A 57,671-nucleotide genomic window follows, 5' to 3' on the forward strand; every position below is an offset into this window, starting at 1 on the left:
CGCCCAACAGCGTGCTGAAACCCACCTTGAGTGTCTTCGATGTAGTGGCCATCACCGTGTCGGCGGTGACGCCGGCCAGTTCCGTCTTCGTGATCGCGCCCTTTGCCATCCAGCAGGCCGGCAGCGGCGTGTTCCTGGCGTTTGTGATGGCCGGGTTGCTCGCACTGATGTTTGCCTTTTGTTACGCCGAACTCGGCCGCGCCCACAACAGCGCAGGGGGTGAGTATGTGTACGCCAAGCGCGTGTTCGGTGGCATGGCGGGCTATGCGACGTTTCTGACGGTGCTGGTGATGTTGCTGTTTATCCCACCGGTACTGGCCACCGGCGCGGCGACCTACCTGAATAACGCCCTCGGCACCCAGTTCGACTCGCAGACCGTCGCCTTGGCGATCGTCGTGTGCAGTTACGCCCTGGGCATCCTCAATATCAAACTTAACGCCTGGATCACCGGTACCTGCTTGTTGCTGGAAATCGCCGCGTTGCTGGTGATCGTGGTGATCGGCTTCGGCAACCCGGTGCAACCGGCCAGCGTGCTGTTCCAACCGCAGATCGTCGAAAACGGCGTGCTGCACCTGGCGCCATGGGCCCTGGTGATCGGCGCGGTGGGTATCGGCCTGTTTTCCTATAACGGCTATGGCCCGGCGGTGTTGCTGGCCGAAGACATGAAATGCGGCGGCAAAGGCGTGCACAAGGCGGTGCTGTGGTCACTGGGGTTGGTGGTGATCATCGAGCTGGTGCCCATCACCGCACTGTTGATCGGCGCACCGTCCCTGAGCGCGATGATCAGCAGCCCGGACCCCATCGGCTATCTGTTGAGCAGCCATGGCAATGAAACCTTATCACGGCTGGTCAGCGCCGGGATCTTCCTGTCGGTGTTCAACGCGATTGTGGCGATCGTGATCCAGATCGGCCGCGTGGTGTTCAGCAGCGGGCGCGATGCGCTGTGGACGCCGAGCATCAACACGCTGTTCACACGCATTCACCCACGCTGGGATTCACCCTGGTTGGCTACGCTGTTCCTGGCGATTCCGTCGGCGCTGCTGAGTTTCAGCTCCAACCTGGCCGACCTGACCTCGTTCAGCGTGCTGCTGATCATGTTGGTGTACCTGATGGTGGCATTGAGCGCCTTGATGAGCCGGGTATTGCTGCGTGATCGCGAGCATCCCTATCGCATGCCGCTGTGGCCGTTGCCGGCGGTGCTCGCGGTACTCGGCGCCGGTTACCTGTTGGTCACCCTGGTGGCAGCCGCCTCGGTGCGGGACATCATGATCATCATCGGCCTGCTGGCGCTGTCGGTGATCCTGTATTGCATCAGTGGCCGGTCGAGTCCGGTCTTCCAGAAATTGTAAGGAGTGGTTATGCGCGCACGTCAATTGGGGGTTACGTTAGGGCTGGGCACGCCTGGAGAATGGAACGCCATCACCGATGTGCCCGGTGTGCGGGTTGGCCACAGCACGCTGAACACACGTATCGATGGCAAGCACGTGCGTACCGGTGTCAGCGTGATCCAACCGCGTGCAGGGGAGGCACGCCAGCAACCGTGCTTTGCCGGGTACCACGTGCTCAATGGCAACGGTGATGCCACCGGCCTTGAATGGGTCAGCGAAGCGGGGTTGCTGACCACGCCGCTGGCCATCACCAATACCCACAGCATCGGCATGGTGCGCGACAGCCTGATCGCCCTGGAGCGCGAGCGCCTGGCGGACCCGGCGGTGTACTGGTGCATGCCGGTGGTGATGGAGACCTATGACGGCCTGCTCAACGATATCTGGGGCCAGCACGTGGGCCCCGAGCATGTGCGCGAAGCCGTGGACAACGCCGCCACCGGTCCGGTGCAGGAAGGCGCGGTCGGTGGCGGCACCGGCATGATCTGCCATGAGTTCAAGGGCGGCATCGGCACCGCATCGCGGCGCTTATCGGCGGAGCAGGGCGGTTGGACCGTCGGCGTGCTGGTGCAAGCCAACCATGGCAAGCGCCAGGAACTGCGGGTGGATGGCTACCCGGTGGGGCGCCGGTTGATGGACATTCCGTCGCCCTTCGCCGAGCGAGGCACGCCGGGCATGGGCTCGATCGTGGTGATCCTCGCCACCGACGCGCCGCTGTTGCCGCACCAATGCCAGCGCCTGGCGCAACGCGCGTCGATCGGTATCGCGCGTACCGGCGGCGGTACCGAGGATTCCAGCGGTGACCTGTTCCTGGCCTTTGCCACCGGCAACCAGGATTTGCCGCCGGCGGATTACGGACGCAAGGGCCTGCCTTTCAGCAGCGCGTTGCAGATGGTCAACAATGACCATATTTCGCCGCTGTTCAGCGCCGCGGCCGAGGCTGTGGAAGAGGCAATCATCAATGCGATCCTGGCCGGAGAGGACATGCTCACCGATCAAGGTGTGCTGGTACCCGGCCTGAGCGGTGACACGCTGTTGTCGGTATTACACAAAACAGGCTGGAGGCTGTCCCGGTAATAGGGGGCACGCGAAGTTATTAAAACAAGTAATGGCCGTTTAATGTTGCTAATGACACCCTGGCAATATAATGGATCCAATTATTAACAGCGCCGGACAACTTAGGTTGCGTCAGCGCTATTTAATATTTAAATAACCCAAGGTTGTTTTTTGTCGGACAAAGTCAATTCCGCCCAACAAACACGGCGCGCAAATTACTTAAGTTGTTTGCGCGCCTGATTCTAATGCTGGAAAAGATGTAGACGAAAGATTTCAAGTTGTGTCAGTTTTCTTACGCCTTCAAAAGAGGCGAGTGATAGGACGATCTCGCCCGCGGGGTGCCTATCGATCAAAGACTGAAGCACTTGCAAACAAGGAAGTACGTTTATGTCAAAAGTAAAAGACAAGGCTATCGTGTCGGCGGCGCAAGCCAGCACCGCTTACTCGCAAATCGATAGCTTCAGCCATCTGTATGACCGTGGCGGCAACCTCACGATCAATGGCAAACCCTCCTACACCGTTGACCAGGCAGCCACCCAGTTGCTGCGCGACGGCGCCGCGTACCGGGACTTTGACGGCAACGGCAAGATCGACCTGACCTACACGTTCCTGACCTCGGCCTCTTCGAGCACCATGAACAAACATGGCATCTCGGGTTTCAGCCAGTTCAACGCACAGCAGAAAGCACAGGCCGTACTGGCCATGCAGTCCTGGGCGGACGTGGCCAACATCACCTTCACCGAGAAAGCCAGTGGCGGTGACGCCCACATGACGTTCGGCAACTACAGCGGCGGCCAGGACGGCGCGGCGGCCTTCGCCTACCTGCCCGGCACCGGTGCAGGCTACGACGGCACGTCGTGGTACCTGACCAACAACAGCTACACGCCGAACAAAACCCCGGACCTGAACAACTACGGCCGGCAGACCCTGACCCACGAAATCGGTCATACCTTGGGCCTGGCCCACCCGGGCGACTACAACGCCGGAGAAGGCGCCCCAACCTACAACGACGCGACCTATGGACAGGACACGCGCGGCTACAGCCTCATGAGTTACTGGAGCGAAAGCAACACCAACCAGAACTTCAGCAAAGGCGGGGTCGAGGCCTACGCGTCCGGCCCGCTGATCGACGACATCGCGGCGATCCAGAAGCTCTACGGCGCCAACTACAACACCCGCGCCGGTGACACCACCTACGGCTTCAACTCCAACACCGGGCGTGATTTCCTCAGCGCCACGTCGAATGCCGACAAGCTGGTGTTCTCGGTGTGGGACGGTGGTGGCAACGACACCCTGGACTTCTCCGGCTTCACCCAAAACCAGAAGATCAACCTCAATGAAGCCTCGTTCTCCGACGTTGGCGGCCTGGTGGGCAACGTGTCCATCGCCAAGGGCGTGACCATCGAGAACGCCTTCGGTGGTGCGGGCAATGACCTGATCATCGGGAACAACGCGGCCAACATCATCAAAGGTGGCGCCGGCAACGACCTCATCTACGGCGGTGGCGGTGCGGACCAACTGTGGGGCGGCGCGGGCAACGACACCTTTGTGTTCGGTGCCAGTTCCGACTCCAAGCCTGGGGCTTCTGACAAGATCTTTGACTTTACCTCGGGTTCGGACAAGATCGACCTGTCCGGCATCACCAAGGGTGCAGGCCTGACCTTCGTCAATGCCTTCACCGGGCATGCCGGCGACGCGGTACTGACTTACGCCGCAGGCACCAACCTGGGCACCTTGGCAGTGGACTTCTCCGGTCACGGCGTGGCGGACTTCCTCGTCACCACCGTCGGCCAGGCTGCGGTCAGCGACATCGTGGCGTGATGCACGGGCGCGGCGCTTCGGCGCCGCGCTTTACGGATGGAGCATGAAGATGCAGCGTTTTTTCAATAGGATCGCCTGCGTATTGCAGGTGATGTTCGTGTCGGCAGGAGCCCACGCAATGGCGAGCAGTCTTGTATTACCCACCACCGCCCAGTTGGCAGGGCATTGGCAGTTGCACCAGCAGGACCAGGTGTGCGCGCTGGACCTGCTGGAGCAGGCCAACGCGTTGGGCGGCGACGTGGCGTGTGTCGAACAATGGCTGGGCGCCAAGCCCCTGACCTGGACGCCAACGCCGGACGGCATCTGGCTGATGAACGCCGAAGGCAGTGGCATTACCCACCTTAACCGGCAAAAAGAAGGCGAATATAAAGGACGCACGCCCACCGGCCTTGAAGTGGTATTGCAACGTGCACCTTAGTTGCCGTTTTAAACCGATCACTTGATTTTATTAGTTGACCGCTCCGTCATTCGGGGTCGGGGCAACTATTGCGCGCAATTTGCTTCAAGGAAGATTAGAAACCATGGCGAAGTCCCATGCCGTCGCGCCGTTATTCAAGGCGCTGGGTGAATACAAGAGCATTTTGATCAGCGTCGGTTGTTTTACCGCCTTGATTAACCTGCTGATGCTGGTGCCGTCCATTTACATGCTGCAAGTGTATGACCGCGTGCTGTCCTCCCAGAATGAAACCACCCTGGTGATGTTGACGCTGATGGTCGTGGGCTTCTTTGCCTTTATTGGCCTGCTGGAGGTGATCCGCAGTTTTATCGTGATCCGTATTGGCAGCCAGTTGGAGCGGCGCTTCAACTTGCGCGTGTACAAGGCCGCGTTTGAACGCAACCTGCAACGCGGCCAGGGGCATGCCGGGCAATCCCTGGGCGATTTGACGCATATCCGCCAATTCATCACGGGGCCTGCGCTGTTCGCGTTTTTTGATGCGCCGTGGTTCCCCCTCTACCTGTTTGTGATTTTCCTGTTCAACGTGTGGCTGGGCGTGTTGGCCACGGCCGGTGCCGTGCTGCTGATCGGCCTGGCGTGCCTGAATGAATACCTGACCAAAAAGCCGTTGGGCGAGGCCAGCGGTTACTCCCAGCAATCCACGCAACTGGCCACCAGCCACTTGCACAACGCCGAGACTATCCAGGCCATGGGCATGCTGGGCGCGTTGCGCACGCGCTGGTTTGCCGTGCATTCGCAGTTCCTCGGCTTGCAGAACACCGCCAGCGATACCGGCTCGGTGATCACCTCCCTGAGCAAATCCCTGCGCCTGTGCCTGCAATCGTTGGTGCTGGGGCTGGGGGCGCTGTTGGTGATCAAGGGCGATATGACCGCCGGGATGATGATCGCTGGCTCCATCCTGATGGGCCGAGTGCTGAGCCCCATCGACCAGTTGATTGCGGTATGGAAGCAATGGAGTTCGGCCAAGTTGGCCTACCAGCGGCTGGATGACTTACTGCGCGAGTTTCCACCGGAAGTGGAGCAGATGAAATTACCGGCGCCCAAGGGCCAGGTCAGCTTTGAACAGGTCAGCGCGGGCCCGCCCGGCAAACGCATGCCCACCCTGCACCAGGTCAGCTTCAATCTCAGCGCCGGCGAAGTGCTGGGCGTGCTGGGTGCGTCGGGCTCCGGCAAATCCACCCTGGCGCGTGTGCTGGTGGGGGTGTGGCCGACGCTGGCGGGCACCGTACGTCTGGATGGCGCGGACATTCACCGCTGGGACCGCGACGACCTCGGCCCGCACATCGGTTACCTACCCCAGGACATCGAACTGTTCAGCGGCAGCATCGCCGATAACATCGCGCGCTTTCGCGAAGCCGACCCCGATCAGGTGGTGCGTGCCGCGCAGCAGGCCGGCGTGCATGAACTGATCCTGCGCTTGCCGCAGGGCTACGACACGGTATTGGGCGACAACGGCGGCGGCCTGTCCGGCGGCCAGAAACAACGGGTAGCTCTGGCACGCGCGCTGTATGGCGGGCCACGCCTGATCGTGCTGGATGAGCCCAATTCCAACCTCGATACGGTCGGCGAAGCCGCCTTGGCCAGCGCCATCGTGCAGATGAAAGCCCAGGGCAGCAGCGTGGTGCTGGTGACCCACCGTTCTTCGGCGTTGGCCCAGGCCGACAAGCTGTTGGTACTCAACGACGGGCATCTGCAAGCCTTCGGGCCCAGCCAGGAAGTGCTGCGCGCGTTGTCCGGCCAGCAGGAAGTGCCGAAGGAGAAACCCGGCGTGAGTTTCAGTCGTCAGTACCAAGCCGGAAGGAATCCAGGCGCATGAGCAGCATCACTGTTGAACCACGCTTCAAAGAGCGCGACGCCACGTTTTTTACGCGCATGGGCTGGCTGCTGACGCTGGTCGGTGCCGGCGGGTTTTTCCTGTGGGCCAGCCTGGCGCCGCTGGACCAGGGCATTCCGGTACAAGGCACGGTCGTGGTGTCGGGCAAGCGCAAGGCGGTGCAAACCTTAAGCCCCGGCGTGGTCAGCCGGATTCTGGTGAAGGAGGGCGAGCATGTGAAACAGGGCCAGCCGCTGTTTCGTCTCGACCAGACCCAGCACCAGGCCGACGTGCAGTCCCTGCAGGCCCAGTACCGCATGGCCTGGGCCAGCGTGGCGCGCTGGCAGAGCGAACGGGATAACCACGCCAGCATCACCTTTCCCGCCGAACTGAGCGCCAACCCCGATCCAGCCCTGGCGTTGGTGCTGGAAGGCCAGCGCCAACTGTTCAGCAGCCGTCGCGAAGCCTTTGCCCGTGAGCAAGCCGGCATCCGTGCCAACATCGACGGTGCCTCCGCGCAATTGGGCGGCATGCGCCGTGCGCGCAGCGACCTGACTGCCCAGGCCCAATCCCTGCGCAACCAACTGAGCAACCTGCAACCCTTGGCCGACAACGGCTACATCCCGCGCAACCGGTTGATGGAGTACCAGCGCCAGTTGTCCCAGGTGCAACAGGACCTGGCGCAGAACAGCGGTGAAAGTGGCCGCGTCGAGCAGGGCATCCTCGAATCGCGGCTGAAATTGCAGCAGCACAGCGAGGAGTACCAGAAGGAAGTGCGCAGCCAGTTGGCCGACGCGCAACTGCGCAGCCTGACCCTGGAGCAGCAACTCACCTCAGCCGGGTTTGACCTGCAACACAGCGAAATCAACGCCCCGGCCGATGGGATTGCAGTGAACCTCAGCGTGCACACCGAGGGCGCGGTGGTGCGCGCCGGTGAAACCCTGCTGGAAATCGTGCCCCAGGGCACGCGCCTGGAAGTCGAAGGGCACTTGCCGGTGCACTTGGTGGACAAGGTTGGCACGCACCTGCCAGTGGATATCCTCTTCACCGCCTTCAACCAGAGCCGCACACCCCGCGTGCCGGGGGAGGTCAGCCTGATTTCCGCCGACCAGATGCTCGATGAAAAAACCGGCGCGCCCTATTACGTGCTGCGCACGGCAGTCAGCGACGCCGCGCTGGAAAAACTCCACGGCCTGGTGATCAAGCCGGGCATGCCCGCCGAGATGTTCGTGCGCACCGGCGAGCGCTCCTTGCTCAATTACCTGTTCAAGCCGCTGCTCGACCGCGCCGGCTCGGCGTTGACCGAGGAATGAACATGAAGCACGTGTTTATCGCCTTGCTGTTGACCTGCGCCAATGCCCAGGCCGCCATGGGCCCGTTCGATGTGTACGAACAGGCCTTGCGTAACGACCCGGTATTCCTCGGCGCCATCAAGGAGCGCGACGCCGGCCTGGAAAACCGCGCCATCGGCCGCGCCGGCCTGCTGCCCAAGCTGTCCTACAACTACAACAAGGGCCGCAACAACTCCCAGGCCACCTTGCCCGACGGGCGCGGCGGCAATTATCACGACGACCGCAACTACAACAGCTACGGCTCGACCTTCAGCCTGCAACAGCCGTTGTTTGACTACGAGGCCTACGCCAACTACCGCAAAGGCGTGGCCCAGGCGCTGTTCGCCGATGAAAGCTTTCGCGACAAGAGCCAGGCGCTGCTGGTGCGCGTGCTGACCTATTACACCCAAGCGTTGTTTGCCCAGGACCAGATCGACATTGCCCGTGCGAAGAAGAAGGCGTTCGAGCAACAGTTCCAGCAGAACCGGCATTTGTTCCAGCAAGGCGAGGGCACCCGCACGGACATTCTGGAAGCCGAATCGCGCTACGAACTGGCCACGGCCGAAGAAATCCAGGCGCTGGATGAGCAAGACGCGTCCTTGCGGGAGCTGGGCGCCTTGATTGGCGTACAGAGCGTCAACATCGACGACCTGGCGCCGCTGAACCAGGGTTTTGCCGCGTTCACCTTGACCCCGGCCAACTACGACACCTGGCATGAACTGGCGATCAGCAACAACCCCACGCTGGCCTCCCAGCGCCAGGCCCTGGAAGTCGCGCGCTATGAAGTGGAGCGCAACCGCGCCGGGCATTTACCCAAGGTCACCGCCTATGCCAGCTCGCGCCAGCAAGAGTCCGACAGCGGCAACACTTACAACCAGCGCTACGACACCAACACCATCGGCGTCGAAGTGAGCGTGCCGCTGTATGCCGGTGGCGGCATCTCGGCGTCCACCCGCCAGGCCAGCCGCGCCATGGAGCAGGCCGAGTACGAGCTGGAGGGCAAGACCCGCGAAACCCTGATAGAGCTGCGCCGGCAGTTCAGCGCCTGCCTGTCGGGGGTGAGCAAATTGCGCGCTTATCAAAAGGCCCTGGCGTCGGCCGAAGCGCTGGTGGTGTCGACCCAGCAGAGCATCCTAGGCGGTGAGCGGGTCAACCTTGATGCACTGAACGCCGAGCAGCAGCTCTACAGCACCCGGCGCGACCTGGCCCAGGCCCGCTACGACTACCTGATGGCCTGGACCAAATTGCATTACTACGCCGGAAACCTGCGCGACACCGACCTGGCCAAGGTGGATGAGGCGTTTGGACGTTGATTTTTGGGTGTTAAACAACAATAAGAGAGGACTGGCATGGGTATATTCGACTATAAAAACCTCGGCACCGAGGGCTCCAAGGCGTTGTTCGCGGATGCGATGGCGATCACGTTGTACACCTATCACAATCTGGATAACGGCTTTGCCGTGGGTTACCAGCACAATGGCCTGGGGTTGGGCCTACCGGCCACGCTGGTCGGTGCATTGCTCGGCAGCACTGATTCCCAGGGCGTTATCCCCGGCTTACCGTGGAACCCGGATTCAGAGAAAGCCGCCCTGGACGCGGTGCAAAAGGCCGGCTGGACGCCGATCAGCGCCAGCACCCTGGGCTACGGCGGTAAGGTCGATGCACGAGGCACGTTCTTCGGCGAGAAGGCAGGCTACACCACGGCCCAGGTCGAGGTACTGGGCAAGTACGATGACGCCGGCAAGCTGCTGGAAATCGGCATCGGCTTTCGCGGCACCTCGGGGCCCCGGGAAACCCTGATCAGCGACTCCATCGGCGACCTGGTCAGCGATCTGCTGGCGGCGCTGGGGCCCAAGGATTACGCGAAGAATTACGCCGGCGAAGCCTTTGGCGGCTTGCTCAAGAACGTCGCCGACTACGCCAGCGCCCATGGCCTGAGTGGCAAGGACGTGCTGGTCAGCGGGCATAGCCTGGGGGGCCTCGCGGTCAACAGCCTGGCGGACTTGAGCGGTAACAAGTGGGGCGGCTTCTACAAGGACGCCCACTACGTGGCCTACGCGTCGCCGACCCAGAGTGCCGGCGACAAGGTGCTCAATATCGGCTACGAGAACGACCCGGTATTCCGTGCGCTGGATGGGTCATCCTTCAACCTGTCGTCCCTGGGCGTGCACGACAAACCCCATGAGTCGACCACCGATAACATCGTCAGCTTCAACGACCACTACGCCTCGACGCTGTGGAACGTGCTGCCGTTTTCCATCGCCAACCTGCCGACCTGGCTCTCGCACCTGCCCACCGGGTATGGCGATGGCATGACACGGATTCTCGAGTCAGGGTTCTACGAGCAGATGAGCCGCGACGCCACCGTGATTGTCGCCAACCTGTCCGACCCGGCGCGGGCCAACACCTGGGTGCAGGACCTCAACCGCAATGCCGAGCCGCACAAAGGCAATACCTTCATCATCGGCAGTGACGGCGATGACCTGATCCAAGGAGGGAAGGGCGTGGATTTTATCGAGGGCGGGAAGGGCAACGACACCCTCCGTGATAACAGCGGGCATAACACTTTTCTGTTCAGCGGACATTTCGGGCAAGACCGGGTGATTGGCTATCAATCGACGGACAAGCTGGTGTTCAAGGATCTGCAGGGGAGTGTGGATTACCGGGAGCACGGAGGCGATACGGTGATCAGTGTGGGGGGCGATTCGGTGACGTTGGTCGGGGTGAGTGGAGGGTTGGGCGAGGTGGTGATCGGCTAGGAGTGGAATGCAGTTGAAAAAGGTGGGAGGGGGCTTGCTCCCGATTGCGGTGGAGCAGCCAACGCATTTATCGACCGGTACACCGCCATCGGGGGCAAGCCCCCTCCCACATTTGATAGGTTTCGGCTTTGGGAATCAGTCTTCCTTGCGCACGGTGGCCACGTCGTCGGCCTTGACCCGTACACGTTTGCCGGCGATATCGGTGAATTCGTAAAAACCGTCGGCGGTCTTGGTTTTTGGGGTGTCCTTGGTCAAATACTGCGTGCCATTTTGCATCGTCACTACGGTTTGCGTCGCGCAACCGGCCAATACCAGAAAAGTGAGTGCAACCAGCGGCAGACCCAAATTCTTCATGTTCATAACCCTTACCTTAACCGTGAAAGTCCCACGCCAGAGGCCGTGGGCGACAAATGTTACGCCATCGACTTCAGCATCTGATCACTTTTATGTAAAAAGTTGCAGGCGCCATTTATCTATTACCGATTGCAACCAGGCCTTTGCGACGGCACTCTGTATGCATAACCAGTATTTGATCGCTGCGCGCCATGGCCAATCCCCTCGAAGAACCGCTCTATTACCTGCATAACTTCCGCCAAGTCCTGCATTGGCTGGGGCAACGCTATGCGGATCTGCTCGACCCGGACGAAGAGCATTTCATTCAGCAATTTGACAGGTTGCCGCAAGCGTCCCAGGCCTTGTTGGTGCGCATGGTGATGCGCAAGGGCGTGCATTTTCGTGCGGGCAAGCTCAACTATGTGGAGATCGGTTGCACCCAGGCTGCTGCCGGGCCATTGCTGGAGCTGGGGTGGGTTAACGACAAATGCCTGCTGGCCTTTGACGCGTTGTTCGCCTTGCTGCAAAAAGGCGAGATTCTCGCTGCATTCAAGCCTTGGATCGAACAACCCAAATCCAAGAAAACCGATTGGCTGGAAGGGTTGTCGGCGCATTTCACCGACAATCGCTGCTTTGCCCACTGGTGCCCCGACCTTGCCGACACGTTGTACAGCCTCACCGTGATGGACCTGTGCGATCGTCTGCGCCTGATGTTCTTCGGCAACTTGCATCAGGACTGGTCCGAGTTCGTGCTGGCTGACCTGGGCATCTACACCTACGAAAAAGTCGAGTTCTGCGCCGAATCCCGTGGCTTACGCAGCCGTGATGACGTGCAGGGTTTTCTGTTCCTGCACCAGTGCCAGCAGGCGTTTGAAACCGGTGCGGCGCTGGAGGAGGTATTGGCCCAGGTCGCCACATTGAACACCGACAATCCCTGGCTGGAAAAACGGCGGGCCAAGCTGTTGTTCCAAGTGGGTCAATATTGCGAGCGCACTGCCGAATTGGCGCTGGCGGAACAGATTTATCGCGCCTGCGCCTACCCCGGCGCCCGCTCACGCTTGATCCGTGTGCTGGAGCGCCAGGAGCACTACGTGCAAGCCATGGCCCTGGCGAACGCCGCACAACAGGCCCCGGAAAGCGCCGCCGAGCAGCAGCACTTGCTGCGTGTGGTGCCACGCCTGCGGCGCAAACTGGGCGAGCCGGCCTTGCCCAAGGTCAAGCCACGGCCGGTCACGCGCCTGGACTTGGCGCTCGCGCTACCGGACCCGCTGATGTCGGTGGAGTATTGCGTGCAGGCTCACCTCAGCGAGCCCGATGGGCCGGTGCACTATGTGGAAAACGGCCTGATCAACTCGCTGTTCGGCCTGTTGTGCTGGGACGTGATATTTGCGCCGCTGCCGGGTTCGTTTTTCCACCCGTTCCAGCGCGGGCCGGCGGATCTGCACAGTGAAGACTTCCACCTGCGCCGCGCGCCGCTGTTCGCCGCGTGTTTCGAACAATTGCAGGACGAGCGCTACAAAACCACCATCCGCCAACGCTACAGCGAAAAATGGGGGATCCAGTCGCCCTTCGTATTCTGGAACCTGCTCAGCGCAGAACTGCTGGAGCAGGCCCTGGCCTGCCTGCCCGCCGAACACCTGCGCTACTGGTTTGAACGGCTGCTGCTGGACATCCGCGCCAACCGTGCCGGCATGCCGGACCTGATCCAGTTCTGGCCCGCGCAGAAGACCTACCGCATGATCGAGGTCAAGGGCCCCGGCGATCGCCTGCAAGACAACCAGCTGCGCTGGCTGGAGTTCTGCGGTGAATACCAGATGCCGGTGACGGTCTGCTATGTGCGCTGGGCAGCGTCCGCTTGAGTTACAACGTTGCCGTGCGTGCACTGTGTGAGTTCACCGCCAAGGTCGGTGACCTGGACCTGCGCTTCACGCCGTCGCCCAGCGCCCAGGAAGGTATTGTCGGCCACCGCACCGTCGCCTCGCGGCGCAGCCCGCACTACCAGAATGAAGTGGCGCTCGAAGGTGAGTACCAGCAACTCAAGGTGCGGGGCAGGGCGGACGGCTACGACCCGGACGCCAACCGCCTGGAAGAAGTGAAAACCTATCGTGGCGACCTCGACGCCCAACCCACCAACCACCGGCAACTGCATTGGGCCCAGGTCAAAGTGTACGGTTGGTTGATGTGCCAGAAACTCGGCCTCTCGCAGATCGACCTGGCGCTGGTGTACTTCGACATCGTCGGCGAGGGCGAGACGGTGCTCAACCAACACTTTCACGCCAGCGAACTGGAGCCGTTCTTCAACCAGCAATGCGCGCTATTCCTCGGTTGGGCCCAGCAGGAAATGGCACACCGCGAAGCGCGCAACAAGGCCGCGCAGGCCCTGGCGTTTCCCCATGCCGGTTTTCGTCCTGGCCAGCGCTCGCTTGCTGAATCAGTGTACAAGGCCGTCAGTACCGGCCGCTGCCTGATGGCCCAGGCGCCTACCGGCATCGGCAAGACCATCGGCACGATTTTCCCGTTGCTCAAGGCCCTGGCGCCCCAGCAACTGGACACGCTGTTCTTCCTCACCGCCAAGACCCCCGGCCGCAAGCTCGCCCTGGACGCCGCCCACGTGCTGCACACCAGCAGCCCCGAGCTGCAATTGCGCGTCCTGGAACTGGTGGCGCGGGACAAAGCCTGCGAGCACCTGGACAATGCCTGTCACGGCGACTCCTGCCCCTTGGCCAAGGGTTTCTACGATCGCTTGCCCGCCGCGCGCATCGCCGCGTCCAAGGTGCGCCTGCTGGACCAGCGCAACCTGCGCGACGTGGCCCTGGCCCATGACGTCTGTCCCTATTACCTGAGCCAGGAAATGGCGCGCTGGGCCGACCTGGTGGTCGCTGACTACAACTACTATTTCGATTTTGGCGCCATGCTGTTCGGCCTGGCCCAGCTCAACCAGTGGCGCGCGGCAGTGCTGGTGGACGAGGCGCACAACCTGGTCGAACGGGCCCGCTCGATGTACAGCGCGAGCCTCGACCAATACCACCTCAAGACCCTGCGCGACGTCGCGCCCGAGCCCTTGAAAAAACCCTTGCAGCGCCTCAACCGTGAGTGGAACGCACTGCACAAGGACCAGATCGCGCCGTACCAGGCTTATGCCGCCCGCCCGGAAAAACTGTTGCAGGCCCTGAGCCTGTGCGCCAGCAGCATGGGCGAGTATTTCAATGAGCATCCCGAATCGCTCAGCGGCGACCTGCAAGCCTTCTATTTCGAGGTGCTGCGATTTGCCAAAGTCGCCGAGCTGTTCAACGAACACTTCATTTTCGACATCAGTAAACGCCAGCTCAGCGGCAAACGCAGCAGCTCAACCCTGTGCCTGCGCAACGTGGTGCCCGCCGAGTTCATCCGCCCACGCTTGACCGCGGCCCGCAGCAGCGTGCTGTTTTCCGCGACCCTGAGCCCCCGTCATTACTACGCGGATTTACTCGGTTTGCCGGCGGACACGGCCTGGGTCGATGTAGAGTCGCCGTTCAAGGCCGAGCAATTGCAGGTGCGCATCGTCGATGCGGTCTCCACGCGTTTCGTGCATCGCCACGCCTCGCTGGAGCCTATCGTTGAGCTGATCGCCCGCCAATGCACCGGGCAGCCTGGCAACTACCTGGCGTTCTTCTCAAGCTTCGATTACCTGCAGCAGGTGGCGCAGTTGCTGGCCGAGCGACACCCGCAGATCACACTCTGGCAACAGTCACGCGGCATGGCCGAGGCCGAGCGCCAGGCATTCCTCGACCAATTCACCGAACACAGCCAGGGTGTCGGCTTTGCCGTGCTCGGCGGCGCCTTTGGTGAAGGCATCGACCTGCCCGGCGCCCGTTTGATCGGCGCCTTCATCGCCACCCTCGGGTTGCCCCAACTCAACCCGGTCAATGAACAGATGAAACTGCGCATGGGCGCGATCTTCGGTTCAGGCTACGACTACACCTACCTGTACCCCGGCCTTCAGAAAGTGGTGCAGGCAGCGGGCAGGGTCATCCGCAGCCAGCAGGACCGTGGCGTCGTGATGTTGATCGATGACCGCTTCGGCGAAGGGCGGGTACGTCAGTTGTTGCCGCGTTGGTGGGCGGTTGCATGAGGCATTCCCGCGATCAATGATGCTGGTGGCGTTGAAAACAATGCCGCACGCTGGGAAAAATCTCGAAAAGGCCATGCCAATGAGCGAGCAACTCATCTGCGTCAACGGTATTGAGTTAAGCGTCCACATCGCCGGTCCCGAAGACGGCAGGCCGATCTGGCTGCTTCACGGCTTCCCGGAGTGCTGGCACTCCTGGCGCGAGCAGATTCCCGCGCTGGCGGCCGCGGGCTATCGGGTGTTTGCCCCTGAAATGCGCGGCTACGGCCAGTCAGGTTCGCCGGCCGAGGTCGCCGATTATGATCTGCTGACGCTGTGTGGCGATATCCAGCAGGCCATGGACCATTTTGGCCATGCGCAGGTGGTCATGGTCGGCCATGACTGGGGCGCGGTCGTGGCCTGGCACCTGGCGTTGCTCGAACCTGAGCGGATCACGCGTTTGATCACCCTGTCGGTGCCGTTTGCCGGGCGCGCACGGCGGCCGGTGATTCAAATCATGCGCGAGCTGTACGCCGACCGCTTCAACTACATCCTGTATTTCCAGGAACCGGGCGTCGCCGAGCAGGAGTTGAACGCCGATATCGAGCGTACCTTGCGCCTGTTCATGCAGGATCAGGATGTGTTTCTGCAAAGCAAACCTGCGAATGCCAGGTTGCTTGAGGGTGTTCCGGCACCCGGCGCCTTGCCGCACTGGTGTTCCCAGGCGGATCTGGACGTCTACGTGCACACCTTCGCCGAGCATGGGTTTCGCGGCCCGTTGAACTGGTACCGTAACTTCGAACGCAACTGGCAATGCACCGAAAGCCTGGCCGGCAGGCAGGTGCTGCAACCCACGCTGTTCCTGATCGGCGACCGCGACCCGGTCGGGGTCTTCGAGGCCCACACGCTCAAGCGCATGCCTGAGTTGGTGCCTCACCTTGAGCAGCACGTGCTGCTCAACTGTGGCCATTGGATCCAGAACGAGCAAGGGCAGCAGGTCAACACGCTGATGCTCGGGTTTCTAGGCAAAGCGGGGGCTGCTTAGACCACTTCCAGGTATGAGCTGTGTATCGCCCGTGCCAGCTCGCGCACCGTGTCGATGAATTCCGTGAGACGGCTATGCAAACCATCCTCCAGAATCTCATCAATCCCGGTATACCTGAGCCGCGCCTCGAACTCCGCCGCCAACCGCTGCGCCGTGCGCCCATAACTGCCGGGCAGATCCGCCAGGATATGGCTCAATTCCTCGATACACGCATGCAACGAACGCGGCACATCGCTGCGCAGCAACAGCAGCTCCGACACCGACCGCGCATTCAATGCATTCGGGTACAGCTCGGTATACGCCTCAAACGACGACAACGCGCGGAGCAGGGCGCTCCACTGGTAATAACCGCGTGCCGACAAGTCGCTGACTTCTTCCGACTCTTCGCCAAACATCTCGTAACGCGCATCCAGCAGACGCAGGGTGTTGTCCGCGCGCTCGACAAAAGTGCCCAAGCGGATAAACCGATAGGCGTCGTTGCGCATGATTGTCCCGGAGGTCGCCCCACGGAACAGGTGTGAACGCTGCTTGACCCAGTCACAAAAGTGGCTGATGCCATGCCGCGCCAGGCCGCCGGCGGCGATGCTGCGCATTTCCAGCCAGGTGGCGTTGAGGTTTTCCCACATGTCGGCGGTGATGCGCCCGCGTACCGCGTGGGCATTGCCACGTGCAGCGCGCAGGCAGTTGTAGATGCTGGCGGGGTTTTCTTCGTCGAGGGCGAAAAAATGCAGCATGCGTTCGGCGTCCAGCTGTTTATGACGCTCAAGGTAGCTGTCCAGGGTGCCGCTGCTGAGCAACGACATGGCCAGTTCATCCAGGCCATCGCTGTGCCCGGCCTGGGGCATCAACGACAGCGAGTAACTGACTTCCAGCATGCGCGCCAGGTTCTCGGCACGCTCCAGGTAACGGGACATCCAGTACAGATCTGCGGCGGTTCTACTCAACATACTCAGCCCTCCACCACCCAGGTGTCCTTGGTTCCGCCGCCTTGCGACGAGTTGACGATCAACGAGCCTTCCTTTAGCGCCACGCGGGTGAGACCGCCGGGCACCAGGCGGGTTTCCTTGCCCGAGAGTACAAACGGCCGCAGGTCGATATGCCGTGGGGCGATGCCGTTTTCGACAAAGGTCGGGCAGGTGGACAGGCTCAAGGTTGGTTGGGCGATGTAGGCGTGAGGACGGGCCTTGATGCGCTGGCGGAAGTCCTCGATCTCGGCGGCGGTGGAGGCCGGGCCGACCAGCATGCCGTAACCGCCGGAGCCCTGGGTTTCCTTGACCACCAGTTCCGGCAGGTGGGCCAGGACGTGAGACAGCTCATCGGGTTTGCGGCACTGGAAGGTGGGTACGTTCTGTAGCACCGGTTCTTCATCCAGGTAGAAACGGATCATTTCCGGCACATAGGGGTAGATCGACTTGTCGTCGGCGACGCCGGTGCCGATGGCATTGGCCAGCACCACATTGCCGGCGCAATAGGCGGCGACCAGGCCGGGCACGCCGAGCATCGATTCGGGGTTGAAGGCCTTGGGGTCGAGGAAGGCGTCGTCGATACGCCGGTAAATCACGTCCACCGGCTTGGGGCCATCGGTGGTGCGCATGAACACCTTGAGGTCGTGCACGAACAGGTCGGCGCCTTCCACCAGCTCCACGCCCATTTCCCGTGCCAGGAACGCATGCTCGAAGAACGCGCTGTTGAAGCGCCCCGGCGTCAGCACCACCACATTGGGGTTGTCCAGGCGGCTTGAGCTTTTAAGGGTCTTGAGCAGCAGGTTGGGGTAGTGGTCCACCGGCGCAATGCGCTGTTTGGCAAACACCTCGGGGAACAGGCGCATCATCATCTTGCGGTCTTCGAGCATGTAGCTCACGCCGCTGGGGGTGCGCAGGTTGTCTTCCAGCACGTAGTAGGTGCCGTCGCCGTCGCGCACCAGGTCCACCCCGGAGATATGCGAGTAGATGTCGCGGTGCAGGTCCAGGCCGACCATCGCCTTCTGGTAGCCCTCGTTGCCCAGCACCTGCTCCGCCGGAATGATCCCGGCCTTGATGATGCGCTGGTCGTGGTAGATGTCGGCGAGGAACATGTTCAGCGCGTTGACGCGCTGGATGCAGCCGCGTTCGATCACGCTCCATTCACTGGCGGGGATGCTGCGCGGGATGATGTCGAAGGGGATCAGGCGCTCGGTGTCTTGTTCGTCGCCATACAGGGTGAAGGTGATCCCGGCGCGGTGAAACAGCAAATCGGCTTCACGGCGACGCTGGGCCAGCAGTTCCGGCGGCGTATTCGCCAGCCAGCGGGAGAAATCCTGATAGTGCGCGCGGCACGCGCCGTTCGCGTCATTCATTTCATCGAAGAAAGATAGAGCCATTCCAGTACCTTGTCAGTGCCGAGGAGAGCTTGGGTGGCACTGCCGCTTAAAAAACCGCATATTTTTATGAGCCCGTGGCCGATGGTGCCAATGGGCCTGGTCCTTACTTTCTTGTGGGGTCGGCTCTGGGTCGGGGGGTAACGAATGCTCCTTTATTCGGGCAGATGAATGGTTTAAGCAATGCCTGTGCCGAAACGCCCAAATTCTGTGTAGTGAGCGGGCTTGCCCCGCGCTGGAGTGCGCAGCGCTCCTGCTTGTTGGGGGCCGCTACGCTGCCCAGCGCGGGGCAAGCCCGCTCACTACAAGAGCCCTGTCTTCCATGGGGCACGCAGTGCGCCGGAATGGTGCACGAACAAACTTGAACTTCACCCACCTCCGATTCTTCTAATAGGACCCGAACCTGTGTGGAGCACTGTCGTGCCCAGAATCATTCCTTCTCCCAATACGCCGGAAGCGGCGCTGGCCGACCACAGCGAACACAACGCGAAAATCTTCGGCTCACCCAAGGACCGCCTCGATTTCTACCGGCGCGAAATCCAGTACGAAACCACCATTTTGGCCAACCGCACCGACGCCTACCTCACCGCGCAGTCGTTCCTGGTCATCGCCTTTGTGTCCGGCATGGGCAACCTCAACCCGGAGTGGGGCAAGCTGTTCACCCTGGTGGTACCGGTGTTCCTGGTCGCGCTGGGCATTCTCAGCTCCCTTAACGCCTGGCCAGGCATTCGGGCCGCGTACGAGATCATCGACCACTGGCACTACAAGCAAAGCGAACTGCTGCGCAGCGAGCCGGTGATGGGCTTGGCCTACGATGAGTCGCCGCTGTTTTCCGAAATGGAGTCGTCCCACAAGGGCTATCGCAAGTCGTTGCTGTTCTCCATGCGTGCGCCCTGGCTGTTCATGGTGTTCTGGCTGGTGCTGGGGATTTATGCGTTCTATATCCAGGTCGACAATCCGATCCGGTGAGCAATCGGACGGAACTTCGCCGGTCGGCGTAGCGCCTTACCTTCAGGCCCTGCTGATTTCCCTCCGGCCTACCAAGAGGTGACCCATGAGCACGAATAAAGACCCCCAAACCGATAACCGTAACGACCCGGCCATCGACGGCGGCGAACCGGCGCCGGGTACCGCTGCCGACGCGCCCAAGGACCCGGTTCCGGCCAAAGACCCCAAAGCCAAGGAAAACGACTACAGTCCAGACTTCAAGCCCGAGCGCGAGCCTAAGCCTGAAACCGATGCTGATATCGACACCCAAGGCGGTTAGAGGAGACGGTCATGTCAAAAGAACTCGACGAAGAACTCAACGATCCGGGCAATGAAGACCCGGGTTCGTTGATGGACGATGCAGAAGTGCCGCTCAACGATCTGGATGAAGCGGCAGATGTGGGCAATAGCGAGGATCAAGACTGAGCTTTCACCTGGGCACGTCGTTCATACCACGCCAGCATCGGCTGGGTACTCAGGCCATGAACGACGATGCTCAAGGCGATGACGGACAGGGTCAGGTTCACGGCCACCGCGCTGCTGGTGCCGATCAACCCATGATTGAGCGCGTAGAACAGGTAGTAAATGCTGCCGATCCCACGAATCCCGAACCAGCCCATCAGGCCGCGCTGCCTGAGGTCGACCAGACGCCCCCAGGGCATCGCCAGCACGCCCATCGGGCGAATCACACAGAATAACAATGCCGCCACCGGCAACGCGCGCCAATCCCAATGGCTCACCAGCACGATCCCCAGCACCGTCACAAGGAACACCTCCATCGAACGCTCCACCAGGCTGCCGAATGAGAGCATGTCGCCCATCATCACGCCGGCGGCGATCTGGGTATCTTTCAATTCGCTGACGTCGCCCTGCAGCGCGTGCTCGGGCTCGACTTCCAGGTGACCCACCACCGGCAGCGCAAGGTGCTCCGAGGGTGTCTGCGAACTGCCGGTTGAGCGAAATTCCGCCTGGCGCAGACCAAGCCCTGCCGCGAACACCGACAGGAAGCCATAACCGCCCACCGCTTCGGCCACTACGTAGGCCAGCGCGATCAAGGCGAGCGTCAGGTAGTCATTGGGCGAGAGCGTGCTGTCACTGTGGGTGATGCGCAACCACAGCGTCACCCAGCCAATGCCGCGGCCCATCCAATAGCCGATCAACAACCCTGCCGGTACCGCCCAAACCAGGTTCTTCAGCACCCAACCGCCCAGCCAGTCACCGTCAAACCCGCCGTGCTGCATGAACAGCAGGGCGAAGATCACAAACGGGAAGGCGGTGCCGTCGTTCAAGCCTGCTTCACCGGACAGCCCGAAGCGCAGCGCGTCATAATCCTGGGCGTTATTGACCTGCACCAGTCCCGCCAGCACCGGATCGGTCGGTGCCAGGATCGCCCCCACCAGCAGCGACACGCCCCACGACATTGCAAACAGGTAGTGCAGCGCCAGGCAGAGGCCGAGGATGGTCAGCAGCATCACCGGCCCGGCCATGCCAAATGCGATGCGCCAGAGCCGGTGTTTGAGCGGCAGACGCAGCTTTAAACCGCTGACGAACAGCGAAAACAGCACCGCGACTTCGGTCAGGTGCTCCATCCAGCGCGCGGAATGCTTGATATCCAGGTGCAACAGGTCGACGCCCAGCGGGCCGATCCCCACGCCCAAGAGCAGGCACACCGCCGAGGTCGTGACCGGCATCCAGCGCAGGTAAGAGGAGGTGAGGGCAAGCGTGAGCAATACGGCGCCCAGTACGGCCATCCATAGAATAAAAGTCATCGGACATCTACCGGGCCGTGGTCTGTCCGGGTTTGAGACTAAGCGTCGCGTACAGGTTCAATGTGATTGCGCACACGCCGAGATTTCACAGACCCTCTACGCGTTCCAGCAACAGGCGCTCCAAGGTTTCCACCGGCAACGGCCGGCTGAACAGATACCCCTGGATCTGATCGCAGCCGGCCTCTTTCAAAAACGCCAACTGCGCCTGGGTTTCCACGCCTTCGGCCACCACCCGCAGGTTGAGACTGTGGGCCAGTTCAATGATGGTGCGGGTGATCGCCGCATCCTGCGGGTTGCTGGTGACTTCGCGGATAAACGCGATGTCGATCTTCAGCGTGTCGATGGGAAACCGCCGCAGGTACGCCAGGCTCGAGTAGCCGGTGCCGAAGTCGTCGATGGAGATTTTCACGCCCATGGTGTGCAAGCGTTGCAGGCTGGCGATGGTGTGCTGAGTGTTTTCCATCAACGACCCTTCCGTCAGTTCCACTTCCAACCAGTGCGGCTCGACCTGGTGTTGCTTGAGCAGGCGCGCGATATCGGCAATCAGGTCGCCTTCGATCAACTGATGACCGGAGACGTTGACCGACACCTCCACCGGGCCAATCGGCCCTTGTTGCCACTCGGCGATCTGTCGGCACACCTGTTCGATCACCCAGCGCCCCACGGGCACGATCAAGCCCAGGCTTTCCAGGATGGGCACGAACACGGCCGGCGATACGGCGCCATAGTCCGGCCGTTCCCAGCGCAGCAACGCCTCGAGGGCGCACAGGCGGCCGCTGGCGACCTCGACCTTGGGCTGGTAATGCAGGGTGAATTCATGGTGTTCGACGGCCTGGCGCAAGGCACTTTCCAAGTCCTGCCGGGCCAGGTCATGCACGTTCATGCCGGTAGGGCGTTGCGCCAGCTCGCGCGAATGGCTCACCCAGTCGCCGCGCGTCTTGAGCCGCAACAGGTTACGTACCCGCAACCAGAGTTCGACACGCTCCACGGGCTTGGTGATGAATTCCTCGGCGCCGGCCTCCAGTCCGTTGACCCGGGCACTCGGTTCGCTGAGGGCCGACAACATGATGATCGGAATGCCTGCCGTGGTTTCATCACCTTTCAACTGGCTGGCGACTTCGTAGCCGTCCATGCCTGGCATCATGATGTCCAGCAGGATCAGGTCCGGTGGCTGTTGCGCCACCAATTGCAGGGCTTCTTCGCCGCTGCCCGCAGTGAGGGTCTGGTAGCCCTCGTGTTGCAGCAAGGTTTCCAGGAGCTTGCGAACCTGAGGTTCATCATCAACGATCAACAGCGTCGCGGGTTGGCTGGCCATGGAGAGGACTCATATGAGGGGTTTTGTGTGCTGTTGCAGCAAGGTGTCAATCACCTGGTACAGCTCTTTGTAACGCAGCGGCTTGATGATGTAGGCGTCACAGCCGGCCAGCCGGGTTTTTTCACGGTCTTCTTTCATCGCCATGGCCGTCAGGGCGATCACTGGGATATGTGCGGTAAGCGGGTCACGCTTGAGCAGCGCGGTGGCGGCCAGGCCGTCCATGCCCGGCAACTGGATGTCCATCAGGATCAGCGCCGGTTGCTGTTCGCGGGCCAGGGTCAGGCCGGTTTCGGCATCGGGCGCCCACAGCACGGTGTGACCTGCATTCACGAGCAATAAGCGCGCCAGGCGCATATTGGCCTCATTGTCTTCAACGATCAGGATGTTGGCCATGCCGCCTCCGCAGCGCGGTGCAGCGGCAGCCAGGCAACAAAGCGTGCGCCACAGCCTGCGCGGCTGGCCACGGCGACGCTGCCGCCATGCAGGTCCGTCAATTGCTTGACCATCGCCAGCCCCAGGCCGGTGCCTTCGAATTTGCGCGCCAGGCTACTGTCGATCTGGCTGAATGCCTTGAACAGCTTGCCCATGTCGTCCTCGGCAATCCCGATGCCTGTGTCGCTGACGCTCAACTCGAGGAACTGTTGGTGGGGGCTATCGGGCAAGGCAAAGTTGTACACCGGCCATTCGCCTGGAATCTGCCCGACTTGCTCGCGGGGCACCTGGCGCACCGTCAGCGTCACTGAGCTGCCGTGCTCGCTGAACTTTACGGCGTTGGCCAGCAGGTTGTAGACGATCTGTTTGGTCTTGCGCAGGTCCAGCGCCAGGCAGCCGAGGTCTTCGGGGCTTTCGAGTTTCAACTGGATGCGTTGCAGCGCGGCTTTTTCCCGCACGATCAACAAGCTGTTGGCCAATAACCCCGCCAGCTCCACGGCTTCCAACTCCAGTTCCATCATCCCGGCCTCGACCTTGGACAGGTCGAGGATGTCATTGATCAGCGACAGCAGGTGCTGGCCGCTGGTGAAAATGTCGCCGATGTATTCGCGTTGGGTGTCGCTCATTTCGCCGACCAGGCCATCCTTGAGCGCTTCGGAAAAACCGATCACCGCATTCAACGGCGTGCGCAGTTCATGGGACATGGTGGCGAGGAACTCGGACTTCATATGGCTGGCATGCTCCAGCTCCAGGTTCTTCTCTTCCAGCGCCCGCTCGAAGCCTTTGCGCTCGGCTTCTTCCTGCTTGCGCGCAGTGTTGTCGGTGCCGATCAAGAGGTAGCCGATGATGGTGTCGTAGCGGTTGCGCAGGGCGGTCACCGAGACCATGGCCGACAGGCGACTGCCGTCCTTGCGGATATAGGTCAGCTCATAGATGTCTTCGATGCCACGCGAGGCCTTGAACACCAGGGCTTCGAAACCCGGCGTGATCGGTGTGTCCAGCTCAAGGCTGAGGGCGGCGGCGCGGGTGATCAGTTCGACGGGGTCGGAGATGTCGGCAGGGGTGATGCGGTTGACCACATCGGCGGCGGCATAGCCGAGCATGCGTTCGGCGCCGACGTTGAAGATCTGGATGACGCCTTTCTCGTCGGTGGCGATGCTGGAAAAGTACGCGCTGTTGAAGATCGCGTCCTGCAGAGCGCCGGTCTTGAGCAGGGTTTTCTGCCGTTTGAACTCGACGATTTTTTCGGCCCGCGATTGGGGTTCGGGCGAGGTGCCAAGAGCTGGTTTGTCCACTGCGTTGTTGTCCGTGCAGATAAGGCCCGGACGCGTCGTTGACACGGCCGCAGAGCATGCTCACAGAAAATCGCGGCAACGCGATGAGGAGGAGATGAGGTCCTTGGACGATAGCAGATACCGCACCCCGCGCGGTATGAATACACCCAAACGGATGCATCCCGACACAGGGCTCGGAGCGCTCGCTCAGTGCTGTTCACCCCACTACGCTACTGCGACGTGGGCATTGCTATCAGGTTCAATGGCGCTGTTGAAGCCTAAGGCACGGTTCAGCTCGCGGAGCGGGGCATTGGCTGTCGCGCCGAAGGAATACACTCATTTGAGTGCAATTGCGCATAACGCCGTCCTCAAGTGACGCATCAACCTGCCCCCCAACCCCAGGTGACAGTCGATCATGACTGCGGGATTTCCAGCGTTGCTCTCAGCCCTCCGGCCGCCAGGTTTTCCAGGCGCACCTGGCCGCCGAGGCGCTGGGCGATGGTGTGTACGATGGTCAGGCCCAGGCCGGCGCCTTCGGCGTTGCCCCGGCTGTAGAACAGCTCGAAGAGGCGGTCGCGCTCACTCTCTTCAATGCCGGGCCCTTGGTCATCCACGGTCAGCACGAAACGCTGGGAGACCTGGCACAACCTCACCGTGATGACCCCGTGTTCCGGAGAGAAATTCGCGGCGTTGGTCACCAGGTTGGTCAGGGCGATGTTGATTGCGCCGGCATCGGTCGTCACGCGGTACGGCGCATCGTCCACGTCGAACACCAGCTCAAGACCTTTGCTCAGCAGCCAGGGTGTCAGTTGGATCAGCGTTTCACGCACTGTCGTTGCCAGGTCGATGGTTTGTACGGATGGCTGTGTGGCGCTGGGTTCAAGGCGCGCCATGGTCAGCAATTGGTTGACCAGGCGGGTGGTGCGGTCGACGCCGGTGATCAGAAAAGCCAGGGACTCGCGGCGTTCGGTGTCTGTGCCGGCTTCCAGCAGGTTTTGCGCGTGCACCCGCAATACCGCCAGGGGCGTGCGCATTTCGTGGGCGGCATCGGCGATAAAGCGGCGCTCACGGCCCAGCATCTCCTGGATCTGCGCCAGCATGCGGTTCAATGCCGCCTGCATGGGCTCCAGCTCCGTGGGCAAGGGTGTCAGTTGCATCGGTTCCAGTGAGCCAGAGTGCCGCGCGCGCAACGTGGCAGCCATATCAGCCAGCGGCTTGAGCCCCCAACCGATGGCCCGCCAGACCATCGCGGCCAGAATCAGGCTACCCAACACATTGGGCCACAGGGTATGCCGCACGATGCGTTGCACCAGGTCGGACCGTACATCGTCGCGTTCGCCCACCCAGATGCGCAGGCCATTGTCCTTGTCCTTGAGCACGAAGCCGCGCCATTGCCGACCATTGAGGTCGTTGATGTTGCTGTACCCCGGCTGTGCGGGGGGCTTCGAGAAGGAAGGGGCACTGGCGGTAAACACCAGCAGCTCGTCCTGCGGGTTCCACACCTGAAAGGCGATTTTACTTTCATAAGGGTGCCCATCCACCTTGGGCATGGCTTCGCCCAAGGCTTTATTGAACGCGCGATACAGGTCTGCCTGGTCTTTGCTGGCCAGCGGCATGCTCATGACGCCTTGGAGCAGCCGCGCGTTTTGCGCCAGTTGTGCGTCGTAGACTTCGGCGATTTCGTGATTGCTGTCATGCAGGTTCAGCACGCTGATCACCAGCAGCCCGGTGAGCAGCAGGCCAATAATAAGGGTCAGGGTTCGTCGCCGAATCGAAGTCATCGGCGCTCCTCGACCAGGTAGCCCACACCTCGGACGGTGCGAATCAGTTCGCTGGAGAACTTCTTACGCAGGTGATGGATGTGCACCTCCAGGGTGTTGCTTTCGGCTTCTTCGTTCCAGCCGTAGAGCAATTGCATCAACTGGTCACGGGTCATGACGCGGCCGGGCGGCGATAGCAGTTCGTGCAGCAGCTGATATTCCTTGGGGGTGAGAAGCACGGGGACACCGTGATAACTGACCTGCTGCGTGCTCGGGTCCAGGCAGATACCCGCGTGCTCGATTACCACCCGGGCACGCCCGGCGCTGCGGCGCAACAAGGCGCGCAGACGCGCCTTGAGTTCAGCCAGGTCGAACGGTTTGACCAGGTAGTCATCGGCGCCGGCATCGAGCCCGGCGATGCGGTCTTCGGTGGCGTCGCGCGCCGTGAGGATCAGCACCGGCACGGTCGCGCCACTGTCGCGCAGGCGACGCAGCACTTCCAGTCCGTCCATGCGTGGCAGGCCAAGGTCAAGCACCACGGCGTCAAAAGTTTCGCTGAGCAGGGCATGCAAGGCACTGCTGCCGTCTTGCAGCCAGTCAACGGTATACCCCTCACGCGCCAGTGCCTGGTGAATGCCTCCCCCCAATGCGTCGTCATCCTCGATCAGTAATAGGCGCACGCGGACTCCTGGTCAGTTGAGTTTTTTATGGATGTCGGCCAGCAGGCTTTCGATCTCTTTGCGCCGCCCGGCATCGGCGGTTTCCCGACCGGGTCGTGGCGCGGCCAGCAGGGCTTTTTGCAAAGCCTCACGCGCTTCGCCATAACGTTTTTGCCGGTACAGGTGGTCTCCCCAAAAGTACAGACTATCAATGCCCGCCGGGTTGAGTTGCAAGGCCTGTTTCAGTAACTGTTGCGCCTTGTCCGCATCGCCGAAGCCGATTGGCCAGCCGGGTACGCGGTCGTACAACGCCGCCAGGCTGGTGTAGGCCGAGCCTTGCAGTGCCTTCGGATCCAGGGCTAGGGCTGTTTCCAGATCAACCTTGGCCCGCTTGACCTTGCTCAACGCACCGAGCCCGCCTTGGGCACCGGCCCAACTGCTGGTGACAATCCCCGACCAGATCCACGCCTCGGCGGTCTGCGGGCGAGCCTTGGTGAAAGCCGTCGTCTGGGCGGCCAGTTGTTCGAACGCTTGGGTACGTTGTTCCTCCGGCAGGTTGTATTGGATCTGTGCCCAGCGTGCCTGGATATCGTTCAGGCGCTGCTGGTCGGCGGTGTCCAGCGCCCAGGTGAAGGGGCTCAAGGCACAGAGCAGCAGCGCGGCAAGCAGTCGTTTCATGGTTTCAGGTCCTTTTTCACGGGTTTATCGATCAAGCGACGTACCAGCGGCAGCTGTTTACGCAACCCTCGGTCGACCAGGTTCGGCCACAGGCTGTTGAGACGCACAAAGAAGCGCTCCGGCCAGCCCAGGTACAGGTCTCGACGGTCGTTGGCAATCGCCTGGATGACCGCGTGCGCAACCGTGTTCGGGTCGTCGACATTGGCCTTGAGCGCATCGTTCAAGGCCTGTGCCGCCGGGCTGTTCATCGGGGTCCGGGTCGCACGTGGCGCCACGTACAGCACGCCGACACGGGTGTCGGCCAGTTCCCGGCGCAAGGCTTCGGAAAACCCGCGCAAGGCGAACTTGGTGGCGCAGTAGGTGGCGTAGCCGGGGTAACCGATGGAGCCATAGGTTGAGCCGACATTCACGACCATGGCGCTCGGTGCTTGCTTGAGCAGCGGCAGCAGCAGCTTGGTCAGGCAGATGGGCGCGGTAATGTTGAGTGCCAGCATGCCGTTGATGTCGTTGTCGTCCAGCTGTTCCAGCATGGCAAAGTGGTTGATGCCGGCGGCGTTGATCAGCAGGTTCACCCCCCCGATGGCTTCGGCGGCGGCCAGCACCTTACGGCGGTCGGCGAGAAAGGTCAGGTCGGCACCGACCCAGCACAGCTGCTGGGGGTAGCGCTCAAGCAAGCCCTCCAGCGGCACCCGATGACGGGCCACGGCCAGCACCCGCGCGCCGCTGGCGCACAGGGCGGTGGCAATTGCCAGGCCGATGCCACCGCTGGCGCCGGTCAACACCACGCGCGCATCAGACAGGCGCATCGGAAGCCTCCCCGAGGCGCGGCAGACTACGGAACATGTCGGTGTAGAGGGCGTAGACCACCTTGGATGCGCGGATCACCGCGGCCTGGTCGTCGGGGTCTTCCAGGCTGTTCATCAAGCGTCGGTAGGTTTCCATGTGGCCGATGTCCAGGGCCCCGTGGGAGCTCAAGTAACTGAACGCCGTGTCAGGCAGATGCAAACGCTCACGGATACTGCCGGCCGCATGGGTGGCCAGGGCGATGCTGGTGCCTTCCAGCACATTGACCATGCCGAACAGGCCGACCGGGTTGTCACGGGCGATCAGGTCATAGAGGTAACTGACCATCAACTCGATGGGCAAGCCAGGGCGCCCGTCACGCACGGCGTCCTGGTCACCGCCACAGGCGGCGATGTCATTGAGCACCCATTGTTCATGGCCATATTCATCCTCGATGTACTCACAGACGGCCTTGCGCAACCACTCCAGGCGCGACGGCAGGCGCGCACCGCAGGCCATCATCAACGGCACGGTATGCCGGACGTGGTAGTAAGCCTGGGTCAGGAACGCGCGATAGCTTTCCAGGCTGACCTTGCCCTCCAGGGCCTCCCGAATAATCGGCAAATTGAACAGTGCCTGGCGTTCCTGTTGGGTGGCTTCTTGAAGCGTGTCGAAAAAATTCACGATGAGGTTTCCTCGTTGAGTCGCGGGGCAAGTTGGGCTTGATACCGGGCGACAATAGCGTCGCGCCGTGGTCGACCATTGGCGGTGAGCAGGCCATTGGTTGCGGTAAAGGGTTCTGCCAGGCGGGTCCAGCGATGTACCTGGGCGTAGTCGGGCAAGCCGACGTTGGCCTGCGCCACGGCGGCGGCCAGTTGGTTGTCGCTGCAGTCGGCGCGATGAGGCCAGAGCAAGGCGTGGTTCTCCGGCAGCGCTTCGCCATAGACGAACGCCTGGGCGATGACGCCGTCCTGGGTCAACTCGGCCTCGACCCAATCGGGGTTGACGTTGCGTCCGTAGCTGGTGACGAATTGATGCTTCTTGCGGCCCTTGAGGTAAAGAAACCCGTCCGCGTCAAAGTCACCGAGATCGCCGGTGGGCCACCATTGTTCGGGTTGACCGGGCTGGCCCAGGTAGCCGAGCAGTGTCGAACCCTTGATCAGCACCTCATCGTCTTCGGCCAAGCGGATTTCAACATGGGGCAACGGCCGCCCGACACTGCCTGGACGCTGCGCCCCGGGGGCGTTCAGGCATACCACAGAGGCACATTCCGAGAGCCCGTAACCTTCGTAGACCGGCATGCCCAGCCGGTGCGCGCGTTGCAGCAAGGCCTTGGACACACGGGCACCGCCGACGGCGGCAAATCGCAGGCCCTGAGGGCTGAATGCCCTTTGCTCGGCGGCGATCACCAGCATCAACAGCAATTGCGGAACCAGGATCAGGCTGTGGGGCTGGCGCGTCGCCAGGCACCCGAGCAACTGTGCGGCGTCCACCGCGCTGGCGCCCTGGATGCCCAGGCTCTTCTGGCTGGGCACACTCAGCGTGGCGCCGGCATACAGCGCCGCGTAGCAGCCGAGGTTTTCCAGCAAAATCGCAATGGGCAACAGCGCCAGGTGATGGCGCGGATCGGTGATGTGGCTCGCCTGATGCAACTCGCGGGCGACCCGAAGCAGGCTGTCGGCGCTCAGGCAGACCCCCTTGGGCGTTCCGGTGGTGCCGGACGTGAAGGTCACCTTGGCGGTGCCCGAAGGCATGGAAGGTCGGCCTTCAAAGGCGCGGCACCAGAAGTCGCCGGATTGACGGTAACCGCCGGCCAGCAATTCTGCCTCCAGGTAAGGCTCGGCGATCACCCGTTCGGCGTGACTCTGTTCAAGGCAGTGGATGCGCTGGGCCGGACTGAAGAACGGCGGGAGAGTCAGGCAAGTCAACCCTTCGAATAGCACCGCCAGGTCCCACAGCATCGCGTCCACGCCGTTGTCCAGGGCCAGGGCCACGACCTTGACGCCCTCATCGCGCAGGCGCTCCTGTCGATACGCCACTTCGGCGAACAATGAGGTGTAGTCCATTTTCATTGCGTCACCCCACAGGGCGATGGCGCCATCGTTGCGTTCGGCATGGCCGCGCAGTAAGGCGTGGAAGCGACAGGTTTCAGGCGACATGGCTGGTGTCCTCGATCGTGGTAGGCAACCCCAGGCGCGCGAACAGGCCCATGTTGCGCAAATGGACGAATCCGGCGCGGATATTGCCGACATGCACCCAAGGTTGGCTTTCGTAGTAACTGCCCCAGTGGTGGCGATCATCGCCCAGGCGCTGCGGGTCGGCCGCGCAGAGCGTGACGGGCTTTAAGCCGAGGCGGTGGAAGCTGTTGACCAGGCCGATATTGCCGGTGAACGCCACCCACTCCAGCCCCCCCATGGCAAGCAGCCAGGTAATGGCGATGATGCTCAGGCGCGCACTGCCGGTATCGCTGGCCGCGAGGTTGCCGACTTCGGCGATGGCGCTGCGCGCTACCGGGTGCTCGGCGGCGGCGCTGATCAGCGGCTCGACCGTATGGTCCAGATAACGCTCCAGGAACAACGGCTCTGCGCTCGCCAGGCGTACGCCGGCGACGGCGCACAGGTCACCGTTGGCCTGGCTGACGCCGAATAGCTGCGGCATGAAATGGCGGATATCGGCCCCGTGGGCGATGCGAAAACGCTGTTGGATAAACGCTTCGAAGTCAGGGCGCTGAGGGTCTTGGGGCAGGGCGCGAGCCAGGCGCAACGGTGTGCTGTCGGCCTGACCAAACAGCAGCGGTAATGGCGTGTTCCAATCGATATCGGGCATTGGCGTTACGCCTCCCCAGTGAAGTTGGGAGGAGTATCAAAGGCATTTCTTAACGAAGTCTGAAGGTGGCGAAAATGTGGCGAAAATGACCGTTCTATCGATCTTCAGATTGCCTTAAGACTTGTAGGGCAGGGTGGCGCCGACTCTTCCCGGCCACGTAAGGCCGCCCTCCTGCACAAGGTGTGTTTCCCATGAGCGATCCCCTGATCACGCAACGCTACGCAAGGCTATCGATGACCCTGCACTGGTTGATGCTGGCGCTGTTCGTCGGCGTCTATGGCTGCATTGAAATCAAAGGCCTACTGCCTCGCGGCCATGCGCTCAAGGGCGTGTTCCTGGGCGGCCACGCACTGTTCGGCATCGGGATTTTCCTGCTGGTCTGGCTGCGCCTGTGGGCGCGCCTGGCGCCGCGGCCACCGATTGTGCCGCGCCCACCTGCCTGGCAGACGGGCGTATCGCACTTGATGCACATGGCGTTGTACGGCCTGATGATCGTTACGCCGCTACTGGCCTGGTTGATGCTCAACGCCGCCGGCAAACCGCTGCCTTATCTGGAGTTTCCGTTGCCCTCGCTGGTGGCGCCTGACCCAGACTTGGCCAAGCAGTTCAAACACTGGCATGAGTGGCTGGGCAGTGCCGGTTATTGGTTGATCGGCCTGCACGCGGCAGCGGGGCTGTTCCACCATTATTGGGTACGGGACAACACCTTGCTGCGCATGTTGCCAAAACGTTAGAAATGCCGAAATAGCTAAAAAAAGCGCTTGATGAAACGTTTCATCTTGCGACAAACGGCGCAAGCAAGCGCTTGCGTAAGCAAATGTATCTGATTAGAGTCGGTGGCAATCGGCTCTGATCCAAGGAGCGCGAATACAAAAATAATAAAATCCAGGAGCTCATAGATGAGCCTTGAACCCTTGCTTGAGATGCAGGGCATCAGCAAAACCTTCAACGGTTTGCGCGTGCTCAAGAATGTCGGCCTGAAGGTCTACCCCGGCGAAATCCACGCCTTGATGGGGGAGAACGGCGCCGGCAAGTCCACCCTGATGAAAATCCTCTCCGGCGCCTACCAAGCCGACCCTGGCGGTGAAATCCGCATCGGCGGTCAAACCATTCCCACCTTCGACCCTGCCACCGCCAAAGCCCTCGGCATCGCCGTGATCTACCAGGAACTGAGCCTGTGCCCCAACCTGAGCGTGGCCGAGAACATCTACCTGGGCCGCGAACTGCGGCGTGGTTGGACCATCGACCGCAAGGGCATGGAGGCCGGTTGCATCGAAGTGCTGCAACGCCTGGGCGCGGAGTTCGCCCCGGCAACGCGGGTCAGCAGCCTGTCGATCGCCGAACGCCAACTGGTGGAAATCGCCCGCGCCTTGCACGCCCACGCCAAGATCCTGGTCATGGACGAACCGACCACACCGTTGTCTTCCCGTGAGACCGACCGCCTGTTCGCGCTGATCAAACAGCTGCGCAGCCAGGGGTTGGCGATCATCTATATCAGCCACCGCATGGCCGAGATCTATGAGTTGTCGGACCGTGTGTCGGTGCTGCGCGACGGCCAATACATCGGCGAACTGACCCGCGAGGCGCTGTCGGCCGAAGTGCTGGTGAAAATGATGGTGGGTCGTGACCTGTCCGGCTTCTACAAGAAGGAACACGCGGCGTACAACCCCGGCAACGTGGTGATGCGTGTGCGCGACATGGCCGACGGCAAGCGCGTGCGCAACTGCAGTTTTGACCTGCATGCCGGGGAAGTGCTGGGCATTGCCGGCCTGGTCGGGGCAGGGCGCACCGAGCTGGCGCGCCTGATCTTCGCCGCCGACCCACGCACCTCCGGCACGCTGGAAGTGGTCGGCAAGACCGTCACGCAACTGCGCACCCCGGCGGATGCCATTCGCGCAGGCGTCGTTTACCTCACCGAAGACCGCAAGGCCCAGGGCCTGTTCCTGGACATGAGCGTGGCCGACAATATCAACGTCTGCGCCTGCGTGCCGGATGCCCATGCCGGCGTACTGGATCGCGGGCATGCCGCGCAGCGCGCCACGGACGCGATCAAGTCGCTGTCGATCCGCGTGGCGTCGGGCAAGGTCAATGTCGGCGCCTTGTCCGGCGGCAATCAACAGAAGGTGCTGCTGGCGCGACTGCTGGAGGTCAAGCCGCATGTGCTGATCCTCGACGAGCCCACGCGCGGCGTGGACATCGGCTCCAAGTCCGAAATCTACCGCATCATCAATCAACTGGCCCAGGCCGGCGTTGGCATCGTGGTGATCTCCAGCGAACTGCCGGAAATCATCGGCACCTGCGACCGCGTGCTGATCATGCGCGAAGGCCAGTTGGTGGCTGAAGTCGGCGGCGCGTCAGGCCAGGTTATTTCCCAGGAACGCATTATTGACCTCGCCACCGGTGGCGATCAGGTGGTAGCCAATGGCTGAATTGAATGTTGCAACAATCGGTAAAGCTGAGCGCGCACGCGAACTGATGCGCACGGTGGGCATGTTGCCGGTGCTGATCCTGTTGCTGGTGGGCTTTGCCTTGGCCAGTGAGAACTTCCTGACGGTGCAGAACCTGTCGATCATTACCCAGCAGGCCTCGGTGAACGTGGTGCTGGCGGCGGGCATGACCTTTGTGATCCTCACGGCGGGGATCGATCTGTCGGTGGGCGCGATCCTGGCGGCGTCGGCGGTGGTGGCGTTGCAAGCGTCAATGTCGCCGCAGTTCGGCATGTTCGGGATCGCCGCCGGTATCGGCTTCGGGCTGCTACTCGGGTTGGTCAACGGCGGGTTGATCGCCTTCATGCGCCTGCCGCCGTTTATCGTCACCCTCGGTGCGTTGACCGCCATGCGCGGCCTGGCTCGCCTGCTGGCGGACGACAAGACCGTCTTCAACCCGGACCTGCCGTTTGCCTTTATCGGCAATGATTCGATCCTCGGTGTGCCCTGGCTGGTGGTGATCGCCGTGGCGGTGGTGGCACTGTCGTGGTTCATCCTGCGCCGCACGGTGATGGGCGTGCAGATTTATTCGGTGGGCGGTAACCCCGAAGCGGCGCGGTTGTCGGGGATCAAGGTGTGGAAGGTGCTGCTGTTTGTCTACGCCATGTCCGGCGCGTTGGCCGGGCTGGGCGCGGTGATGAGCGCGTCGCGCCTGTTCGCCGCCAACGGCCTGCAACTGGGGCAATCCTATGAACTGGATGCGATCGCCGCGGTGATCCTCGGCGGCACCAGCTTTACCGGCGGCGTCGGTACCATCGGCGGCACGCTGATCGGTGCGCTGATCATCGCGGTACTCACCAACGGTTTGGTGCTGCTGGGCGTCTCGGACATCTGGCAGTACATCATCAAGGGCATCGTGATCATTGGCGCCGTGGCGCTGGATCGTTATCGCCAGTCCGGTGCGCGGACCTGATTTCACTCATACAACAATCACAAGAGAGACCCGCATGAACCTTAAACGCATGTTTCCCGTCATTGCCTTGGCTGCCCTGATGTCCCACGTCGTCGAGGCCCGTGAGTTGAAAGCGCTCGGCATCAGCATGGGCTCACTGGGCAACCCGTATTTCGTGACCCTGGCCGACGGCGCGACCGCCCGGGCCAAGGAATTGAACCCCAACGTCAAGGTCACCTCGGTGTCCGCCGACTATGACCTGAGCAAACAGTTTTCGCAGATCGATAACTTCATCTCCTCCAAGGTCGACCTGATCCTGATCAACGCCGTCGACCCGTCCGCCATGGCCTCGGCGATCAAGAAAGCCCGCGACGCCGGCATCGTCGTGGTCGCCGTGGACGTGGACGCCAAGGGCGTGAACGCCACCGTGCAGACCGACAACGTCGAAGCCGGCAAGCTGGCCTGCCAGTACCTGGTGGACAAGCTGGCCGGCAAGGGCAATGTGATCATCCAGAACGGCCCGCAAGTCACCGCCGTGACTGACCGGGTCAAAGGCTGCAAGTCCGCACTGGCGGCCGCGCCGGAGATCAAGGTGCTGTCCGATGACCAGGACGGCAAGGGTTCCCGCGAAGGCGGCCTGAACGTGATGCAGGGGTATCTCACGCGCTTCCCGAAAATCGACGGACTGTTCGCGATCAACGACCCGCAAGCCATCGGCAGCGACCTGGCGGCCAAGCAGCTCAAGCGCAGCGGCATCATCATCACCTCGGTGGATGGTGCGCCGGATATCGAGAACGCGCTGAAGACCGACACGCAGATCCAGGCATCGGCCAGCCAGGACCCCTGGGCCATGGCGCAAACGGCAGTGAGCGTGGGCAATGACATTCTCAACGACAAAGCCCCTGCCGAAGCGATTACCCTGCTCACGCCAAAACTGATTACCCGCGACAACGTCGCTACCTACTGTGGTTGGTCGAGCAAACATTGATCCAGTGAGAGGAACTGCACCGTGGTGACCATGGATGACGTGGCAAGCCGGGCAGGGGTGTCGACGTCGACCGTGTCACACGTGTTGAACGGCACCCGCAAAGTCAGCCCGGCCACGGTGCAGGCGGTGCAGCACGCGATCCAGGCGTTGGGGTACATCCCCAACACCCTGGCGCGCTCGCTGGCCCGCTCCAGCACCAACACCATCGGCGTGGCGATTTCTGCGCTGTCCAACCATTACTTCAGCGAAACCGTGCACGCGATTGAAACCGAGTGCGCCAAGCACGGCTTCATGATGCTGTTTGTCGATACCCACGACGACCCGGAGCAGGAATTGCGGGTGGTCACGGCGCTGCATCATCGGCGGGTCGACGGGATTGTGCTGGCGCCGTCAAACGGCTCCAAGGCCCTGGCGTACCTGCGGGCCAACGAGATTCCCGCGGTGCTGGTGGACCGCATGATGAGCGAGCACTTCGACCAGGTCGGGGTGGAGAATGCCCAGCCGACCCAGGCCCTGGTTGAGCACCTGATTGCCCATGGTCACCGTCGGATCGGTTTTATCGCCGGGCGCGAGGGGTTCAGCACCACCGACGAGCGCGTTGCCGGGTATCGGGCTGCGCTGCAGGCGGCGGGGCTGGCGTTTGATCCGCAACTGCTGGTCAACGGCGGCTCCAATACTGAGCCCGCCCGCCAAGCCACGGTGCAGCTGCTCGGCCTGGCCGCGCCGCCCACGGCGATCATGGCCGGTAACAACCTGATGACGCTCGGCGCCATGCAGGCCCTGCGTGACGCGCAGATCGACGTGCCGTCACAGATGGCCCTGGTGGGCTTTGATGATTTCGACTGGGCGGATTTTTTCGTGCCGCGCCTGACCTTGATCGCTCAGCCGGTCCAGGCACTCGGCGCCCAGGCGGTAAACCTGCTGTTGCAACGCATGGCGTGTCCCACCGCACCGCCCCACAGCGTGCGCCTGGCGCCGACCTTGCAATGGCGTAATTCATGTGGCTGTGATTGATTGGAAGACCTGCATATGAGCCGTCCTGTTTCCCTCGGCATCGACCTCGGCACCTCGGAACTCAAGGCCATCCTGATGGACCTCGACGGGCAGGTGCTGGCCCACGCCGGCGTGCGCCTGAGTGTGTCGCGGCGCCATAGCGGCTGGTCCGAGCAGGCGCCGGAAGACTGGTGGCAGGCGTGTTTACAGGCGCTGACCGAGTTGCGCGGGCATGCGGCGTTCGCCCACGTGGCCTGTATCGGCCTCTCCGGGCAGATGCACGGCGCGGTATTGCTCGGGGCTGACAACCGCGTGTTGTACCCGGCGATCCTGTGGGATGACTCCCGCGCCATCGCCGAGGCCGAGCAGCTGGGCGCGACGTTCGCGGACGTGACCGGCAGCTTGCCGATGGCCGGGCTGACCGCGCCGAAACTGCTGTGGCTGCAACAGCATGAGCCAGCGGTGTTCAAGGCCATCGACTGCGTGTTGTCACCCAAGGATTACCTGCGTTTGCGCTTGAGTGGCGAGCGTATCAGCGAAATGTCCGACGCTGCGGGTACGTTGTGGCTGGATGTGGCACGGCGTGAGTGGTTCGTCCCGATGCTGCGGGCAACAGGCCTCACGCTTGAGCAGATGCCCAGGTTGGTGGAAGGCGGTGCCGCCAGCGCTGGGTTAAACGTGGACGGACTGGGCTTGCCTGCTTCGGTCGTTATTGCCGGCGGCGGTGGCGATAACCCGGTGGCGGCGGTGGGTATCGGTGCAATCAATGCAGGGGACGGGTTTATCACCCTGGGCACCAGCGCGGCCATCGTCGCCATCACCGACCACGCCGCCGGCAACCCGGCCAGCGCGGTACACAGCTTCTGCCATGCACTGCCGGACCGTTGGTACACCATGGGCGCGATGCTCGCCGGCGCCAGTTGCTTGCGCTGGGTGACGCGCCTGACGGGCATGCCGGATGAGCAAACACTGTTGGATCAGGTGCAGGCGCAATTGCCGATGGGGCGCCCGGTGCCCCTGGACACGCCGTTGTTCCTGCCTTACCTCGCCGGTGAACGCACGCCGCACAACGATCCGTTATTGCGCGGTGGCTTTATGAGCCTTGGCCATGACTGCACGCCAGCCCTGCTGGGTTATGCGGTGATGGAAGGGGTGGGGTTTGGTTTGCTGGATGCGTTGCACGCGGTGGAGTCCGCCGGGGCCAACCTCGGCGCCTGCGCCCTGGTCGGCGGCGGCGCGCGGAGTGAATATTGGGCGCAGTTGCTGGCCAATATCCTGCAGCGGGAGGTCTTCACCTTGCACGGCAGTGAGTTGAGTGCCTGCGTGGGCGCGGCGAAGCTGGGGTTTCTGGCGATCGGCCAAGGGGCGGCCTTGCTTCAGGCAGGGATGGCGGTGAAAGCGCGGTACTTCCCCGATGCCACGCAGCGAGCAGTATTGGAGTCGCGCTATCACAAGTTCCAGGAGTTGCTGGCGGCGGCTAAAACGCTGCACGAATAGTGGAGACGCTAATCCGCCAAAGGCGGCAAGCGCCGTTTCACCGGGGTTTTCTTGACGATCGCCGTGTTGGTTTCGGCATACGCGTTGATCCGGTCGAGCAAACTGTCGAGATGGTCCATGGTGCGCACGTGCAACCGCGCGATGAAGCAGTCTTCGCCCGTGACCTTGTCGCACTCGGTGAATTCGGGGATGGCCTGAATCTGGCGCTCCACCTCCTGCAATTTGCCCGGCAACGGGCGGATGCGCACGATGGCTTGCAGCAGGTAGCCAAAGTGCTTGGGGTCGATGTCGACGGTGTAGTGGGTGAGCACGCCGCGCTCTTCCAGGCGGCGCAGGCGTTCGCCAACGCTGGGTGACGACAGCCCGGTTATGCCCGCCAGGGCCTTGAGGGACAGGCGCGAGTCGTCCATCAAGGCGGCGATCAGTTGCTGGTCGATGGTGTCGATCATGGTATTTGCCTAATAAGAAAAGGTGATCTGGCAGTTTTGCCTTTTTTAGTCGCTGGAGCCACTGACCCGCAGATTGCCATACTTGAGCCTCACTTGAGGAGCCTCAATCATGGATACATCCATCCGTCGCGGGTCGTGGGAAATGGTCGCCGCCATGCTGATCTCGGGCACCATTGGCTGGTTTGTCTTGGTCTCCGGCGTGTCGGTGATCGAAGTGGTGTTCTGGCGCTGTGTCATCGGCGGCCTGACACTGTTGCTGGTGTGCGCACTGCTGGGCTACTTGCGCCTGGACCTGCTGAGTTGGGCCACGCTGGGCCTGGCGATGCTCAGCGGCGTGGCGATTGTCGGCAACTGGCTGCTGTTGTTCGAATCCTATTCCCGCGCGTCGATTGCCATCAGCACGGCGGTGTACAACGTGCAGCCGTTCCTGTTGGTGATGCTGGCAGCGCTGTTCCTGGGTGAAAAGATCACCGTGCAGAAATTGGCGTGGCTGAGCGTGGCGTTCCTGGGGATGCTGGCGATTGTCACCGCGCATGGCGATCAACAGACCGGCGACGATTACCTGGCAGGCATCGCATTGGCGCTGGGTGCGGCCTTCCTGTACGCCATAGCGGCGCTGATCATCAAACGTCTAAAAGAAGTGCCGCCGCATTTGATCGCGTTGATCCAGGTGACCACCGGCGCGCTGTTACTCGCGCCGAGGGTGGCCTGGCATAGCCTGCCGGACTCGACCAACGCCTGGACGGCAGTGGTGACGCTCGGCGTGGTGCACACCGGTTTGATGTATGTATTGCTGTACGGGGCGATCCAGAAGCTGCCCACGGCCATTACCGGCGCGCTGTCGTTTATCTACCCGATTGCGGCGATCTTCGTTGATTGGATCGCCTTCGGGCATCGCCTGGGCTGGCTGCAATGGCTGGGGGTGGCGGCCATTCTATTGGCGGCTGCAGGGTTGCAGCGGGGCTGGTGGTGGCCCCGCTCCCGCAGGGTTAGTGCGTGCCCTGAAAGATGATATTTTCCGGATTGAAATGCTCCACCACGCTGCCCGGCTGCGGTAGCCCGAGGATGTGCCCCTTGATCTTGCCTACCACGTGCATCTCGCAGGGTTTGCAGTCGAACTTCAGGGTCAGCACTTCGTCGCCGTGGATCAACTGCATCGGCGCGACCTTGGTCTTCACGCCCGTCACACCCTTGGCCTGCTTAGGGCACAGGTTGAACGAGAAGCGCAGGCAGTGCTTGGTGATCATCACCGGGACTTCGCCGGTTTCTTCGTGGGCTTCGAAGGCGGCGTCGATCAGCTTCACACCGTGCCGGTGGTAGAAATCACGGGCTTTCTGGTTGTAGACGTTGGCCAGGAACGACAGGTGCGCATCCGGGTAGACCGGCGGCGGCGAGGTTTCGGCCTTGCGGCCACCGCGTGGGTGAGCGGCAATGCGAGCGGTGGTCAGCGCCTCGATCACTTCGCGGCGCAGGGCCTTGAGCTGCGAATTGGGGATGAAGAACGCTTGCGGCGCATCCAACTGAATGTTCGTCGCGTGGTACTCGGTAGTGCCCAGTTGGCCGAGCAGGTCACGCAGGGTGTCCAGCGCCTGTTCCGGCTTGTTGGCCACACCAAACGGGCCGGGCAGGGTGACGCTGGCGCTGATGCCTTCTTCACTGGTGGCGATGACTTCAAGCTGCTCTTCACGCAAACGAGCAACCCAAGACAGGCCGATACGGCGCTCGGACGAGGTCTTCAACAGCGCCTGTTGCCAGTTGTGATCGAGGTTGCGGTTCAGCGGGTGGTTCGGGCGCAGTTGATGCAGGCCGGCCGGCATTTCATTCGGCTCGACGCGGTAGCGGTAGCGCTTCTCGCCGTCTTCCTCGAACTCCCCTTTAGGCTCGGCGATGTTGGCGCGGAAACCCACCACTTCGCGCTTGACCAGCACATTCAGGCCGTCACCATTGGACAGCGGCTCATGGGTGACCACTTGCAGGTCGCGCTTGCCGGCTTTTTCCACCACGCCCACCGGCAGGCCGGTGAAGGTCGGGGTGTCGAAGGCGCCGATGTCGATCTTGCGGTCACTGACGAAATAGTCGGTGCTGCCACGGTGGAAGGTTTTTTCCGGGTCGGGCAGGAAGAAGTGCGCGGTGCGGCCGCTGGAAGCACGGGCCAGGTCCGGGCGGTCTTCGAGAATCTCGTCGAGGCGCTGACGGTAATAGGCGGTGATGTTCTTCACATAGCCCATGTCCTTGTAGCGGCCTTCGATCTTGAACGAACGCACGCCGGCTTCGACCAGGGCGCGCAGGTTGGCGCTCTGGTTGTTGTCTTTCATCGACAGCAGGTGCTTTTCAAAGGCCACGACGCGGCCCTGGTCATCTTTCAAGGTGTACGGCAGGCGGCAGGCCTGGGAGCAATCGCCACGGTTGGCGCTGCGGCCGTTCTGCGCGTGCGAGATGTTGCACTGGCCGGAGAATGCCACGCACAGGGCGCCGTGGATGAAGAACTCGACGGCGGCCTCGGTTTCGTCGGCAATGGCGCGGATCTCTTGCAGGTTCAGCTCACGGGCCAATACCAACTGCGAGAAACCGGCCTGGTCGAGAAACTTGGCGCGGGCCAGGGTGCGAATGTCGGTCTGGGTGCTGGCGTGCAGCTCGATGGGCGGAATATCCAGCTCCATCACGCCCAGGTCTTGCACGATCAACGCGTCGACACCGGCGTCGTAGAGCTGATGGATCAGCTTGCGCGCGGGTTCCAGTTCGTTGTCGTGCAGGATGGTGTTGATGGTGGTGAAGACGCGGGCGTGGTAACGGCGGGCGAATTCCACCAGGGAAGCGATGTCGCTCACGTCGTTACAGGCGTTATGGCGGGCGCCGAAGCTAGGCCCGCCAATGTAGATGGCGTCGGCGCCGTGCAAAATGGCCTCGCGTGCGATGGCGACATCGCGGGCAGGGCTGAGCAATTCCAGTTGGTGCTTGGGCAAGGACATAGTTTTTTTAGTCAGGCTTGTCACGGTCGAGGCGGGCATTGTAGCGATGAAAACCCCTACAAGCATCCGCGCATTGTCCGATTGTGAGCGCTGGTGGAGCCTGACTCAGGCTTTGGCAGCCATCGCGGTGACTTCCACGCGCATACCCTCTACCGCCAACGCGGCCACGCCAACTGCCGCACGCACCGGCCAGGGCTTGGCGAAGAAGCGTTTGTAGACCTCGTTGAAAGCGGCGCGGTCGGCCATGTCCGTCAGATAAATGGTCAGGTGCATCACCCGGTCCATGCCGCTGCCGGCCTTTTCCAGGGCAACTTTCAGGGCTTGAAGGGTGCATTCGCTCTGCTGGGTGATGTCGCCCAGTTCCAGGCTGCCGTCGGCGCGGGTCGGGATCTGGGTGGACACCAGGATGCCGTTGAAGCCGATCACGTCGGAAGAAATCGAATCGGCATCCGGGTCCGGGGTGTAGTGCAGGTCGTGGTTGGCCATGGGCGCCTCTCGTTGGCAGGTTCAGAAAGGCGCCATGGTCCCCGAAAATGACGGAGGGGGCAAACTACGCCCAGCGGCGGAACAGTACGCTGGCATTCACGCCGCCAAAGCCGAAGCCATTGGACAGCGCGTACTCAATCGGCATTGGCCGGGCTTGACCACGCAGCAGGTCCAGACCGTCAGCAAGGGCGTCGGGGTTTTCCAGGTTGAGCGTTACCGGAGCCACCTGGTCGCGCAGGGCGAGTACGGTGAAGATGGCTTCGATCCCGCCCGCCGCTCCGAGCAGGTGGCCGGTGGCGGATTTGGTCGAACTGATCGCCAGGCTGCCGCCAGCACCGAAGACCGTTCTGATTGCGGCCAATTCACCTTTGTCACCCACCGGGGTAGAGGTGGCGTGGGCGTTCAAGTACTGCACCTGATCCGCATCGATACCGGCCTGACGCAAGGCCTGCACCATCGCGCGTTGCGCACCGTCGCCGTCTTCCGGGCCCGCGGTCATGTGATAGGCATCGGCGCTGGTGCCGTATCCGACCAACTCTGCAATGGGTTGCGCGCCCCGCGCCAGGGCGTGCTCCAGCGCTTCGATGACGAGAATACCGGCGCCTTCCCCCATGACGAAACCGTCGCGCGCCTGGTCGAAAGGGCGGGAGGCGCGTTCGGGCGTGTCATTGAAGTCGCTGGACAATGCCCGCGCCGCCGCAAAACCGGCGAGGCTGACCCGATGGATCGCCGCTTCGGCACCGTCACACACCGCCACATCGACTTCACCGGCGCGAATCATCCGCGCGGCGTCGCCGATGGCCTGTACACCGGCAGCACAGGCGGTGACCGGTGCACCCAACGGGCCTTTCAACCCGTAGTTGATCGACACATGCCCGGCGGCCATGTTGCTCAGGAAGGAGGGGATGGTGAACGGCGACAAACGCCGTGGGCCTTTGCTGTCGGTGGTACGCACCGCATCGGCGATCGCTGGGAAACCGCCCACGCCTGAGGCAATGATGGTGGCCGTGCGCGCCTGCTGTTCGGGCGTCTCAGGCGCCCAGCCTGCTTGCTTCAAGGCTTCATCCGCCGCCGCCAGGGCGAACAGGATAAAGCGGTCCATTTTGCGCTGTTCCTTGGCCGCCAGCAGCCGATCGGGGTCAAACCCGGCTTCGGGGTCCTGCAGCACGCTCTGGACTTGGCCACCGATGCTCACGGCCAGGTCTCCGATCAACGCTTGCGGCAAGCGACGAATGCCCGACTGCCCGGCCAACAGGCGTCGCCAGGTTGTCTCCACGTCAGCGCCCAATGGCGTCAGCGCGCCCATGCCTGTCACAACGATGCGTTTACTCATGATCAATCGACTCCGGTTGCGTTGAGGGTACAGACTTTATGGACGTCACTATCATCATGAAAGTAACATGGCATCTCACACCTTTGCACCGACCGATAGGAACTTCCATGCAACGCAAATCCCTGACTCGCGACGAATGCCCCATCGCCCGTAGCCTTGAGCGGGTAGGGGAGTGGTGGAGCATCTTGATCATGCGCGACGCGCTGCAGGGCTTACGCCGTTTCGATGAGTTCTCACGCAGCCTGGGCATCGCGCCCAATATGTTGACGCGCCGCCTTAATGCGCTGGTGGAGGCCGGCATGCTGGAGCGTCGGCCTTACAGCGAGCGGCCGCCGCGCGACGAGTATGTGCCGACGGCCAAGGGTGAGGACTTTCGTATGGTGCTGATGTCGCTGGTGGCCTGGGGTAATCGGCACTACGCCGAGGAGGGCACCAGTGTCGAGTTGGTGGAGCGGGGCACCGGGCGTCCGCTGCAGCCGATATTGGCGAGCGAGCAGGGGCAGATCGTGTCGTTGGAGGACTGCGTTTTGCAGGCCGGCCCGGCCGCCAGCGACGGCATGCGCGAGCGTTTGGCGTCGCTCGCCGCAAAGCCTTGAATCACGCGGCTTCCAGCAATAATTTGGCGCCAGAAAATAAACATTTTTGCCGCATAAAGTCGTGTATTTCTCAGCCGATAGCCAATGAAGAAACCAGTTTTTCCGCACGGCTGAGGGCACGTCATGTTCAATACAACACTCAAAACAGAACTGGCGGCCAGGACGGCCGAAGCCAGTGAGTACAAAGGACTGATTGCTGCACTGGAACGCTCCATGGCCGTGGTCGAATTCGACCTCAACGGCAAGGTGCTCCGGGCCAACGATAACTTCCTCAAGACCCTCGGTTATCGCGCCGATCAATTGGCCGGCAAGTCCCACCGTGACTTCTGCCTGCCAGAGCTGACCAGCAGCCCGGCCTACAGCCAGTTCTGGACTGACCTGAAGGCTGGCAGGTTTGTGTCAGGCACCTTCAAACGGGTGGACGCCAACGGCAAGACCGTCTGGCTGGAGGCCAGTTACAACCCGGTGCTGGATGAGCGTGGCCAGGTACTCAAAGTGGTCAAGTACGCCTTGGACGTCACCGCCAAAGTCGAGCAAGAGGCAGCGACTCGCAGCAAGCTGGCCGCGCTGGACCGAGCAATGGCAGTGATCGAATTTGATTTGAGCGGCCAAGTGCTGGACGCCAATGCAAACTTCTTGAACGTTATGGGTTATGGGTTGGCAGAAATAAAAGGCAAGCACCATCGCCTGTTTTGCGAACCGGTGCTGATCAACAGCAGCGAATACACAGACTTCTGGCGCCGCTTGAACAACGGCGAGTTCTTCACCGGGCAATTCAAGCGCCTGGGCAAGCATGGCCGGGTGGTGTGGCTGGAGGCGAGCTATAACCCGGTCTACGACGGCGACGGCAAGCTGGTCAAGATCGTCAAGTTTGCCAGCGACATCACCGAACGCGTGGAAAAGTTCGAGGAAGACTCTCGTGGTGCTTCCCGGGCCTACCATATCTCGTCCGAGACCGAGCGGTTTGCCGAACATGGCACCCAGGTCATCCAAGAGACCGCCACTGAAATGCGCCGCATCGCCGACAACATCGGCGCGTCTGCACGGCTGGTGGGACAATTGGGCGACCGATCCGAGCAGATCACCGCCATCGTCAACACCATTCGCGGCATCGCCGACCAGACCAACCTGTTGGCACTCAACGCAGCCATCGAGGCCGCGCGGGCGGGTGACCAGGGGCGCGGCTTTGCGGTGGTGGCCGATGAAGTGCGGCAACTGGCCGGGCGGACCAGCCGCTCAACGGCGGAAATTGCCGAGATGATCGGGATGATTCTCTCGGAAACCCGCGATGCGGTGAGCAGCATGAGCTCGACCCAGGAAGGCGCACAACGTGGCGTCAACCTGGCCGACCAGGCGGGCTCGGTGATCCTGCAGATTCGCACCAGCACCCGTGATGCGGTGGAGGCGGTCAGCATGTTTGCATCGAAGTTGGACGAGTCAGACGTGATTCCCAAAACCGCAGTCGGCTGGGTGGGCTGATGTAGCGAGGGAGCTTGCTATAAGGTGGCCTTCTGTGGCGAGGGAGCTTGCTCCCGCTGGGGCGCGAAGCGGCCCCGTTCTAAAGGGACTGCTGCGCAGTCCAACGGGAGCAAGCTCCCTCGCCACACGGATAGTCGACGATCAGCCGCAGCTCATTCAAATCGCCGAGGAGGGCAGTGATGGCTACAACGTCATGTTCCCGAGCTTGCCGGGTGGGCTGGATGACATTGTCGATGAAGGCGTTATCGGAAAAGGAGGGGCGTTGCACCCCTCGTTCCGGTTTGAGTCTTACTCTTTGACGTCCATGAACTCTTCAGCCCACGCCACGTAGTTTTCCGGCAAGGTGTACGTGTGGGTCAGCTCGGTAGCGCTCAAGTTATCGGTGCTATGGGTCAACTGGCGCTGAGCACGCAGGCTGTCGTAGGTCGCCTTGATCGCGGCAAAGTAGGCGCCGTGGCCGGCAACCACTACACGCACACCGAGGCTGGCCAGACGCTTGGCGTCATTCAGTTTAGGGTTGCCATACGTCACCAGCATCAGCGGCACCGTCAGGTTCTCCGCGATCTGCTCGAGGTGCTCGAAGTCAGCCACACCCACCATACAAATCCCATCGGCACCGGCTTTCTGATAAGCCAGGGTGCGCTCGATAACCGCTTCAGTCGGCAACACGCCAGCATTGGTGCGGGCAACGATCGAGAGTTCTGGATCAACACGCGCTTCCAGCGCGGCGCGGACCTTGCCGATGCCTTCTTCAATGGAGATCAGGTCAGTGGATTTACGCCCGAACTGCGCAGGCAGCAGCGTGTCCTCAATGGTCAAGGCGGCCACACCGGCACGCTCAAGCTCCTCGACGGTGCGCATCACGTTAAGGGCATTGCCGTAGCCGTGGTCGGCGTCGGCAATGAACGGCAGTTGGGCAACGCGACCTATACGGGTGGCTTGTTCGACGAACTCACTCAGCGTGATCAGCGCGAAATCGGGTGCGGCCAATACCTGCAACGAGGCAACGGAGCCACCGAGGATGCCGACTTCGAAACCCAGGTCAGCGGCGATACGCGCCGACATTGGGTCAAAGACGGAAGCGGTTTCAACGCAGGTTGGGGTGGCAAGCAATTCACGGAATGTGCGGCGCAGGGCTGAGTGAGAAATCTTTGGCATGGGCTTTCCTGGTTCTGGTCATCGTCTTGTGACGATCAATGTCTATTCGTGGTGGGGCGAGATTAACATGCGGGCGAAGGGGAGATGATGACGTTTCAGCATTAGGGAAGGGGCTGGCGCGTGGATAGTGGGCTTACGGTTTGGGACGTGTGAAAGTACATGGGGCGTGGACAGCTGAAAATGCCGTTAGAGTGCTCATCCTTGTCTCGATAGCTGGGTGAAAAATGAATTCTGGGCTTTTTGTTTCTCTGGATGGGCCCAAAGGCACCGGCAAAACCACGCTGCTGGAGTCAGTAACGGCAGCGCTGAGGGCGGGCAACAAGAAAGTTATCCGACTTTGCGAGAGAAAACGCGATCCCTACAGGAAGGAAACCATGGCCCTGGTTAATGAACTTGCCAGAAATCCCTCACGGGATCTGGAATGGGCTGTGTGTGAGCGCTTTGCCGAGAGTCGTCGCTGGATTTCTCGGAACGTGCTGACTCAGCAACCGTTGCACAGCATTATCCTGATTGATCGCTGGTATCCGTCTGATGCTGCGTTTCGACACACCATCCCGTTTGCAGAGATTCTGCGGTTGAACCTGAAGCGAGACGTGCGAGTGCCGGACCTGCATGTTGGCGTTGTCACCGCGCCGGATATTTCCTGGGCAAGAGCAACTGCACGGTCGCGAGGACTGGGCGGGACGGTGATCCGCAAGCACACAGAGCATGTCGCGTGTACAGAGATGTTCGAGCAGGCGGCTGCGGATCAGGGCTGGGTGTTGTGCCGTAATGAAGGCACGATCGAAGACGCCGTCAAGCAGGTGGTTGCGCAGATACAAAAAATAGCTGGGTGACGTGTATAACGTAATATTTGATTTAACATAATATACATTATGCGAAACGCTCTATACGGAGCTGGGGGGCTCTACGGTCAGGCGATGCCTCATTAACACCAACCCATGGATCGGCTAGCCTGTCGAAATCGACGGCCGACCGTAAAGGACCTGCAATGAACGAACCGATTTACCATCACTACGTCTCAGCTGGCTACCTGAGAGGATTTGCAAAGTCAGGAAAGTCAGGCAAACGTCACCAGGTGCACTGTGTAGATGTGATCCAAAAAAAAGCGTTTACAGCCAACGTCTTAAGAATCGGCGGTGAAGATCATTTCAATCGACTCCATGGCCACTCTGATCCTAACGCACTTGAAAAAGCCTACGCAGATAAGCTTGAAGCTCCAGCGCTTAATGCACTCGGGCGCGCTTTGATGAGTGGCAGTTTTCCCAGTGCTGCAGACCGTGAAGCCATTCTGCTGCTTTTTTCCCTTTTTGCGGCAAGAAACCCACGTGATAGGCAATCATTTGCGGAGAGCATCCAACCTCTTAACCAGATACTTATTATCTCGGCTTTGGGACAGGAAGGCTTGAAATCACCAGCGGCTGTTGCTGCATTAGAGATGAATACATCTAAACATTCGGCACTTGAGTTGAATATTATTGCAGATATTCATAAATGCCTACTCGATCGAAAATGGATTTTTCTTAAAGCCGACGATGATTCACCAGGGTTTATCACCTCAGATTACCCCGTACACCTCATACCTCACGCATCTCGAATTGACGATGGCTGGGGCCTTGGGTTTGCGTTAAAAGATGTGAGGGTATTTATTCCACTGAATAAACGTGTTGCTGTAATCGGTGATTATGAGACCACAGAAAGAATGGTTTCATTAAACAGAGAGGCTGTTGCCGCTTTTAACAGCAGAACTATTATCGATGCGACTAGACAGATTTATGCTTATAGCGATGAATTCGAATTCATAGGCCCAGACAATCAAATCATGACTGGCACGAGCCTGCCGAAAGTTCTTTGAATGAGTATGCCCTCTCCCATCTGTGTTATCTCTTAAAAATACAACTCAACTAAATGACTATTTAGTTGAGTTAAATCAATAAGTTACAATCTAAACCGATCAACAGACTGCGACAGCTTGCCTGCCAGGTTGGACAACTCGTCCGTGGTCGACGCCGTCGTGGCGATCACCCGGCTATTGTTCTGCGACATGCCCGCAATCATCTCCACCTGATGGGCAATTTCATTGCTGGCCAGGCTCTGCTCACCGATAGTGCGGGAGATATCGTTGACCATTTCCGTGGTATTCAAGGTGGCCTGGAGGATCTCGCGGATCGCGCGCTCCACCTCGGCGGTCACCGCCATGCCCTTATCCACTTGAGCAACGCCCTCCTCCATGCTGGTGACGGCTTCCCGCGTGCTTTGCTGGATGCGGCCGACCATGCTGGCAATTTCCTGGGTCGAGGCGCTGGTACGCCCGGCGAGGCTGCGTACTTCATCAGCGACCACGGCAAACCCGCGGCCCTGCTCACCGGCGCGTGCGGCTTCGATCGCGGCATTCAAGGCCAACAGGTTGGTTTGGTCGGCGATCCCTTTGATCACCTGGATAATGCTGAAGATCGCCTCGGACTCCTTGTCCAGCGTGCGGATTACCTGGGCGGATTGCTGAGCGGAGCGCGCAATGCCGTCCATGTCACTGACCACCTGATGAATCACCCGCCCGCCGTCCTTGGCCAAGGTTTCGGCCTGGTTCGCCATCTCGAGTGCGCGTCCGGCATGCCGGGTGATTTCCTCGATACTCGCCGTCATTTCACTCGCAGCGGCGGCCATGGTCGTGGCCGCTGAGCTTTGCTGCTGACTGCTGCCGGCCACTTCATGGCAGCCGTGGCTGAGTTGCTCGCTCATGCCATTGACCCCTTGCGCGTTGCTGCGCACCACTTCGATCATGCCGCGCAGATCCCGCTGCATCGTGGCGAGGCTGCGAATCAATGCGCTGGCTTCGTCCTTGCGGCGGGGTTCGACAATCGGCTCACTCAAGTTGCCATGGGCGATGCTGTCGGCAATGCGGCTGGCCATTTGCAGCGGCCCCATGATGCTGAGCATGACCCAGCGGCCTTGGGCCAACAGCAGCAAAAGACTGGCGATCAACACCGCACCCAGGGTGAGGTTGGCGTTGCTGATGGTCTGCCGGGTGCCCACACTGGTTTGCTGGGTGTTGTTTTCGATCAGCTCGCTCAGCGTCGCCATTTGCTCTTCCAGGCGGGTGAACGCGGTATTGAACGTATCCAGTTCAGCACGCGCGGCTTCGGGATTGTCCAGCGCGAGGGTGACGATACGCTCACCCGCGGCGATGTAGCTTTCCAGGCTGGGTTTGATTTTTTCCAGGTTGGCCTTAAGCGTATCGTCCAGCGGCAGCTTGAGGTTGTCCGCCAACACCTGGCGAAAGTGCTCGGCGTGTTCCTTGAGCGAGCTGTTGACTTCGGCCTTGGTGCTGGTGCTTTTACCCAGGCCGACCAGCATCGCCGACAGCACGTCGGCGCGCAGCGCATCGTGCATCATGTCGGCTTCCATATGGTTGCGCAGCACGGTCATGCTGACCTCGCTGTCCTGCACGGCGTCGCCCATCCGGTTATTCCCCAGGTAACCGGTCAAGCTCATGATCAAGGCCGTGAGCAACCCGGTCGTAATCAACAGCATCAAGCGTAGTTTGATCGTCATGCATATATCCCCATGCCTGGTCAGCCGGTTGGGATGCCAACCGTAGAAGCCCCGCTGGTCATGTTATCGGCCACGCGTGCAGCTTATTGAAGCCTATGTTTGCGGATCTGCGCGGATCCCTTAAGCTGACCGACCCTTGCTCCACCCGGAACTGCCCATGTCTCGAAGTATCGCCCACCTCGCCCTGCTGCTGGGCTTGATCACCGCCGTCGGCCCCTTTGCCATCGACATCTACCTGCCGGCCCTGCCGACGCTGGGCGCAAGCCTGCAGGCCTCACCGGCGTTGGTACAAATGAGCCTCACCGTGTTCTTTGTCATCATCGGTGTGTGCCAGCTGTTCTACGGGCCGATCAGTGATGTATTCGGGCGTAAACCGCCGATCTATGCCGGCCTGGTTATTTTTGCCGTAGCCAGCGTCGGGTGTGCCTTGGCGCCGACCATCGAATCACTGATCGCCTTTCGTGCGCTGCAAGCGTTCGGTGCGTGCGCAGGCATGGTGATTCCCCGGGCTATCGTGCGGGACCTGTACACCGGGCATGAAGCGGCAAAATTGATGGCCTTGTTGATGCTGGTGATGAGTGTCTCGCCGATCCTTGCGCCGCTCGCCGGCAGCCTGGTGATCGCGCTGTGGAGCTGGCGTGAAGTATTTGCCGTGCTGGCGGTCGTCGCGGTGGCGTGCCTGGTGATGACCATCGTGCAATTGCCCGAAACCCACCCGGCCGAACGTCGGCTGGGCAAGACCTTGGGCAACGCCTTCAGCAGCTATGGCGCGTTGCTGCGTGATCCGGTATTCATTGGCTTGTCGGTGGTGTGCGGTTTTGGCCTGGCGACCTTCTTCGTGTTTATCGGCAGCGCGCCGTTCGTGTACATCGAGCATTACGGCCTGACACCCACGCAATTCAGCCTGGGGTTTGCCCTGAATGCCGCCTCGTTCTTCGCCATGAGCCAACTCACTGCACGCCTCAGCGCGCGCTTTGGCCTGGCGCCGCTGATTCGTGGGTCGGTGGTGGCGGTGGCCGCGGTGATGGCCGTGCTCGCGACCACCACGCTATGGGTCGATAGTTTGGCCTTGATGATGACGATGCTGTTTATCGGCTTCGGTTTTCTCGGTTTGCTGCTGCCGGCGGCCGGGGTGTTGTCACTGGAGGATCACGGCGCAGTGGCCGGTTCTGCCTCGGCCTTGCTGGGGGCGATCCAGATGATTACCGCCGCAGTGTCCATGACCCTGGTTGGCGTGTTCGCCGATCACACACCCGCGCCGATGTTGATCGGCATCGCACTGTGTGGCATCGCGGCGATGCTCACTACACTGTGGACGCTGCGTCGTCTACCGGCTCACTTGGCGAGTGCCCCGCCCTCCTCCTGATCGCTGCCCAATTGAGCCAGGTACGCCCACGGATAAATCCCGCGCGGGTGACCATCGTTGGGCAGTGGAAATACCGTTTTTGCAAAAGCTCAAAGCTAACCACTCGTCGGGCTTCGACGGCATCCGTTACAACTATCGACTAGCGGGTAACTACTAATCCCATAGCCCCTTTGCACACCTATGGAGATTGATATGACTGATTACCCTCGCCCACCCTTCGCCCCTCAAGCTCAAGCTGTTCCGGGTACGCAGAAAAAAATGGACCCGTATCCCGATTGCGGCGAGAAAAGCTACAGGGGCTCCGGCCGACTCGCCAACAAGATCGCCCTGATCACCGGGGCCGACAGCGGCATCGGGCGCGCCGTGGCCATCGCCTTTGCCCGTGAAGGCGCCGACGTGGCCATCGCTTATCTGGATGAGCATGAGGATGCTCAGGAAACCGCACGCTGGGTCGAAGAAGCCGGTCGCCAATGCCTGTTGCTGCCGGGTGATATTGCGCAGAAAAGCGTGTGTCAGTCGTTGGTGGACAAAACAGTCGAGCAGTTCGGCCGCATCGACGTGCTGGTGAACAATGCCGCGTTCCAGATGAGCCACGAAACCCTCGAGGAAATCGAGGACGAGGAATGGGTGAAAACCTTCGATATCAACATCACGGCGATGTTTCGCATCTGCAAGGCGGCCTTGCCACATATGAAGGCCGGCAGTTCGATCATCAACACCAGCTCGGTCAACTCCGACATGCCCAAGCCGACGCTGCTGGCCTATGCCGCCACCAAAGGCGCGATTGCCAACTTCACCGGTGGCTTGGCGCAGTTGCTTGGTAGCAAAGGTATTCGGGTCAACAGTGTGGCTCCGGGGCCGATCTGGACGCCGCTGATTGTGGCGACGATGCCGGATGAGGACGTGAAGAGCTTTGGCAGCGAAACCCCGCTGGGGCGTCCGGGCCAACCGGTGGAAGTCGCGCCGATTTATGTGCTGTTGGCGTCGGATGAGGCCAGCTACATTTCGGGTTCGCGTTATGCGGTGACTGGCGGTAAGCCGATCCTCTAATGCCTCACTGTGCCTGCGAAGGCGGCCTCACAGCCGCCCTGGATGTTGGATTAGACGGAGTACATATCCGTTATTTAGGTAGCGGCTGCTATGGGTTCCGCCCTTACGGCGGGTCACTTTTGGAAAAGCGCCAAAAGTAACCAAAAACGCTTCGCCCCAACACTCGGCACCTCGCCTAGGCTCGGTGTGCCCTCACTCCGGCTTGAATCCGTGGGCCGCCGCCACGCGCCATCCATGGCGCGGGGCGGCTAACCCGGCGTCCTGCCGGGTTACCCACGGATTCAAGCCTGCGTTCGGCCAGCGTGTTTGACGGGGCGCCCCAGATCAAGATCAAGATCAAAAGCAAGAGCACGGCGGCCTGGTAGCCGACCTGAGTGGTTGAAGCAAAAGCAGCTTCTACAGGGGATTGTCCTACAGGTCGAACCGATCCACCGCGCGCCGCCGCTCATTGTCGTCGCGCACGTCATAGCTGGCGGTGGTCTGGATGTTGGTGTGGTGCGCCAGTTTCTGCGCAATCGACAGGTCATGCTCCTCGATAACCCGTGTGATGAACGAGCGGCGGAAGTCATGGGGCATGATCTTCACGCCTACTTGCTCGCCGCGTTGGCGGGCAATGTAATAAATCGCATGTTTGGTGATGCGTTCACGGGTGATGTGGCTGCCCCGGCGGATGCGGTTGAACAGGAAGTTGTCATCCTGTTCACCTTCCTTGAGTTGCTCACGCCGAAATGCAAGCCATGCCTGCAGCTTGGCGAATGCCCAGTCCGGTGCGTATTTGATCAGCTCCTTGTTACCCTTGCCGATTACCCGCAGGCTGCGTTCTTCGAAATTGATCTGCGCCAGGTCAAGGTTGACCGACTCCGATTTGCGCATGCCAGAGCCGTACAGAATGCCGATCACCGCTGCATCCCGCAGGCCCTGGGGGCGTGGGTCGGCGGCGCAGACTTCCATCATTTCGCGGATCAGGCTGCGCCGCAGGTTGCGGCCCTGGCCCAGGCGCGAGCCCGGCGTGGCCTTGACGGTGCGCATGCGTAACAGGTGTTCCTGGCTGATCAGGTTCAGGCGCCAGGCTTCGTTCATCACCCCGCGCACGGCATTCACGTACAACGACGAGGTATTGGGCGCATAGCCGTCTTCGCGCAAGGCGGCGACCAGGGCGATCACGTGTTCGGGTTGCAGCAGGTGCCAGTCGATGTCTTCGAGGTTGATGTCTTCGAAGCCCAGGCGGTCGGCCGCATCTTGCAGCACGTAGCGCATGGTCAGTTGGCTTGAGGGTGCCAGGCGGGTGAGGTAAAGGGTCAGCGGGTTGCGGATAGACTCAGTCAAGGTAGATCAGCCTTTGGATTAAATAACTCGAACAAGCCTTTGTTTAATCGAGCTATTTAGTGAATTGGCGAAGGCCGAGTCTAACCCAGTGCCAGCCTTCGCACAAAATCATGGGGCCGTGTCGTCTTCCTCAGTAGGCTCCTGGGGCTGGACCTGGGTCTGGCTCCATTCGCTGTCCTGCTTCTGCATCAGCACGAACCAGTGCTGGCGCATGAACGTCAGGTACGCCTCAGGCGCCTTGGCGAAATCTCTCTCGTCGCCATAACACCCCGGCAACGGCAACTCGGTGCCCTGCTCCTTGTACTGGCTGACCAGCGCCTGCTGCCCGGCCACGCTGCAATCCTTGGGCAGCGGCATGCCACGCAAGGCGCCGGCCTCTTCGTCCCACCAGGCCGCGCCGACCCGGTCGACACCGCGCAGACGGTACTTCTGCGACTTGCCGACATGCATGATCAGCTTGAACTCATTGGGGCTGACATCGCTGGTGCAGGTGCGCGAATAGCCCACCGTGGCCTGGGTGATGCCATCGCCGGTGAGGTCGGTGACCTTGGTCGCGGCCCTGTCAAAGCGCAGCGAGGCGTCGAATTCGCAATGCTGCACATCGTCGTAGAGCATCCACACGCGCTTGGGGCGGTTGCCGTCGATCAGGTACTGGGCCGCATACACGAACGCCGACTGAGTGCCGTCGTCGTCGCGCTCGCTGATTTGCTCGGCGAGCACCAGCAGGTTCTTGCCTTGTTTATCGTCCCAGGTATAGGCGGCGATCTGCTTGCCGCGTACTTCAACACCGTCCGGCACCTGGTCAATGCTGGTGAGCGCCACCCCGTCATCGGCCTGGACCGTCGTGACACACGCCACGCTCATCAACAACCCGATCAACGATCCCATCAAAGCAGGCCGCAACTGGCCGCGTAAAAGCTGCACGCTATTCATCCGATCACCCTGGCAAGAGACGGCTTACTTTACCGGCACTTGGGACGCATTGCAGAGAAGATTCTTCACTTAAATTTCCTGGCCGAGCGTGCGCGCCCGCGTTAAACCAAACGTCCTACAAACAGTTCCCATTTCGCCAGCCAACTAAAGCCTACAGGCCCCTAGTTGTTTAGCTGAACCCTAGCTGTCTACCTGTCAAATAAACGAGTTTTTCATCTGCCTTTCATATCTGTTCCACATTTTTACGCTTAATCTTTAGCGCAGTACTTCATAGCAAACCGCGCTATATCGTCTAACCTCTTGATTACGCTTCACCTTTGGCGCCGTTTTTTTAATCCGCGGTCTGGACTTTCGCCCAATGATTGCTGCTGTTTTCACGCTCCAAGTTGCTCTAACCCCGAGGTCATGAATCTTTGAAACCCTACCCTATTCATTGCGTGTCGATCGTAATCCCGGTCTACAACGAACAAGAGAGCCTGCCTGAATTGCTGCGCCGTACCACCGCAGCCTGCAAGCAACTGGCCTACGAATACGAAATCATCCTGGTCGATGACGGTAGCCGCGACAATTCAGCCCAACTGCTGGAGGACGCCGCCGCTGAAGACGGCAGCAACGTGGTGGCGGTGATCCTCAACCGTAACTACGGCCAGCATGCAGCGATCATGGCCGGTTTCGAGCAATGCCGAGGCGACGTGGTGATCACCCTCGACGCGGACCTGCAAAACCCGCCCGAAGAGATCCCGCGCCTGGTCGAACAAGCCGCCCTGGGCTACGACGTGGTCGCCACCGTGCGCAACAATCGCCAGGACTCGGCCTTCCGCCGCTGGCCGTCGCGCCTGATCAACCTGGCCGTGCAGCGCTCCACCGGCGTGGCCATGACCGACTACGGCTGCATGCTGCGCGCCTACCGCCGCACCATCGTCGACGCGATGCTCGCCTGCCGCGAACGCAGCACCTTTATCCCGATCCTGGCCAACGGCTTTGCCCGTCACACCACCGAGATCCTGGTACACCACGCCGAGCGTGAGCACGGCGAATCCAAATACAGCGCCATGCGCCTGATCAGCCTGATGTTCGACCTGCTGACGTGCATGACCACCACCCCGCTGCGCCTGCTGTCCATCGTCGGCTTCAGCCTGGCGGCGCTGGGCATGCTGTTTGCCTTCGCGTTGATCGTCATGCGCCTGGCTTTCGGTGCCGACTGGGCCGGTGACGGCTTGTTCGTGCTGTTCGCCGTGCTGTTCGTCTTTACCGGCGGCCAGTTCATCGGGATGGGCCTGTTGGGTGAATACCTGGGCCGCATGTACAGCGATGTGCGTGCCCGCCCGCGCTTCTTTATCGAAAAAGTGCTGCGCAACCAACCGGCAGCACCGGCTCCCGTGGTCGTCGTTGACGGCCTGGTGTCCTCCCATACCTCTACTTCTGCTGATCAGGTCTAAACATGAGTTCAAAAGCTGTTGTATTCGCGTATCACGATATTGGTTGTGCAGGCATCGAAGCGCTGCTCAATACCGGTTACGACATTGCCGCTGTGTTCACCCATGCCGATGACCCGAAGGAAAACAACTTCTACGGTTCCGTCGCCCAGTTGTGTGCGCGCAATGGTATCCCGGTGCACGCTCCGGAAGACGCCAACCACCCGCTGTGGATCGAGCGCATCGCCAAGCTGAACCCGGACTACCTCTTCTCGTTCTACTACCGCAACCTGCTGAGCGAGCCGCTGCTGGCCACGGCGCGCAAAGGCGCGTTCAACCTGCACGGCTCGTTGTTGCCTAAATACCGTGGCCGCGCCCCGGCCAACTGGGTGCTGGTCAACGGTGAAACCGAAACCGGCGTGACTTTGCACCGCATGGTCAAGCGTGCCGATGCCGGCGCGATCCTGGCCCAGCAGAAAGTCATCATCGAGCGCAGCGACACCGGCCTGACCCTGCACGCCAAACTGCGCGACGCCGCCAGCAACCTGCTGCGCGACGCCCTGCCGCAACTGGCCCAAGGCAAACTGGCGGAAACCGCCCAGGATGAAAGCCAGGCCACCTACTTCGGTCGCCGCACCGCTGCCGATGGCAAGTTGGAGTGGAAAAAACCGGCTGAGGAACTGTTCAACCTGGTGCGCGCCGTGACCCAACCTTACCCAGGTGCCTTCTGCGCCGTGGGCGAGCACAAGCTAATCGTGTGGCAGGCCGACGTGGTCAAGGGCAACGAAGGCCTGGCGCCGGGCCGTGTGATCAGCGTCAACCCGCTGCGTATCGCGTGCGGTGAAGACTCCCTGGTGATCAAGTTCGGCCAGCGCAACGACAACGGCCTGTACCTGGCCGGCCCGTCCCTGGCCAACGAATTGGGCCTGGTCGACGGTTCCGTGCTGCGCGGCGCCGAGTCCGGCCGCAAACCGCGCCGTACCCGCGTGCTGATCCTGGGCGTGAACGGCTTTATCGGTAACCACCTGTCCGAGCGCCTGTTGCGTGACGACCGCTACGAAGTCTACGGACTGGACATCGGCTCCGACGCCATCGAGCGCCTGCGCAGCCACCCGAACTTCCATTACGTCGAAGGCGATATCAGCATCCACACCGAGTGGATCGAGTACCACATCAAGAAATGCGACGTGGTCCTGCCGCTCGTGGCCATCGCCACACCCATCGAATACACCCGCAATCCGCTGCGCGTGTTCGAACTGGACTTCGAAGAAAACCTCAAGCTGGTGCGCTACTGCGTCAAGTACAACAAGCGCGTGATCTTCCCGTCGACCTCCGAAGTCTATGGCATGTGCCAGGACCAGTACTTCGACGAAGACACCTCCAACCTGGTGGTTGGCCCGGTCAACAAGCAGCGCTGGATCTACTCGGTTTCCAAGCAACTGCTGGACCGCGTGATCTGGGCCTACGGCGCCAAGGGCCTGAACTTCACCCTGTTCCGTCCCTTCAACTGGATGGGCCCGCGCCTGGACCGCCTGGACTCGGCACGCATCGGCAGCTCCCGCGCCATCACCCAGCTGATCCTCAACCTGGTGGAAGGCACGCCGATCCGCCTGTTCGACGGTGGTGAGCAGAAGCGTTGCTTCACCGACATCGCCGATGGCATCGAAGCCCTGGCCCGCATCATTGATAACGACAATGACGCGTGCAATGGCCAGATCATCAACATCGGCAACCCGGAAAACGAAGCCAGCATCCGCCAGTTGGGCGAAGAGCTGCT

Annotated in this window: 50 protein-coding genes and 3 pseudogenes (2 of these 53 running past the window's edge); 30 read left to right on the forward strand and 23 right to left on the reverse strand. The window is 61.3% G+C overall.

Annotation, left to right across the window (positions count from 1 at the left end; genetic code table 11):
• From ACI512_RS17950 to ACI512_RS17985, 8 genes are all read left to right on the forward strand, one after another.
• Positions 1-1,349: the 3' portion of an APC family permease gene (locus ACI512_RS17950; RefSeq protein WP_405121237.1), read on the forward strand. The gene continues 16 nt to the left of window position 1, outside the view; only the last 1,349 of its 1,365 coding nucleotides appear in the window; the start codon falls outside the window, past its left edge; the stop codon is at positions 1,347-1,349.
• A 9-nt stretch (positions 1,350-1,358) separates the two neighbouring features.
• Positions 1,359-2,462: a P1 family peptidase gene (locus ACI512_RS17955; RefSeq protein WP_231807640.1), complete on the forward strand. Its 1,104-nt coding sequence runs from the start codon at positions 1,359-1,361 to the stop codon at positions 2,460-2,462.
• A gap of 366 nt (positions 2,463-2,828) precedes the next feature.
• Positions 2,829-4,262 carry a serralysin family metalloprotease gene (locus ACI512_RS17960; RefSeq protein WP_046036308.1) on the forward strand — a complete coding sequence of 478 codons (1,434 nt, stop codon included), beginning with the start codon at positions 2,829-2,831 and terminating at the stop codon, positions 4,260-4,262.
• Between the two features lie 49 nt (positions 4,263-4,311).
• Positions 4,312-4,680 carry an AprI/Inh family metalloprotease inhibitor gene (locus ACI512_RS17965; RefSeq protein ID WP_236380213.1) on the forward strand — a complete coding sequence of 123 codons (369 nt, stop codon included), beginning with the start codon at positions 4,312-4,314 and terminating at the stop codon, positions 4,678-4,680.
• 103 nt (positions 4,681-4,783) lie between these two features.
• A complete protein-coding gene (locus tag ACI512_RS17970; protein WP_405121238.1) occupies positions 4,784-6,535 on the forward strand; it encodes a type I secretion system permease/ATPase in 1,752 nt (583 codons plus the stop codon).
• Positions 6,532-7,845, forward strand: coding sequence for an HlyD family type I secretion periplasmic adaptor subunit (locus tag ACI512_RS17975; protein WP_405121239.1), 1,314 nt, complete (start codon positions 6,532-6,534; stop codon positions 7,843-7,845). The genes ACI512_RS17970 and ACI512_RS17975 overlap by 4 nt, the downstream gene beginning before the upstream one ends.
• A gap of 2 nt (positions 7,846-7,847) precedes the next feature.
• The gene (locus ACI512_RS17980; RefSeq protein WP_405121240.1) at positions 7,848-9,176 is read left to right on the forward strand and encodes a TolC family outer membrane protein; all 1,329 of its coding nucleotides are present in this window, start codon (positions 7,848-7,850) and stop codon (positions 9,174-9,176) included.
• Between the two features lie 36 nt (positions 9,177-9,212).
• On the forward strand, positions 9,213-10,622 hold the full coding sequence (locus ACI512_RS17985; RefSeq protein ID WP_122811462.1) for a lipase: 1,410 nt from the start codon (positions 9,213-9,215) through the stop codon (positions 10,620-10,622).
• Between the two features lie 135 nt (positions 10,623-10,757).
• On the opposite strand, the gene ACI512_RS17990 is transcribed toward ACI512_RS17985, so the two are convergent.
• Positions 10,758-10,982 (reverse strand): YgdI/YgdR family lipoprotein, encoded by a 225-nt coding sequence (locus ACI512_RS17990; RefSeq protein ID WP_046036312.1) that lies wholly within the window; start codon positions 10,980-10,982, stop codon positions 10,758-10,760.
• A 185-nt stretch (positions 10,983-11,167) separates the two neighbouring features.
• Between ACI512_RS17990 and ACI512_RS17995 the strand changes: the two genes are divergently transcribed.
• From ACI512_RS17995 to ACI512_RS18005, 3 genes are all read left to right on the forward strand, one after another.
• Positions 11,168-12,814, forward strand: a complete 1,647-nt coding sequence (locus tag ACI512_RS17995; protein ID WP_405121241.1) for a VRR-NUC domain-containing protein — start codon at positions 11,168-11,170, stop codon at positions 12,812-12,814.
• Positions 12,811-15,066: an ATP-dependent DNA helicase gene (locus ACI512_RS18000; protein ID WP_405121242.1), complete on the forward strand. Its 2,256-nt coding sequence runs from the start codon at positions 12,811-12,813 to the stop codon at positions 15,064-15,066. The genes ACI512_RS17995 and ACI512_RS18000 overlap by 4 nt, the downstream gene beginning before the upstream one ends.
• Before the next feature lie 79 nt (positions 15,067-15,145).
• Positions 15,146-16,087, forward strand: a complete 942-nt coding sequence (locus ACI512_RS18005) for an alpha/beta fold hydrolase (RefSeq protein WP_405121243.1) — start codon at positions 15,146-15,148, stop codon at positions 16,085-16,087.
• Here ACI512_RS18005 and ACI512_RS18010 read toward each other — a convergent pair.
• Together ACI512_RS18010 and ACI512_RS18015 are read right to left on the reverse strand one after the other, a co-directional pair.
• Positions 16,084-17,034, reverse strand: coding sequence for an alpha-E domain-containing protein (locus ACI512_RS18010; protein WP_231807632.1), 951 nt, complete (start codon positions 17,032-17,034; stop codon positions 16,084-16,086). The two genes, ACI512_RS18005 and ACI512_RS18010, sit on opposite strands and share 4 nt — an antisense overlap.
• A 2-nt stretch (positions 17,035-17,036) precedes the next feature.
• Positions 17,037-18,446, reverse strand: a complete 1,410-nt coding sequence (locus ACI512_RS18015; RefSeq protein ID WP_046036314.1) for a circularly permuted type 2 ATP-grasp protein — start codon at positions 18,444-18,446, stop codon at positions 17,037-17,039.
• Between the two features lie 417 nt (positions 18,447-18,863).
• On the opposite strand from ACI512_RS18015, the gene ACI512_RS18020 reads away from it, so the two are divergent.
• The 3 genes from ACI512_RS18020 to ACI512_RS18030 all read left to right on the forward strand — a co-directional run bounded on the left by ACI512_RS18020 (position 18,864) and on the right by ACI512_RS18030 (position 19,856).
• Complete coding sequence (locus ACI512_RS18020) at positions 18,864-19,412, forward strand: hypothetical protein (RefSeq protein WP_064054645.1); 549 nt, start codon at positions 18,864-18,866, stop codon at positions 19,410-19,412.
• A gap of 85 nt (positions 19,413-19,497) precedes the next feature.
• Positions 19,498-19,710 (forward strand): hypothetical protein, encoded by a 213-nt coding sequence (locus ACI512_RS18025; RefSeq protein ID WP_064054644.1) that lies wholly within the window; start codon positions 19,498-19,500, stop codon positions 19,708-19,710.
• An 11-nt stretch (positions 19,711-19,721) separates the two neighbouring features.
• Positions 19,722-19,856 (forward strand): hypothetical protein, encoded by a 135-nt coding sequence (locus ACI512_RS18030; protein ID WP_255610698.1) that lies wholly within the window; start codon positions 19,722-19,724, stop codon positions 19,854-19,856.
• On the opposite strand, the gene ACI512_RS18035 is transcribed toward ACI512_RS18030, so the two are convergent.
• The 11 genes from ACI512_RS18035 to ACI512_RS18085 form a co-directional block, all read right to left on the reverse strand.
• Positions 19,847-21,199 (reverse strand): cation:proton antiporter, encoded by a 1,353-nt coding sequence (locus ACI512_RS18035; RefSeq protein WP_405121244.1) that lies wholly within the window; start codon positions 21,197-21,199, stop codon positions 19,847-19,849. The two genes, ACI512_RS18030 and ACI512_RS18035, sit on opposite strands and share 10 nt — an antisense overlap.
• An 85-nt stretch (positions 21,200-21,284) precedes the next feature.
• Positions 21,285-22,514, reverse strand: a complete 1,230-nt coding sequence (locus tag ACI512_RS18040) for an EAL domain-containing protein (RefSeq protein ID WP_405121245.1) — start codon at positions 22,512-22,514, stop codon at positions 21,285-21,287.
• A 9-nt stretch (positions 22,515-22,523) separates the two neighbouring features.
• Complete coding sequence (locus tag ACI512_RS18045) at positions 22,524-22,907, reverse strand: response regulator (protein ID WP_012724304.1); 384 nt, start codon at positions 22,905-22,907, stop codon at positions 22,524-22,526.
• Positions 22,892-24,241, reverse strand: a complete 1,350-nt coding sequence (locus ACI512_RS18050) for a PAS domain-containing sensor histidine kinase (RefSeq protein WP_231807628.1) — start codon at positions 24,239-24,241, stop codon at positions 22,892-22,894. Before ACI512_RS18050 ends, ACI512_RS18045 begins: the two co-directional genes overlap by 16 nt.
• 392 nt (positions 24,242-24,633) lie before the next feature.
• Positions 24,634-26,001 carry an ATP-binding protein gene (locus ACI512_RS18055; protein ID WP_405121246.1) on the reverse strand — a complete coding sequence of 456 codons (1,368 nt, stop codon included), beginning with the start codon at positions 25,999-26,001 and terminating at the stop codon, positions 24,634-24,636.
• A complete protein-coding gene (locus tag ACI512_RS18060) occupies positions 25,998-26,660 on the reverse strand; it encodes a response regulator (protein ID WP_064054639.1) in 663 nt (220 codons plus the stop codon). Before ACI512_RS18060 ends, ACI512_RS18055 begins: the two co-directional genes overlap by 4 nt.
• A 12-nt stretch (positions 26,661-26,672) precedes the next feature.
• The gene (locus ACI512_RS18065) at positions 26,673-27,317 is read right to left on the reverse strand and encodes a tetratricopeptide repeat protein (protein WP_236382915.1); all 645 of its coding nucleotides are present in this window, start codon (positions 27,315-27,317) and stop codon (positions 26,673-26,675) included.
• On the reverse strand, positions 27,314-28,123 hold the full coding sequence (locus ACI512_RS18070; protein ID WP_236382910.1) for an SDR family oxidoreductase: 810 nt from the start codon (positions 28,121-28,123) through the stop codon (positions 27,314-27,316). Before ACI512_RS18070 ends, ACI512_RS18065 begins: the two co-directional genes overlap by 4 nt.
• Positions 28,110-28,784 (reverse strand): TenA family transcriptional regulator, encoded by a 675-nt coding sequence (locus tag ACI512_RS18075; RefSeq protein WP_064054636.1) that lies wholly within the window; start codon positions 28,782-28,784, stop codon positions 28,110-28,112. Before ACI512_RS18075 ends, ACI512_RS18070 begins: the two co-directional genes overlap by 14 nt.
• Positions 28,781-30,259, reverse strand: a complete 1,479-nt coding sequence (locus ACI512_RS18080) for an AMP-binding protein (RefSeq protein WP_236382908.1) — start codon at positions 30,257-30,259, stop codon at positions 28,781-28,783. The genes ACI512_RS18075 and ACI512_RS18080 overlap by 4 nt, the downstream gene beginning before the upstream one ends.
• Positions 30,249-30,926 carry a thermostable hemolysin gene (locus ACI512_RS18085; protein WP_405121247.1) on the reverse strand — a complete coding sequence of 226 codons (678 nt, stop codon included), beginning with the start codon at positions 30,924-30,926 and terminating at the stop codon, positions 30,249-30,251. The genes ACI512_RS18080 and ACI512_RS18085 overlap by 11 nt, the downstream gene beginning before the upstream one ends.
• Positions 30,927-31,117: 191 nt before the next feature.
• On the opposite strand from ACI512_RS18085, the gene ACI512_RS18090 reads away from it, so the two are divergent.
• The 6 genes from ACI512_RS18090 (at position 31,118) to xylB (ending at position 37,782) form a co-directional block, all read left to right on the forward strand.
• A complete protein-coding gene (locus ACI512_RS18090) occupies positions 31,118-31,660 on the forward strand; it encodes a cytochrome b (RefSeq protein WP_231807621.1) in 543 nt (180 codons plus the stop codon).
• A 165-nt stretch (positions 31,661-31,825) separates the two neighbouring features.
• Entirely contained in the window at positions 31,826-33,355 is a 1,530-nt protein-coding gene (locus ACI512_RS18095) for a sugar ABC transporter ATP-binding protein (RefSeq protein WP_250949118.1), read from the forward strand.
• Positions 33,348-34,325, forward strand: coding sequence for an ABC transporter permease subunit (locus ACI512_RS18100; protein ID WP_012724293.1), 978 nt, complete (start codon positions 33,348-33,350; stop codon positions 34,323-34,325). Before ACI512_RS18095 ends, ACI512_RS18100 begins: the two co-directional genes overlap by 8 nt.
• Before the next feature lie 34 nt (positions 34,326-34,359).
• Entirely contained in the window at positions 34,360-35,292 is a 933-nt protein-coding gene (locus tag ACI512_RS18105) for an ABC transporter substrate-binding protein (protein WP_405121248.1), read from the forward strand.
• A gap of 21 nt (positions 35,293-35,313) precedes the next feature.
• Positions 35,314-36,306, forward strand: coding sequence for a LacI family DNA-binding transcriptional regulator (locus tag ACI512_RS18110; RefSeq protein WP_064054630.1), 993 nt, complete (start codon positions 35,314-35,316; stop codon positions 36,304-36,306).
• A 15-nt stretch (positions 36,307-36,321) separates the two neighbouring features.
• Positions 36,322-37,782 (forward strand): xylulokinase, encoded by a 1,461-nt coding sequence (gene xylB, locus ACI512_RS18115; RefSeq protein ID WP_405121249.1) that lies wholly within the window; start codon positions 36,322-36,324, stop codon positions 37,780-37,782.
• Positions 37,783-37,790: 8 nt separating this feature from the next.
• Here the strand turns inward: xylB and ACI512_RS18120 are convergent, their stop codons facing one another.
• The gene (locus ACI512_RS18120) at positions 37,791-38,231 is read right to left on the reverse strand and encodes an Lrp/AsnC family transcriptional regulator (protein WP_231807618.1); all 441 of its coding nucleotides are present in this window, start codon (positions 38,229-38,231) and stop codon (positions 37,791-37,793) included.
• Positions 38,232-38,340: 109 nt separating this feature from the next.
• On the opposite strand from ACI512_RS18120, the gene ACI512_RS18125 reads away from it, so the two are divergent.
• The gene (locus ACI512_RS18125; protein WP_405121250.1) at positions 38,341-39,243 is read left to right on the forward strand and encodes a DMT family transporter; all 903 of its coding nucleotides are present in this window, start codon (positions 38,341-38,343) and stop codon (positions 39,241-39,243) included.
• Here the strand turns inward: ACI512_RS18125 and ACI512_RS18130 are convergent.
• From ACI512_RS18130 to fabF, 3 genes are all read right to left on the reverse strand, one after another.
• A complete protein-coding gene (locus ACI512_RS18130; protein ID WP_405121251.1) occupies positions 39,221-41,200 on the reverse strand; it encodes a U32 family peptidase in 1,980 nt (659 codons plus the stop codon). The two genes, ACI512_RS18125 and ACI512_RS18130, sit on opposite strands and share 23 nt — an antisense overlap.
• A 105-nt stretch (positions 41,201-41,305) precedes the next feature.
• Positions 41,306-41,686 carry a RidA family protein gene (locus ACI512_RS18135; protein ID WP_012724285.1) on the reverse strand — a complete coding sequence of 127 codons (381 nt, stop codon included), beginning with the start codon at positions 41,684-41,686 and terminating at the stop codon, positions 41,306-41,308.
• Positions 41,687-41,750: 64 nt separating this feature from the next.
• Positions 41,751-43,019, reverse strand: a complete 1,269-nt coding sequence (gene fabF, locus ACI512_RS18140) for a beta-ketoacyl-ACP synthase II (protein ID WP_405121252.1) — start codon at positions 43,017-43,019, stop codon at positions 41,751-41,753.
• A gap of 107 nt (positions 43,020-43,126) precedes the next feature.
• On the opposite strand from fabF, the gene ACI512_RS18145 reads away from it, so the two are divergent.
• From ACI512_RS18145 to ACI512_RS18155, 3 genes and pseudogenes are all read left to right on the forward strand, one after another.
• Positions 43,127-43,615, forward strand: coding sequence for a helix-turn-helix domain-containing protein (locus tag ACI512_RS18145; RefSeq protein ID WP_236380345.1), 489 nt, complete (start codon positions 43,127-43,129; stop codon positions 43,613-43,615).
• A 123-nt stretch (positions 43,616-43,738) separates the two neighbouring features.
• Positions 43,739-44,506, forward strand: a pseudogene (locus ACI512_RS18150) (PAS domain-containing protein); the annotation flags it as partial.
• Positions 44,507-44,617: 111 nt separating this feature from the next.
• Positions 44,618-45,094: pseudogene (locus ACI512_RS18155) on the forward strand (methyl-accepting chemotaxis protein); the annotation flags it as partial.
• A 288-nt stretch (positions 45,095-45,382) separates the two neighbouring features.
• On the opposite strand, the gene ACI512_RS18160 reads toward ACI512_RS18155, so the two are convergent.
• Positions 45,383-46,252, reverse strand: coding sequence for an oxaloacetate decarboxylase (locus ACI512_RS18160; protein WP_236380343.1), 870 nt, complete (start codon positions 46,250-46,252; stop codon positions 45,383-45,385).
• Between the two features lie 224 nt (positions 46,253-46,476).
• Here ACI512_RS18160 and ACI512_RS18165 point away from each other — a divergent pair, with 224 nt between their 5' ends.
• Together ACI512_RS18165 and ACI512_RS18170 are read left to right on the forward strand one after the other, a co-directional pair.
• Positions 46,477-47,088: a dTMP kinase gene (locus ACI512_RS18165; RefSeq protein ID WP_405121253.1), complete on the forward strand. Its 612-nt coding sequence runs from the start codon at positions 46,477-46,479 to the stop codon at positions 47,086-47,088.
• Positions 47,089-47,243: 155 nt separating this feature from the next.
• Positions 47,244-48,107: a DUF4238 domain-containing protein gene (locus ACI512_RS18170; protein ID WP_405121254.1), complete on the forward strand. Its 864-nt coding sequence runs from the start codon at positions 47,244-47,246 to the stop codon at positions 48,105-48,107.
• 83 nt (positions 48,108-48,190) lie between these two features.
• Here the strand turns inward: ACI512_RS18170 and ACI512_RS18175 are convergent, their stop codons facing one another.
• A complete protein-coding gene (locus ACI512_RS18175; protein WP_371914029.1) occupies positions 48,191-49,054 on the reverse strand; it encodes a methyl-accepting chemotaxis protein in 864 nt (287 codons plus the stop codon).
• A pseudogene (locus ACI512_RS18180) lies at positions 49,049-49,804 on the reverse strand (MCP four helix bundle domain-containing protein); the annotation flags it as partial. The gene ACI512_RS18175 and the pseudogene ACI512_RS18180, both read right to left, overlap by 6 nt.
• A 157-nt stretch (positions 49,805-49,961) precedes the next feature.
• On the opposite strand from ACI512_RS18180, the gene ACI512_RS18185 reads away from it, so the two are divergent.
• Both ACI512_RS18185 and ACI512_RS18190 read left to right on the forward strand, forming a co-directional pair.
• Entirely contained in the window at positions 49,962-51,170 is a 1,209-nt protein-coding gene (locus tag ACI512_RS18185; RefSeq protein ID WP_012724226.1) for a multidrug effflux MFS transporter, read from the forward strand.
• A gap of 192 nt (positions 51,171-51,362) precedes the next feature.
• Positions 51,363-52,220 carry an SDR family oxidoreductase gene (locus ACI512_RS18190; protein WP_236380337.1) on the forward strand — a complete coding sequence of 286 codons (858 nt, stop codon included), beginning with the start codon at positions 51,363-51,365 and terminating at the stop codon, positions 52,218-52,220.
• 411 nt (positions 52,221-52,631) lie between these two features.
• Here ACI512_RS18190 and xerC read toward each other — a convergent pair whose 3' ends face one another.
• Both xerC and ACI512_RS18200 read right to left on the reverse strand, forming a co-directional pair.
• Positions 52,632-53,546 (reverse strand): tyrosine recombinase XerC, encoded by a 915-nt coding sequence (xerC, locus tag ACI512_RS18195; protein ID WP_236380336.1) that lies wholly within the window; start codon positions 53,544-53,546, stop codon positions 52,632-52,634.
• Positions 53,547-53,654: 108 nt separating this feature from the next.
• Positions 53,655-54,479 (reverse strand): M949_RS01915 family surface polysaccharide biosynthesis protein, encoded by an 825-nt coding sequence (locus ACI512_RS18200; RefSeq protein ID WP_236380335.1) that lies wholly within the window; start codon positions 54,477-54,479, stop codon positions 53,655-53,657.
• A gap of 413 nt (positions 54,480-54,892) precedes the next feature.
• Here ACI512_RS18200 and arnC point away from each other — a divergent pair, with 413 nt between their 5' ends.
• The gene (gene arnC / locus ACI512_RS18205) at positions 54,893-55,918 is read left to right on the forward strand and encodes an undecaprenyl-phosphate 4-deoxy-4-formamido-L-arabinose transferase (RefSeq protein WP_012724222.1); all 1,026 of its coding nucleotides are present in this window, start codon (positions 54,893-54,895) and stop codon (positions 55,916-55,918) included.
• A 2-nt stretch (positions 55,919-55,920) separates the two neighbouring features.
• Positions 55,921-57,671: the 5' portion of a bifunctional UDP-4-amino-4-deoxy-L-arabinose formyltransferase/UDP-glucuronic acid oxidase ArnA gene (arnA, locus tag ACI512_RS18210; RefSeq protein WP_046034157.1), read on the forward strand. The gene runs 241 nt beyond the window's last position; the window shows 1,751 of its 1,992 coding nt (coding positions 1-1,751); it begins with the start codon at positions 55,921-55,923; its stop codon lies beyond the right edge, outside the window.

This window comes from Pseudomonas petroselini (assembly GCF_045037875.1).
GTDB classification, from domain to species: Bacteria; Pseudomonadota; Gammaproteobacteria; order Pseudomonadales; family Pseudomonadaceae; genus Aquipseudomonas; species Aquipseudomonas petroselini.

Bases quoted from the DNA above. Each gene is read 5' to 3' on its own strand.
- ACI512_RS18190 (WP_236380337.1), top strand. From the start codon at position 51,363: ATGACTGATTACCCTCGCCCACCCTTCGCCCCTCAAGCTCAAGCTGTT.
- ACI512_RS18065 (WP_236382915.1), bottom strand. From the start codon at position 27,317: ATGAAACGACTGCTTGCCGCGCTGCTGCTCTGTGCCTTGAGCCCCTTC.
- ACI512_RS18015 (WP_046036314.1), bottom strand. From the start codon at position 18,446: ATGGCTCTATCTTTCTTCGATGAAATGAATGACGCGAACGGCGCGTGC.
- ACI512_RS18120 (WP_231807618.1), bottom strand. From the start codon at position 38,231: ATGATCGACACCATCGACCAGCAACTGATCGCCGCCTTGATGGACGAC.
- ACI512_RS18185 (WP_012724226.1), top strand. From the start codon at position 49,962: ATGTCTCGAAGTATCGCCCACCTCGCCCTGCTGCTGGGCTTGATCACC.
- ACI512_RS18045 (WP_012724304.1), bottom strand. From the start codon at position 22,907: ATGGCCAACATCCTGATCGTTGAAGACAATGAGGCCAATATGCGCCTG.
- ACI512_RS18070 (WP_236382910.1), bottom strand. From the start codon at position 28,123: ATGCGCCTGTCTGATGCGCGCGTGGTGTTGACCGGCGCCAGCGGTGGC.
- ACI512_RS18085 (WP_405121247.1), bottom strand. From the start codon at position 30,926: ATGCCCGATATCGATTGGAACACGCCATTACCGCTGCTGTTTGGTCAG.
- ACI512_RS18160 (WP_236380343.1), bottom strand. From the start codon at position 46,252: ATGCCAAAGATTTCTCACTCAGCCCTGCGCCGCACATTCCGTGAATTG.
- ACI512_RS18055 (WP_405121246.1), bottom strand. From the start codon at position 26,001: ATGACTTCGATTCGGCGACGAACCCTGACCCTTATTATTGGCCTGCTG.
- ACI512_RS17960 (WP_046036308.1), top strand. From the start codon at position 2,829: ATGTCAAAAGTAAAAGACAAGGCTATCGTGTCGGCGGCGCAAGCCAGC.
- ACI512_RS18145 (WP_236380345.1), top strand. From the start codon at position 43,127: ATGCAACGCAAATCCCTGACTCGCGACGAATGCCCCATCGCCCGTAGC.
- ACI512_RS18100 (WP_012724293.1), top strand. From the start codon at position 33,348: ATGGCTGAATTGAATGTTGCAACAATCGGTAAAGCTGAGCGCGCACGC.
- ACI512_RS17965 (WP_236380213.1), top strand. From the start codon at position 4,312: ATGCAGCGTTTTTTCAATAGGATCGCCTGCGTATTGCAGGTGATGTTC.
- ACI512_RS18170 (WP_405121254.1), top strand. From the start codon at position 47,244: ATGAACGAACCGATTTACCATCACTACGTCTCAGCTGGCTACCTGAGA.
- ACI512_RS18025 (WP_064054644.1), top strand. From the start codon at position 19,498: ATGAGCACGAATAAAGACCCCCAAACCGATAACCGTAACGACCCGGCC.
- ACI512_RS18130 (WP_405121251.1), bottom strand. From the start codon at position 41,200: ATGTCCTTGCCCAAGCACCAACTGGAATTGCTCAGCCCTGCCCGCGAT.
- ACI512_RS18135 (WP_012724285.1), bottom strand. From the start codon at position 41,686: ATGGCCAACCACGACCTGCACTACACCCCGGACCCGGATGCCGATTCG.
- ACI512_RS18090 (WP_231807621.1), top strand. From the start codon at position 31,118: ATGAGCGATCCCCTGATCACGCAACGCTACGCAAGGCTATCGATGACC.
- ACI512_RS17970 (WP_405121238.1), top strand. From the start codon at position 4,784: ATGGCGAAGTCCCATGCCGTCGCGCCGTTATTCAAGGCGCTGGGTGAA.
- xylB (WP_405121249.1), top strand. From the start codon at position 36,322: ATGAGCCGTCCTGTTTCCCTCGGCATCGACCTCGGCACCTCGGAACTC.
- ACI512_RS18080 (WP_236382908.1), bottom strand. From the start codon at position 30,259: ATGTCGCCTGAAACCTGTCGCTTCCACGCCTTACTGCGCGGCCATGCC.
- ACI512_RS18165 (WP_405121253.1), top strand. From the start codon at position 46,477: ATGAATTCTGGGCTTTTTGTTTCTCTGGATGGGCCCAAAGGCACCGGC.
- ACI512_RS17955 (WP_231807640.1), top strand. From the start codon at position 1,359: ATGCGCGCACGTCAATTGGGGGTTACGTTAGGGCTGGGCACGCCTGGA.
- ACI512_RS18095 (WP_250949118.1), top strand. From the start codon at position 31,826: ATGAGCCTTGAACCCTTGCTTGAGATGCAGGGCATCAGCAAAACCTTC.
- ACI512_RS17980 (WP_405121240.1), top strand. From the start codon at position 7,848: ATGAAGCACGTGTTTATCGCCTTGCTGTTGACCTGCGCCAATGCCCAG.
- ACI512_RS18105 (WP_405121248.1), top strand. From the start codon at position 34,360: ATGAACCTTAAACGCATGTTTCCCGTCATTGCCTTGGCTGCCCTGATG.
- ACI512_RS18035 (WP_405121244.1), bottom strand. From the start codon at position 21,199: ATGACTTTTATTCTATGGATGGCCGTACTGGGCGCCGTATTGCTCACG.
- ACI512_RS17990 (WP_046036312.1), bottom strand. From the start codon at position 10,982: ATGAACATGAAGAATTTGGGTCTGCCGCTGGTTGCACTCACTTTTCTG.
- ACI512_RS17995 (WP_405121241.1), top strand. From the start codon at position 11,168: ATGGCCAATCCCCTCGAAGAACCGCTCTATTACCTGCATAACTTCCGC.
- ACI512_RS18125 (WP_405121250.1), top strand. From the start codon at position 38,341: ATGGATACATCCATCCGTCGCGGGTCGTGGGAAATGGTCGCCGCCATG.
- fabF (WP_405121252.1), bottom strand. From the start codon at position 43,019: ATGAGTAAACGCATCGTTGTGACAGGCATGGGCGCGCTGACGCCATTG.
- ACI512_RS18005 (WP_405121243.1), top strand. From the start codon at position 15,146: ATGAGCGAGCAACTCATCTGCGTCAACGGTATTGAGTTAAGCGTCCAC.
- ACI512_RS18200 (WP_236380335.1), bottom strand. From the start codon at position 54,479: ATGAATAGCGTGCAGCTTTTACGCGGCCAGTTGCGGCCTGCTTTGATG.
- ACI512_RS18030 (WP_255610698.1), top strand. From the start codon at position 19,722: ATGTCAAAAGAACTCGACGAAGAACTCAACGATCCGGGCAATGAAGAC.
- ACI512_RS18040 (WP_405121245.1), bottom strand. From the start codon at position 22,514: ATGGCCAGCCAACCCGCGACGCTGTTGATCGTTGATGATGAACCTCAG.
- ACI512_RS17985 (WP_122811462.1), top strand. From the start codon at position 9,213: ATGGGTATATTCGACTATAAAAACCTCGGCACCGAGGGCTCCAAGGCG.
- ACI512_RS18175 (WP_371914029.1), bottom strand. From the start codon at position 49,054: ATGCAGCGGGATCTGCGCGGCATGATCGAAGTGGTGCGCAGCAACGCG.
- ACI512_RS18010 (WP_231807632.1), bottom strand. From the start codon at position 17,034: ATGTTGAGTAGAACCGCCGCAGATCTGTACTGGATGTCCCGTTACCTG.
- ACI512_RS17975 (WP_405121239.1), top strand. From the start codon at position 6,532: ATGAGCAGCATCACTGTTGAACCACGCTTCAAAGAGCGCGACGCCACG.